Source organism: Roseovarius tolerans (assembly GCF_900109855.1).
Taxonomy (GTDB): Bacteria; Pseudomonadota; Alphaproteobacteria; order Rhodobacterales; family Rhodobacteraceae; genus Roseovarius; species Roseovarius tolerans.
The window spans coordinates 112,050-167,493 of sequence record NZ_FOBO01000001.1 but is presented as its reverse complement, the minus strand read 5'-3'; the positions used below and the strand labels follow the sequence as shown (position 1 = coordinate 167,493).

Below are 55,444 nucleotides of genomic sequence, written 5' to 3'. Positions count from 1 at the left end.
AGCGCCCAGATGGACGAGATCGAGCAGCCGCAAATCTATCTCATCACTCCGCCAGAGTTCGAGCTGGAGATATTCCCCGACCGTCTGGCGCATGTGCTTGACGCGCATGAGGTGGCCTGCCTTCGGCTCAGCCTTGCCACCCGCGACGAGGACCGCATCGCGCGCGCCGCCGATGCCTGCCGCGAGGTGACCCATGCGCGCGATATCGCCCTGGTGATCGACAGCCATGTCCTGATGGTGGAACGGTTGGGGCTCGACGGGGTGCATCTACTGGATGGCTCGCGCGGGGTGCGCGCCGCCCGCAAGGAACTGGGCGAAGAGGCCATCGTCGGGGCCTTCTGCGGCACCTCGCGCCATGACGGGATGAGCGCGGGCGAAGCCGGTGCCGATTACGTGAGCTTCGGCCCCATCGGCTCCACCGGTCTTGGCGATGGTAGCCATGCGGACCGCGAGATTTTCGAATGGTGGTCAGAGGTGATCGAAGTGCCGATCGTGGCGGAAGGCGCGCTTGGCGTGGCGGAAGTGGCCTCCTTCGCCCCTGTCAGCGATTTTCTGGCCTTCGGCGAGGAGATCTGGCGCGAAGACGATGCAGCCGCGGCGCTCAGCCGCCTGATCGCCGCTATGGGCTGACGGCTAGCCGCCCTTCAAACGCTTGAGCAACACCACCTCGCTATCAGGGGCAATCGGCTGAAACCAGCTGTCGTTATAGACCCGCCCGTCGATCGACACCGAAACGCCGCGCTCCAGTTCCGGGCGCAGGCCGGGGAATTTCTCCCCCAGACCGTCGAGCAATTCGCGCAAGGTGGCGGCCTCGACCTCGACCTTGCGCGCGCCCTCCGCCTGATCGGCGAGCGAGCCCCAGAGCAGCACTTCGACCATCAGCTCTCCGCTTTGGCCTGCAGGGCCGCCAGCACACGCGGCGGCGACATCGGCAATTGCGTCATCCGCACGCCTGCCGCCTCCGAGACCGCATTGGCGATGGCCGCCAGGGGCGGCACAATCGAGGTCTCGCCCACGCCGCGCACGCCGTAGGGGTGGCCGGGATTTGGGATTTCCAGAATGACAGTGTCGATCATCGGCAGGTCCGACGCCACGGGAATGCGGTAATCGAGGAACCCGGCGTTCTGCAGGATGCCATCGTCGCCATAGATATACTCCTCGTTCAGCGCCCAGCCGATGCCCTGCACTGCCCCACCCTGAAACTGGCCTTCGACATAGGAGGGATGCACCGCCTTGCCCGCGTCCTGGAACACCGTGTAGCGCAGGATCTTCGTCGATCCGGTGTCGCGGTCAAGCTCCACATCCACCATATGGGTGGCGAAACTCACGCCTGCGCCTTCGGCATTCACCTCGTGATGCCCGGCAATCGGCCCGCCGGTATTAGAGGCAATGGCGGCGATCTCCTTGAGCGTCATGGGCGGGAACTTGCCCGCATTTGGCCCCGCAGGACGAGCGGCGCCGTCTTCCCATTCCACGGCCTCCTCGTCGATGCCCCAGACCAGTGCTGCCCGGCGGCACATCTCCTTTTTCGCAGCCTCGGCGGCCTTGATCGTGGCCAACCCCACGGCAAAGGTCACGCGGGAGCCGTCGGTCACCTCGTTCTGCCCCAATGATCCGGTGTCGGCGATGATCGTACGGACCTGATCGTAGGGGATGCCCAATTCCTCGGCCGCCATCATCGTCATCGAGGCGCGCGAGCCGCCGATATCGGGGTTGCCCTCCGAGACCGTCACGGTGCCGTCCGGCGTGATATTCAGGCTCACGCAGGTATCGCCGCCGAAATTGAACCAGAACCCGCAGGCGACGCCCCGGCCCTGATTTTCACCCAAAGGGGCGGACCAATGCGGATGCAATTTCGCCGCCTCCAGCGTCGCCTTGAGGCCGATGGCGGGATAGGTCGGGCCATAAGACGCCTTGGTCCCCTCATCCGCACCGTTCATCAACCGCACCTCCAGCGGGTCGAGGCCAAAGCCCTTGGCCGCCTCGTCAATCGCGCTCTCGATGGCAAAGGCCGCCATCGGCGCGCCGGGGGCGCGATAGGCGGCGGCCTTGGGGCGGTTGGTCACGACGTCCCAGCCCAAGGTCTTGACGTTTTCCAGATCGTAAGGCGCAAAGCCCGACATCGCGCCCATATCGACGGGCGATCCCGGATAGGCCCCGCCCTGATAGCGCAACTCGGCGAAACCGGCGGTGATCTTGCCGTCCTTGGTCATACCGATTTTCACGTCAATCGAGGTCGAGGAAGTTGGCCCGGTGGCGCGCAGCACCTCGGAGCGGCTCATCACCATCTTGACCGGGCGGCCCGCCTTCTTGGCCAGCATCAGCGCGACGGGTTCCAAAAACACCACCGTCTTGCCGCCGAACCCGCCGCCGATTTCGGAGGCGGTGACGCGAAGTTGACCCTGCTCCATCCCCAGAATGGCGGCACAGGTGTTGCGCACCATGTAATGCCCTTGGGTGCAGACCCAAAGATCGGCGCGGCCATCCGAGCCCATCGTGGCAAGGCAGGCATGCGGCTCGATATAGCCCTGATGGGTGGCCGCGGTGCGATAGGTGCGCTCGACCACACGGTCGGCCTGCTTGAGCCCGGCCTCGATATCGCCATGCCCGAATTCAGAGCGCGCGATAACGTTCTGAGACATGCCCTCGGGCACCGTCTCCTGTTGGCGGCCCTCATGCAGCACCGGCGCGTCGGGCTTTATCGCCTCGTCCACATCCGTAACGTGCGGCAGAACCTCGTATTCGACCTCGATCAGCTTGAGCGCCTTGCGCGCCACCGCCGGGCTGCTTGCGGCCACAGCGGCCACCGCGTGACCATCATAAAGCACCTTGTCGCCCGCCATGCAATTGTCGAGCACATCGGCCACATCCTCGGGCACCTCGCCGAAATCGGCGCGGGTGACCACGGCCTTGACGCCCGAAAGCGCCTTGGCCTTCGACGCGTCGATCCTGACGATCCGCGCATGGGCATGGGGCGAGCGTAGGATGCGCCCGGTCAGCATGCCCGGCGCGACCATGTCGGCGCCGAAGCGCGCGCGCCCCGTCACCTTGTCGATGCCGTCGGGCCGGTCGGGGCGCGTGCCTACGACCTTGAATTCGCGCGTTTTCTTGGTGTCATCCAATGCCATTACGATGCCCTCCGCATATCCGCCGCCGTTTCCATCACGGCGCGGATGATCTTGTCATAGCCGGTACAGCGGCAGAGATTTCCCGCCAGCCAATAGCGCACCTCCTCCTCGCTCGGATCGGGGTTGCGCTCCAGCAGCGACTGCGCCGCGACCAGAATGCCCGGCGTGCAGATGCCGCATTGCAGGGCGGCCATCTCGATGAATTTCTGTTGCAGCGGGTGCAGCTGATCGCCCGTCGCCATGCCCTCGATGGTGGCGATGTCGCGGCCCTCGGCCTCGGCGCCCAGCATCAGGCAGGAACAGACAAGACGGCCATCCACGGCCACCGAACAGGCCCCGCAATCGCCGGTGCCGCAACCTTCCTTGGTGCCGGTCAGGCCCAGCCGGTCGCGCAGCACGTCGAGCAGCGTGTCCTCGGCCTCACAGAGAAATTCGGTCTCATCGCCGTTGATCTTGGTGGTTACGTGTAGCTGGCTCATGCCGTCTCTCCTTTCGCGCGTTTGGCCGCGATCACCGCCGCGCGGCGGGCCAGAACGCCCGCCACATGCTTGCGGAAATCAATCGTGCCGCGCTTGTCGTCAATCGGTGTGGCCGCCGCCGAGCAGGCCGCCGCCAGATCGCTCAGCGCCGCCTCGTCGAGAACGCGCCGCGTTATCGCCTCTGCCGCCTCCTCGACCAACATCACCTTGGGGCCGACCGCGCCAAGCGACACCCGCGCCGCCGTCACCCGGTCGCCATCGTCAAGGCTCAGCGAGATGCCACAGCCGACAACGGCGATATCCATCTCGGTGCGCGGGATGAAGCGCAGATAGGCATCGCTAGAGTGTTCGCCACGGGCAGGCAGCCAGACAAAGGCGATGAATTCGCCACGCTCCAGCGCCGTCTTGCCGGGGCCTTGGGGCACGTCGATCACATCCATGTCGCGCATGCCGTTCGGTCCGGCGATCCGCACCCTGGCCCCCGCCGCAACCATCGCCGGGACGCTGTCCGCCGCCGGTGAGGCGTTGCAGAGGTTCCCCGCCAGCGTGGCGCGGCCCTGGATCTGCGTCGAGCCAATGAGCCCCGCCGCCTCGACCACACCGGGCCAATCGGCGACCAGCCCCGCATGCTCGCCCATCTCGGCGCCCGAGACTGCCGCCCCGATGCGCCAGCCGCCGTCCTCGGCGGCAATCTCGCGCATGCCCTCGATGCGCTTGATATCGACGATCATCTCCGGCTCGATCATCTCCGAGCGCAGCTTGACGAGCAGGTCGGTGCCCCCCGCCAGCACATGCGCACCATCCTGCCCGGCCAGCAGGCTCACGGCATCTTCCAACCGTCTTGGTGCCTCGTATCGCATATGGATTGTCCTTTCCTCTTGATCGCCCGTGCAGGGCACAGCCTGACTCGGGCGCTATTTGGCACGACTATCCCGCATGTGAGGACGAGACGCAAACACCCCGCCGACATCCGCAGGATCACGCGCGGCATCACGTTATTCACACCGCAAAACCTGCCAAACGTCACATCGCCGCTTCTTTCGCGCGCCAAAAGCGCCTTAATCCTCCGTCAATCTTCAATGGCTATTCAGACGAGACCGATTTCGACGAGTGACCCGATGACCTATGCCCGCCAAGCTGACGGATACACCGAAAAGAGCCCGCGCCATGCGTTGCTCTTCGAACTCATTCGGCAACGTAGCATGGCGCAGCATGTAAGCCAGCGCATCGCGCAAACACCCCCACCCAATCCCGCCGAGGTTCTGCTTTTCGCCGATGATGCGCGCAGGTCCCTCGTCATGCAAGAGCACCCGCGCGTCACCTCATAGCCTGACCGCTACATCGCCGCTTGGAAGAGCACCGCCAGGTTTTCTTCGGTCAGTTCAATGGGATTGCCGCCGCAGGACGGATCCTTGATCGCGCCCTTGACAAGTGTCGGGATGGCATCCTCGGTCACGCCGAGCGCAGCCAGCCCCTTGGGCACGGCGAAACTGTCGTTGAAGCGGTCCACGAAGGCGCGAAAGCCGTCATAGCCGCCCTCAATGCCCAAATAACCCGCCGCACGGTCGAAGCGGTCGGAGATCATGGGCGCGTTCAGGTCCAGAACGGCGGGCATGCAAACCGCATTGGTGGTGCCGTGATGGGTGTTGAAATGCGCGCCCACCGGATGGCTCATCGCGTGGATCGCGCCCAGACCCTTTTGAAAGGCCGTCGCGCCCATGGCCGCAGCGCTCATCATATGGGCGCGCGCCTCGATATCGTCAGGCGTCTCATAGGCGCGCGGCAGGTTCTCGATCACCAGCCGCATGCCTTCCAGCGCGATGCCCTGGGACATCGGGTGGTAATGCGGCGAGGAGAACGCCTCGACGCAATGCGCGAAGGCGTCGAGCCCGGTGCCCGCGGTGATCGCCTTCGGCATTCCGACGGTCAGTTCGGGATCACAGATCACCGTAACGGGCAGCATCTTGGGGTGAAAGATGATCTTTTTCTCGTGGCTTACCGAATTGGTCAGTACGCCTGCGCGCCCAACCTCCGAGCCGGTCCCTGCCGTGGTGGGCACGGCGATGATCGGGGCGATGGCATCGGCATCGGCGCGCGTCCACCAATCACCGATGTCCTCGAAATCCCAGATCGGGCGCGTCTGCCCCGCCATGAAGGCCACGCATTTGCCAAGGTCGAGCCCCGAGCCGCCGCCGAACGCGATCACCCCGTCATGGCCCCCGGCCTTGTAGGCCTCGACCCCAGCGGCAAGGTTGATCTCGTTTGGGTTGGGATCGACCTCGGAAAACACGGCGGCCTCCAGCCCCGCCTTGCGCAGGATCTCCATTGCCTGCGCGGTGATCGGCAGCGGCGCCAGCCCCTTGTCGGTCACGAGCAGCGGGCGGGTGATGCCGGCCTGTGTGCAAGCCTCGGCCAGTTCCGCGATGCGGCCCGCCCCGAAACGGATGGCGGTGGGATAGGACCAGTTTGCGGTGAATGTCATGTCGTAGCCTTCTTGAGATGATAGGATTTCGGACGGGTCAGGTTGTGATAGCCGATGACCGAGAGCGCGCCACCGCGTCCGGTGCTCTTGCAGCCGGTCCAGCACAGCGCGGGATCAAGGTAATCGGCGCGGTTCATGAAGACGGTGCCGGTCTCGATGGCATCGCCCACCCGCGCGGCACGCGCCGCGTCGCAGGTCCAGAGCGATGCGGTGAGCCCGAAGGGGCTGTCATTCATCAGGGCGATCGCGTGCGTATCGTCCCTGACCGGCATGATGCCGACCACGGGGCCAAAGCTCTCGTCGCGCATGACGCGCATGTCATGGGTGACATTGGTCAGGATCTGCGGCGTCAGGTAGCAGCCGCCATCGTCCTGCGGCATGGTCGCGATATGCGCCACAGCCCCCGCCGCCACGGCCTCGTCGATCTGCGCGCGCACCTCGTCGGCAAATCGTGTGTTGGCCATTGGCCCGATCGTGGTCTCGGGGTCCAGCGGATCGCCAAGATGGTAGCCGTTCACGATCTCCACCGCCTTTGCCACGAACGCTTCAAACAGGCTTTCGTGCACGTAAATCCGCTCTATCCCGCAACAGCACTGGCCGGAATTGAACATCGCGGCGTCGATCAGCCCCTCGGCTGCCGTCACCGGGTCGGCGTCGTCCATCACGTAGCCCGGATCCTTTCCGCCCAGTTCCAACCCAAGGCCCGTAAAGGTACCTGCGGCGGCACGTTCCATCGCCTGACCGCCACCGACCGACCCGGTGAAATTGACGAAATCGAACTGCCGGTCGGAGATCAGCGTCGATGTGGTGCCGTGATCCAGAAACACGTTGCGGAACACGGCCTCGGGCACGCCCGCCTCATGGAAGGCCCGCGCCATGCGCTCGCCCACAAGCAGGGTCTGCGTCGCGTGTTTCAGCACAACCGCGTTCCCGGCTATGAGCGCCGGGGCCACGGTGTTGATCGCCGTCATGTAGGGGTAATTCCACGGCGCCACGACGAACACCACACCATGCGGCACCCGGCGGATATAGCGGTGGAACGCGCCATCCTCCGACACCTCGATATCGGCCAGCCCCTGCTCGGCGATCTCCGCCATATAGGAGGCACGCTCGTTGAAACCGCCGAACTCGCCGCCATAGCGCACAGGGCGGCCCATCATGCGCGCCAGTTCCGGCACGATCTCATCGTTCATCTCACCGACAGCGGCGACGCCCGCCATCACGTGGTCTATCCGCTCCTGCAAGGGCCGCGCGGCCCAGTCCGCCTGTGCCGCGCGGGTCTCGGCGATTGCCGCGCGCACGGCCTCGGCGCTCAGCGTCTCACGTGTGGCAAAGACCGATCCGTCGATCGGAGATATACAGGTCAGTTCCGGCATTTTCACACCTCTTTCGGCGGGCGCATGTCCCGCCCTTTCATCGTTCCCAAAATACTCAACTCCAGCGTTGCCGCCCTCACGCCCGTTCGAATCCGCGCTGCACTTCGTAATCGGTCACCGCGCGGTCGAAATCCTCTTGCTCGACCTCCGCCGCGCGGGTGTAGTGATCGACCACCGCATCGCCGAAGGCATGCCGCAGCATCGCCGAGTTGCGGAAGGTCTCGGTCGCCATGCTCAGTTTGTGCGGCACCTCGGCCACGTCCGCCATGCTGTAGAGATCGCCCTGCGCCGGATCGGGCAAGTCCAGCCCCTCCTCGATCCCCGCAAGCCCCGCCGCCAGTTGCCCGGCACAGGCGAGATAGGGGTTCATGTCCGACCCCGGAATGCGGCATTCGATGCGCACGCCCTTGGTGCCCTCGCCCACAAGGCGGAACCCGGCGGTGCGGTTGTCGATCGACCAGGCGGTCTTGGTGGGGGCAAAGGTGCCCGGCACAAAGCGCTTGTAGCTGTTGATATAGGGGGCCATGAGCAGCATGCAGTCGGGCGCGTATTTCAACAGCCCGGCCACGTATTGACGCATCACCTGCGACATCGAATGCGGCGCACCCGCATCAAAAAATACATTGCCCTCGGCGTTGAACAGCGACTGGTGGATATGCGCGGCACTGCCCACCTTGTCAGCGCGCCATTTCGGCAGGAAGGTCGCGGAATGACCATGCTGGGCGGCGATCTCCTTGACCGCGTGCTTGGCCAGCGTGTGCCGGTCGCACGCCTCGAGCGCGTCACCATAGCGGATGTTGAGCTCTTCCTGCCCGATCTCGGCCTCGCCCTTGGTGTTCTCGACCGGAATGCCCATGGCGTATAGCGCGTTGCGCACCGGGCGCATGACATGCTCATCGCGGGTGGTGAACTGGATCGAGTAATCTTGATTGTATTTCACCAGCGTCGTCAGGTCACGGTAACCGCTGGCGCGGATCTCGTCGTAGGAGCGCTCGAACAGGAAGAACTCCAACTCGGTCGCCATCATCGGCGTCAGGCCCATGGCGGCTGCGCGCTCCATCTGCGCCTTGAGAATCTGGCGCGGGGAATGCGGCACCGGACCATGGGAATGGTGATCGAGAAAATCGCAGAGCACCAGCGCGGTGCCCTCGAGCCAAGGCACCGGGCAGAGCGTGGCAAGGTCCGGCTTCATCGTGTAATCGCCATAGCCCATTGCCCAGCTTGTCGCGGCATAGCCGTCGGGCGTTTCCATCTCCAGATCGGTGGCCAGCAGGTAGTTGCAGCAATGCGTTTCCTCAAAGCCCGCCTCAATAAAGTTCGACACGTGGAACCGCTTGCCCACAAGGCGGCCCTGCATATCCACGGCGCAGGCCAGCACGGTGTCGATATCGCCGCTCGCGGCCTTTGTTTTCAGCGCATCCAGTGTCAGGGCAGTCATGGTCTTTCGCTCCATTCAGGCTTGGGAAAGGGGGCCCGGCACGGGCCCCCTTCTGGTATCGGCAAAGGCCCCGCTCAGGTATAGCGGTATGGGCGTCCGGCCTTTTCCATATCGGCGTTGTACTGCTTGAAGATCTCCACGACCTTGGCCTTGGTCTCGGATTGCGCCGCGATCTCGTCCCAGAATTCGCGCGCGGCCGTCTCCACCGTGGCCCATTCCGCATCCGGGATCGTCGTCAGCTGCATCTTTTCACCATGCACGCGCAGACGCGCCTCACCGCCCCAATACCACCATTGGCGATAGTAGTGCGACTGTTCCATGCAGGTGGCGAGCAGAAGTTTCAGATCCTCCGGCAGTTCCTCCCAACGGCCCATATTGGCAAAGAAATGGCCAACCCACGCGCCCGAGATGTTGTTGGTCAGGAAGTAGTTGGTCACATCGGCCCAACCCACCGTGTAATCCTCGGTGATGCCCGACCATGCGATGCCGTCAAGCTCGCCGGTCTGCACCGCAACCTCGATATCCTCCCATGGCAGGGTCACTGGGACCACGCCGAATTGCGACAGGAACCGGCCCGCCGTCGGGAAGGTAAAGACGCGCTTGCCCTTGAGATCCTCAAGGCTGTGGATCGGGTCCTTGGTGGCGAAATGGCACGGGTCCCACGACCCGGCGCTGATGTGTTTGACGCCGACGCGTGCGTATTCCTCTTCCCAAATCTCCTTGAGGCCGTACTGGTTAAACAGGACCGGAACATCGAGGCTATAGCGCGAGCCAAACGGGAAATAGCCGCCAAAGACGGTCACTTCGGTCGGGCTCGCCATGCTGTCATCGTCGGACTGCACGGCGTCGATGGTGCCCTGCTGCATGGAGCGGAAAAGCTCGCCGGTGGGCACCAGCTGATCGGCATAAAAGAGCTCGATCTGCATGCGATCGCCCGCGATCTTGTTGAACGTGTCGATGGCCGGTTTCACCACATGCTCGGCCAAAGCAGCACCGGCATAGGTCTGCATCCGCCAGGTGATCGTCGATTGCGCGAGCGCGGGGGCGGCGAGCGGGGCGGCCACTGCACCGGCACCGGCGGATTTCAGGAACTTGCGTCTTGTCGTCGTCATCGTTCTTCTCCTTGTTGCAATGATGGCCCCTTCGTCAGGGCTCTTCTGGGGTTATTTTCCGTATACGTATTCCGGCAGCCACAGCGCGATCTGCGGAAAGATCATCACCAGCGACAGCGCCACCACCATCACGCCCACGAATGGCACGATGGAGCGGTAGATGTCGCGCAGGCCGATCTCGGGCGGGGCCATGGCGCGCATCAGAAAGAGGTTATAGCCGAAGGGCGGTGTCATGTAGGCGATCTGCGTTGTGATCGTGTATAGCACACCATACCAGATCAGATCGAAGCCAAGTGCGCCCACCAGCGGCACGTAGAGCGGCGCCACGATCACGAGCATCGCGGTGTCGTCCAGAAACGTGCCCATGATGATGAAACTGAGCTGCATCAGGATGAGGATCATCCACGGGCTGAGATTGAGCGTTTCGGTGAACAGCCCCTCGATGGCGTTCACCGCCCCCAGCCCGTCAAAGATCGCGCCAAAGCCCAAGGCGGCCAGAATGATCCACATGAACATGCACGAAATCGCCAGCGTGTTGCGCACCGTTGTCTCGAACACCACCCGCGTCATCCGCCCCTTGAGGACGGCGGCAAGGAAAGCGGCAAGCGCGCCGATGGCAGAGCTTTCCACAAGGCTCGTCCAGCCTTTGACGAAGGGCACCATCATCACCGCGAAGATCACCAGCGGCAACAGCCCCGCACGCAGCAGGCGCAGCTTTTCGGACAGCGACACGTTGCGCTCGTCTTCGGGCAACACCGGGCCGAGATGCGGCTGAATGCGGCAGCGGATACAGATATAAAGGATAAAGAGCGAGGCCATGAGCAGGCCTGGGATGACCCCAGCCAGCCATAATTGCCCCACCGGCTGGCGCGCGATCATCGCGTAGAGCACCAGCACCACCGAGGGCGGCACAAGGATGCCGAGGCTTGACCCCGCCTGCACCACCCCCGTCACCATGATCTTGTCATAGCCACGGCGCAGCAACTCGGGCAGCGCGATGGTGGCCCCGATGGCCATGCCCGCGACGCTCAGCCCGTTCATCGCCGAAATCAGCACCATGAGGCCGATCGTGCCGATCGCCAGCCCGCCCCGCACCGGCCCCATCCAGACATGGAACATCTTGTAAAGGTCGTCGGCAATGCGGCTCTCGCTCAGCACATAGCCCATGAAGATGAACATCGGCAGGGTCAGCAGCGGATACCATTTCATCAGCTTCATAGCCGCCGAGAACGGGATTTCAACGCCACCCGTCCCCCAGAGCAGCACGCCCGCCAATGCCCCGACAAAACCGATGGCCCCAAACACCCGCTGCCCGGTCATCAGCATCAGCATCATGCCCGCGAACATGACGATGGCGATCATCTCATGCGGCATCGATGTCTCCCTCGCGCAGGTAGTCGATATCGCGGAAGAATTCGGCAAGCGCCTGAAGGATCATCAGAAAGACCCCGAGACAGAGAACGATCTTGATCGGCCAGAGCGGCGGACGCCACGCGGTCGGGCTGCGCTCGAGAAAGCCGAGTTTCTCTTGCGCGGCACTCGGCCCCTCGGTGATCAGGGTCAGGAACAGATCCCCGAAAAAGGCAAACGGCTCCATCCCGAAATATCCAAGCGCGTAGGCGGTGGAGCTGACCGCGCCCATGAAGAGGACGACAAGGTAGAACAGCAGAAAGAACACGGTGAATCCGTCCACCATCGCCTTGGTGCGCGGTGACCAATCCCCATAGAACAGATCCATCCGCACGTTCGAACCCAATTGGATCGAATAAGGCCCGCCCAGAACGTAGTAGGCGACCATCACGAATTGCGCGGTCTCCAACGTCCACAGCGACGGGGTCGAGGCTGCCTTGGATACAGACGACCAGAGCAGTACCCCCATGAGCACAAAGACCAGATACATGGCGATACGCCCGATAAAGCGGTTCATCCGGTCAATCGCGCGGATATAGCCTCGCATCGCGCTACGCATCATGGGCCTCCATCAGCTTGAGCCGCGCCAGCGCCGGACGCAGCAGCCGCAGCAATTCGGCGGCGATGCGGTCCTGCTGCGCGGCAGTCGCGATGAGGTCGTTGCGAACCTCCAGCATCACATTCGGCAGATCATTGGCGATCCCGTGCAGGCGCAGGCTATGCGTCACACCGTCAGCGGGGCCATAGGGCGCGTTGCGCTCGACCTGCCTGCCCGGCACCTCCTGCGCCAGCATCGCATCGGCAAGCCGCGCATCGCTGTCATGCAGGATGCCGATCTCCACCGCGCGCGGATGTCCCATCCATTGGGGCGTGAAACTGTGCATGGTGATCAGCGCAAAGGGCGTGCCCACCCTGCCCCGCCGCGCGATCAGATCGGATGTGGCGCGCTTGAACGGCGCATAGATCCGCGCCGCACGCGCCGCACGCGCAGCCGCACTCAGCCCGACATTGCCGGGCACCGCGATTCTTTCGCTGCGCTCGGGCATCGCACTCGGGGCTTCGGGCGGGCGATTACAATCATAGACCAGCCGCGAGACGCGCCCGGCGATCATCGGCGCGTCCAGCGCCTCCGACAGGCGCCGCGCCACATCCTCCGCCCCCGGGTCCCAGGCCGCGTGACTGTCGCGCGCCGAAGGCTCCAGACCAAGGCCGTCATACTCTGCGGGGATGTGATTCGAGGCATGTTCGCAGACGATCACGGCCGGTCCGACCCCGTCCGCGTTGATGATTTCATAGGCCTCGGCGCGTTTTGCGAGCATGTTTCCCCCTGTCGCTGGAAAAAGCTTTCCATGAGAGAAGTTTTTCGTCAATATTTTTCCAGAACCCTCCGGAGAAGATTTCCGTTGACCTGCCCCGCACCGCCCCTTTGCTCAGAATGTCACCGCGAAAGGCCCGCCTGTGACCGATGATCCGCCCATCGATCCCGCGCTGCCGATGACATCGGCCACGCCGACGGTGCGGCAACTGATCCGCAGTCAGTATCAGGACCTGACCCAATCCGAGCGCAAGTTCGCCAACACCCTGATGGAAAACTACCCCAATGCGGGCCTCGCCTCGATCACCACCGCCGCCGAGGGTGCGGGGGTCTCGGCCCCGGTGGTGGCGCGGATGGTGCAGAAACTGGGCTTCAAGGGCTACCCGCAGTTCCATCAGGCGCTGTTGCAGGAATTGCAGGCCAAGGTCTCGGGCCCGACCGAGCGCCGCGCGGTCTGGACCGTCGAGGCCCCCGAATCGCATATGCTCAACCGGTTTGCCGGGGCGGTGACGCAGAACCTCGCGCAGACCTTCGCCAATATCGACACCGCGCAATTCGACGCCGCCGCGCGTCTGCTGGCCAGCGAAAACGGGCTCTATATCGTCGGCGGGCGCATCACGCGGTCGCTGGCCGAATATGCCTTCACCCATTTTCAGGCGATCCGCGAGCGGGTCACGCATCTCACCTCCTCGCCCGCCACATGGCCGCATTACGTGCTCGACATGGTCGAGGGCGACACGCTGCTGATCTTCGATATTCGCCGCTACGAGGAAAACCTTCTGCGGCTGGCCGAGATCGCCTCGGCACGCGGCGTGCGGGTGATCCTGATCACCGATCAATGGGCCAGCCCCGTCGCGGGACTGGCCGAAGCGACATTTCATTGCTGGGGCGAAATCCCGTCGGCGTGGGATTCCAACATCGCCACGCTATCGCTCACCGAGGCACTGATCGCGGCGACGCAAGAGGAACGCTGGCCCGAGGCGCGCGACCGCTTCGAGCGGCTCGACAGTCTGTTCGAGATGACGCGGCTCTTTCGCAAACCCTGAACGGGGCCACCGCGCGGCCCCGGGAAAGGAGATCACGGGCGCGGATCACAGCCGATGCAGGCAAGAACGGTTTTCATGGAAACGTCACCGAACCTGCGCTAACACTCAGAAACGAACAATTACGATCACGTTGTTCAAGACAGGGAAAACACATGAAACTCACATCCACGCATATGACCCTGGCCGCCGTTCTGACCGGAACGCTGGCCTTCGCACATCCCGCCGCTGCGGATACGCTGCGGCTGCTGACATGGGGCGGATACGCCCCCGAGGACGTCATCGCCAAATTCGAGGAAGAGACCGGCCACACCGTCGAGGTCACGCTCTCCAACAACGAGGAAATGATCGCCAAGCTGCGCGCCACCGGCGGCGGCGGCTTCGACCTTGCCCAGCCCAGCCAGGACCGCATCGCCGGTCCGCAGGCCGAGTTCGGCATCTACAAGCCCATGGACATCTCCAAGATCGACGAGTCGCTCTTCATTCCGTCGATGCTCAAGGCGACCAAGGCCAACACCACCGTGGGTGGCGAAGTCTTCGGCGTGCCGCATGTCTGGGGCACCTCGGGCCTCGTGCTCGACACCTCCAAGGCAGACATGGTCAAGGATTACACCGACTTGTGCTCTGACGCAGTGGCCGGTGACGTCTCATATCGCCTCAAGCGCCCGACGCTGATCGGCTTTGCCTTCGCCATGGGAATGGACCCCTTCGCCGCCTATGGCGACGAGGCCGCCTATACCGAGATCATGGAAAAGGTCGAGGCCAAGCTTGTCGACTGCAAACCCAATGTCAAAGCCTATTGGGGCGGCGGTGACGAGCTGATGAACCTGATGCGCTCGGGTGAGATCGTGGCGGCGATGGCCTGGGATACCGGCGGCTGGAAGCTGAATGAGGACAATTCCGACATCACATTCGTCGCCCCTGCCTCGGGTGCGCTTGGCTGGATCGACACCTTCGTGCTGCCCGCCAAGGGCCGCGCCGATGACGCCGCCTACGACTGGATCAACTTCGTGATGCAGCCCGAGGTGTCAGCGATGATCACCGCATCAGCAGGCAACTTCACCGCCTCGCAGGGCGCGGACGAATTCGCCTCCGACGCGCTTAAGGCCAAGTATCAGGCCAGCTTCCCGCCCGAAGCGGTGGACAACATCAAGTGGTATCCGCCGGTGCCCGCAGGGCTTGAGGTGATCGAAGGCGGTGTGCTCGACCGCGTCAAAGCCGCGAACTGAAGCTGCGCAATATCTCCGAGGCTCCCGCCGCACTGGCGGGGGCTTCTTGCATTGAAGGACCCCGACATGACGCAGCCCGATCTTGCCTGCACCCATCTCACCAAGCGGTTCGGCGACACGACCGCCGTCGACGATGTCAGCTTCGAGGTGCCGCCGGGCTCGTTCTTTTCGATCCTCGGGCCGTCAGGCTGCGGAAAGACGACGATCATGCGGATGATCGCGGGCTTTCTCGCGCCTTCCGATGGCGACATCCGGATCAAGGGCCACTCGGTACTCGACGTGCCCCCCAACAAGCGCCCGGTGAACATGGTGTTCCAGCATCTCGCACTTTTTCCGATGATGAATATCGCCGACAACATCGGCTACGGGCTGCGCCGCAAGGGTCTGCCCAAGCCCGAAATCACAGCCAAGGTGGGTGAGGTGCTGGAGCGGATCGGCTTGCCCGATATCGGCACGCGCCGGGTCGAGGAACTCTCGGGCGGGCAGAAACAGCGCGTGGCGATCGCCCGCTGCATGGTGCTGGAACCCGATGTGCTACTTTTGGATGAGCCGCTTGGCGCGCTCGACCTCAAGCTGCGCGAACATATGAAGATCGAGCTGAAGGCATTGCAGGCGGCCTTTGACACCACCTTTGTCTATATCACCCATGACCAGAGCGAGGCGCTGGTCATGTCCGACACTGTCGCGGTGATGAATGCCGGGCGGTTCGAGCAGATGGGTGCCGCGCGCGACCTCTATTACCGGCCCGAAACCGCCTTTGTCGCGGGCTTTGTCGGGGACAGCAACCGCTGGCGTGGCCGCGTCGAAAGCGTGGATGGCGACGCCCTGCGCCTGCGCAGCGACAGCGGGTTGGCGCTCTTGGGCAGCCGCCACGGGCGCGCCCTGTCCGACGGGACCACGGCGGATATCTATGTCCGTCCCGAGGCGATCCGCCTTGGTCACACGCCCGGTGACGTGGCGCATTTCGACAATCGCCTGTCGGGCACCGTGACCAGCCTGCTCTTCAACGGCGCGGCCAGCCGCATCCTGATGCGCCCCATTGAGGGCAGCGAGGAAATCGAGGTGGCGCTGCCCCAATCCGGCGAGTTCGCCCATCTCGAGCGCGGATCAGCGGTGCATGTCGGCTGGTCCAGCGATCAGGGCAATTGCTTTGCGGCGGGGTCAGTCTGATGCAGGCCGCACAAAGGCTCGGGTTTCTGCTGCTGGTGACACCGCTCCTGCTATGGCTGGGTCTGCTGATCATCATCCCGCATGTCGACATGTTCCTCGTCTCGCTGCGCGAGCGGGTGGGGGTCGGAGAATACGCGACGAGCCTCGCCAATTACCGCAGCTTCATCGACGAACCGCTTTACCTCATGACCTTCGCGCGCACCGCCGTGATGTCGGTGATGGCGACGGCGCTCACCCTTCTGATCGGCTTTCCGGTGGCCTATTACATCGCCAAGATGGCGCGCGGGCGGGTCCGTTCGGCGCTCTTTCTGTTGTGCCTCGTGCCGTTCTGGGTGTCGGAACTGGTGCGCACCTTCGGCTGGATGATCCTGCTGCGCGAAACCGGCCTGTTCTCGTCGGTCCTGCAATGGGCAGGGCTGGCCGATGCGCCGGTCGAGATGCTCTATAATGACGCCGCGATCATGGTCGGGCTGGTCTATACCTCGATGCTGTTCATGGTGGTACCGCTGATCACCACGCTCGACAGTCTCGACGACGCGGTGATCGAGGCGGGCTATGATCTCGGCGGCTCGGGCCCGTCGATCCTGCGCGAGATCGTCATTCCCCATGCCATGCCCGGCATCGTCTCGGGCTCCATCGTCGTCTTCATGCTGTCGCTCGGCAATTACCTCACCCCGATCATGCTGGGCGGCAAGGACAGCCTGTGGTTCACCGAACTGATCTATTCGCAGTTCATCGTGCGCTTCAACTGGGAACTTGGCGCGGCTTTCGGCTTCATGCTGCTGATCCTGTCATCGGTAATCGTCTGGGGCACGCTGCGCGTGACCGGCCAGACCCTTGAAAAAACCATGGGATGAGAGACACGCCATGATCCCCACCATCCCCCAGAGCCGCTTGATCAAGGTGACCTACACCGCCTATGTGGTGCTCTTTTTCACCTATCTAGCGCTGCCGCTCACGGTGGTCGCGGTCTTTGCCTTCAACGACAGCCAGTTCCCCTCGCTGCCCTGGGAAGGGTTCACCTGGGACTGGTTCTTCGGCGAGGAGCAACCCAAGATCGGCGTCTTTCACGAACGCCCGATCTTGCGCGCGATCGGCACCTCGGCGCTTGTCGGGCTTTGCGTCTCGGCGCTCTCGGTCGCTGTGGGCACCACCAATGCGTTTCTCTTCAACCGCTACCAGTTTCGCGGCCGTGGGCTGCTCTACGTACTGATGCTGACGCCGCTGGTCATTCCGGGGATCGTGCTGGGTATCTCTATTCTTGTCTTTTCCTCGACCGTCGCCAATGCGGCCTGGGACGCGGTGGAATGGGATATAACGGCGCTGCGCCCCGGCCTTGTGCTGGTGATCCTCGGGCAGTTCTCCTTCATCACCACCATCGCCACGCTGGTCATCGCCGCCCGGTTGCAGAAATTCGACCGCACGCTGGAGGAGGCCGCCCTCAACCTCGGGGCGGGTCACCTGACGGCGGTGCGCACGATCACCATCCCCTACCTCATGCCCGCCCTGATCGGGGCCTTTGTCGTCGCCTTCCTGATGAGCTTCGAGAATTTCAACACCACGCTGATGCTGGTAGGATCAGACGCGCCGCTGACCATCGCGATGTTCGACCGGCTCAAGGAAGGCTCCACGCCGCTGCTCAACGCGGTGTCGCTGCTGTTAATGGTCGGGTCGAGCCTGCTGGCGCTGGTCATGATCGCGTTTCAGCGCAGGTAGATTGCTCAGGCGGTCGTGAGCGTCATCGCCACATCGCCGAGACCAGCGATGTGGCCTTGAGCAGTCGTCGGCGGTGTGATCCACGGCAAGCCGTTGAGCGAGCCGGTGATCACCACCTGCCCCACCTGCAAGCCGCCGCAATGATCGCCAAGCGCGCGCACCAGCGCACAGAGCGTGGCAAAGGCATCGCCGCCCGGTACGCGCGCCACACCGTCAAGCAGGGTCTCGCCGCCAAGCAGCAGCCGCGCCTCGGCGCGTGTTACGTCAAGGCTGTGCCAGTCGCGACGCGCCTCGCCCAGAACCACCGCACCGTTGAGTTGGTTGTCCAACATCTTGAGCGCCGCTCCTGCGCCCTTCGGGTCGGCCAGACGGCTTTGAACCAACTCGAACGCAGGCAGCAATTCCACCGACGCGCGCAATCGTGGCTCGAAATCGGGGGCGTCCCGGTCCGGCGGGCTCGCGATCAGGCGAAAGGCGTATTCCAGTTCGATGCCCACCTCTTCGCCTGCCGGAACGGTGATCTCGGCGGGAGTTTGGTAGGTATCGCGCGCCATGATCGGCGCGATCACGATGGGGGCATCCGGCGGACACGCCACCTTGAAGCCTCCCACCGGACCCAGTCGCGCCGCAACCGCGTGCTGCACCTCGAAGATACGCGCACGGGACAGACCTTCGACTACTTTGGCAGGGAGTTTCGCCCCACCCTCCCGCGCCGCCAGCAACTGCGCCACGAGGGGGTCGTTCATGCCGCAATCACCGCACCCGAGGCGACCATTGCCTCGATTTCCGCCGCGTCATAACCTGCCTCCTGCAACACCTCGCGGCTGTGCTGGCCCAGAACCGGCGCGGCGCGGCGCAGGCTGGCGGGGGTCTCGCTGAATTTGACGGGATGGCCCAGGGTCTTGACGGGGCCCGCCACCGGATGATCCACCTCGACGATCATCTCGCGGGCACGCGCTTGCGGATCGGCCTGCATTTCGAGAATGTCCAGCACTGGCCCGGCGGGCAGCCCCGCCTGCTCCATCCGCTCCAGCCAGACCGCCGAGGTCTTGTGGCGCAGATAGCTGTTGAGGATTTCTTCCAACTCTCCCAGATGCTGCATCCGGTCGTGGTTCGAGGCAAAGCGCGCGTCGTCGTTCAACTCCGGCGCGCCGATCACGTCGAGAAACCGTAGCCAGTTGCGCTGATTGGCAGCACCCACGTTGATCCAGCCATCCGCCGTCTCGAACGCCTGATAGGGGCCGTTGAGCGGATGCGCCGACCCCATCGGGCCGGGGGCCACGCCGGTGGCGAAGGCAATCGCCGATTGCCAATAGGTCTGGGTGATCGCCGCTTCAAAAAGCGAGGTATCGACCTTTTGGCCCTCGCCGGTCTGCAACATCCGCGCATAGGCGGCCGACACCCCCATGGCCGCGACGATCCCCGCCGTGATGTCCGACACCGGCGCGCCGGTCTTGACCGGGGGGCGCCCCGGCCCCTCGCCAGTGATAGACATCAGGCCCGACATGCCCTGTGCAATGAGATCGAACCCGCCGCGCTGCGCATAGGGGCCGGTGCGGCCAAAGCCGGAGATTTCGCAATAGATCAGCCGCGGATTGATCGCGCGCAGATCCTCGTAGCCCAGACCCAGCCGTTCCATTGTGCCCATGCGGTAATTCTCGATCACCACATCGGCCTCTTCCAGAAGGCGGTGTAGCGCCGCGACGCCCTGCGCATCCTTGAGGTTCAGCGCCACGCCCCGTTTGTTGCGGTTCATCATCATGTAGGCGGCGGATTCGCCTTGGATCGCGGGCGGAACGAAGCGGCGGCTATCATCACCGTCGGGCTTTTCCACCTTGATCACATCGGCACCCATATCGGCCAGCATCAGGCCACAGACCGGCCCGGCCATGATATGCGCAAGCTCGATCACCTTCATCCCCGCAAGGGGGCCTGTCTGCGTCATGTCCCGCTCCATTCGGGTTTCTCCTTGGCCAGAAACGCCTCCAACCCGTGGCGGAAATCCCGGCTCATGTAGCACATCTCGATCAGGTCGGCGTCCTCGACCCGAGTAGCGGCGCTGACCCGGCGCATCGCCTCCTTGGTGGCGCGCAGCGTCAGCGGGGCCATCTGCGCCAGCGTGTCGGCCAGTTCCCCGGCGCGGGTCATCAAAGCATCTTCGTCGTGCAGAACCTCGGTGACCAGACCGCAGCCCCGCGCCTCTTCGGCACCGATCAGGCGGGCGGTGAAGATCATCTCGCGCACCCGCCCCGCGCCCATCAAAGAGGCCAGCCGTGCAAGATTGGCGGCGGCCAGGCAATTCCCAAGCGTGCGTGCGATGGGAAAGCCGAACTTGAGATTGGCAGTCGCGATGCGGATATCGCAGGCCCCGGAAATCGCGGCTCCACCGCCAGTGCAGGCCCCGTTGATCGCGGCCACCGTGGGCAGCGGACACCGCTCCACCGCCTCCAGCACGCTTTCGATCCGGGCCTCATAATCAAGCGCATCCTGCGCTTTGTCGAAGGCGCGAAATTGCGTCATGTCGGTGCCCGCCGCGAACGCTTTGCCCCCCGCGCCGTGAATGACCACCGCGCGAACGCTACCATCGGTCGGCACCTCACGGCACAGGGTCGCCAGCCCCTCATACATCTCGAAGGTCAAAGCATTGCGCGCCTGCGGGCGGTTGAAGGTAATCCAGAGCGTGTGGTCCCGGACCTGTGACAGAATCTCGCTCATGGCAGCCCCCTAGCGATAGAAATATTCAACGAGGAACAGCGGCACCGACGGCACATAAGTACACAGCATCAGCACGGCCAATAGTACCAGCACGAACCAGATATTGACCTTGGACACTTCCCAGATATTGGCCCGTGCAACCGCACAAGAGGTGATCAGCACCGAGGCCACGGGTGGTGTTTGTTGCCCGATGGCAAGGTTCAGCGTCACCACCAGCCCGAAATGCACCGGGTCGATGCCCGCCGCCGTGATCAGCGGAATGACAATCGGAACCACGAGGATGATCGCCGCCGCCGAATGCAGGAAGAACCCGATAACGAGGAAGAAGAAGTTGAGGATCAGAAGGATCATCCATTGCTGATCGGTGATGTTCAGAATGCCCTGCGCCAGTTGCTGCGGGATCTGCGCGCGGGTCAGGAACCCGCCCATCAGCACCGAGGCCGCGACCAGCAGCATCACGACGGCGGTCTGCATGCCGCCATCCAGCATGGCGCGGCGCAGATGCGCGATGTCGATCTGCCGGTACCAGACCGACACCACAATAGCCGCGATCACAGCCAGACCAGCCGCCTCGGTCGCGGTGACGAACCCGCCGAAGATGCCGCCAAGGATGATCACCGGCAGCGTAAAGGCGGGCAGCGCCTCCATGAAGGTTTCGCGCAGGCGCGGGATGTTGAACGCCTCTTCGGTCGGCAGATTGTAGCGGCGGGCGAAAATGTAGGCGACCATCATCAGCCCGAACGCCCCCAGAAGGCCCGGCACCACACCCGCGACGAAAAGCTGCTCGACCGAGGTATTGGCCGACGCCGCATAAAGGATCATCGGGATCGACGGCGGAATGATGATCGCCAGCGAGGCCGAGGACGATGTGACGGCGGCCGAAAGCTCCTTGGAATAGCCGCGTTTCTTCATCTGCGGAATGAGGATCGACCCCATCGCCGCCACATCCGCCACGGCGGAGCCCGAGATTTCGGCGAAAAACAACGATACGCCGATATTGACCATGGCGAGGCCACCGCGCACGAAGCCGATGATCGCCGAGACGAAGTTGATCAGCCGGTCGGTGATGCCGCCCGCGTTCATGATCGCCCCCGCCAGAACGAACATCGGAATTGCGATCAGCGAGAACTTGGTCGAGCCGTCATACATGTCGAGCGCGATGGTTACGAGGCTGCCCGCACCTTCGGTGACCAGAAGGCCCATGACCCCCGCAAGGGCCAGCCCGATTGCGATCGGCACGTTGATGCAGATCATCGCCACGAGGGCTATGAAAATCGCCAGCATCAGCATCAGCCGCGCTCCTTGTTCTTTTCCATTTCGCTTTCGACCTCTTCCTCGATTTCGGCATGCTCAAGCGATATGCCTTGCGCGGTCTTGGCCCAGTAATGCGGCAGGCTCAGCAATTGACAGATGATGAAGAGAACGGCACCGATGGGGATGACCGATTGGGTCAGTTGCACCGGCACCCAGGGCAGCGAGGTGAGGCTGTCGCCCTCGAGCACCTCAAGCACTTGAAATCCGGCCCGCGCCATGAGCACGAAGAAGGTCAGCACCAACGCCTCGCCCGCCAGCACCGCCACCATACGTGCGCGCGGCGGTATGGCCAGCAAAACCGAGTCGAACCCGATATGCCGTCGGTGCAGCGCAGCGAGCGCCGAGCCGTAATAGGTGATCCAGGCGAGCATGATCGCCGCCACCTCGTCATACCAGGAAAAGCTGTGCCCCATCAGGCGGGCCAGCACGGCGACGATCACGATGGCCGTCAACGCGACCATCAACATAACCGTGATCCACTCCAGCAGGCGGCTTGCAATCCGGTTCGTTCGGTGAAGAAGAGCGTTCATTCGGGCCTGTCTTGCGCTGCATCGGCACCGCCCGGCGCGCAAACGCACCAGGATCGGGCCGTCATGGGTGTATCAGGGGTCATCCGGCGGCCCCGCTCAGGGCCACCGGAAAAGGCATTCAGCTTGCGTTGCCGAGCGCGAGCACCTTGTCGATCATCTCCTGCCCGCCCTCGACCTCGGCGGCAAAGGCCTCGTAGATCGGCTTGGAGGCGCTGATGAAGGCGTCCTTGTCGGCCTCGTTCACCTCAACGCCCGCATCCTTGATCACGCCGAGCAACTCGGTCTCGAGCTCCGCCGCCTTCTCATAGGTGAAGGTCTGCGTCTCTGCCGCGCAATCGCTCAGCATCGCCTGCACCTCTTCGGAATGCTTGCCGAAATGCTTTTCCGAGGCGAGGATATAGGCAGGTGTGTAGACATGCCCGGTGATCGACAGATACTTCTGCACCTCCTGGAACTTGGCCGAGGCGATCTGCGCATAGGGGTTTTCCTGCCCGTCGATCACGCCGGTCTGCAAGGCGGTGAACACGTCAGAAAAGGCCATCGGCGTCGGGTTCGCGCCATACTGCTTGAACATCTTCACACGCCATTCGCCGTTCGGCGTGCGCAGCTTGACGCCTTGCAGGTCTTCGGGCGTGTTGATCGGGCGGATGTTGTTGGTGATGTTGCGAAAGCCGTTCTCGGCCAAGCCCACGATGTGATAGCCATTATCGTTGGCCGCACCCTGGAACGTGTCCATCATCGCATCCTGCACGCGGCGCATATGGTCGCGATCCTTGATGATATACGGCATCTCGAAAATGCCGAACACGCTGTCGACCGAGGACATCACCGACGAGGGCAGCGCAAAATCGACCTGCCCCAGCTTGAGCTTCTGCAACAGCTCCTTGTCCTTGCCGAGCTGCGACGAGCCAAAAGTCTGCACCTCGACCGAGCCGCCGGATTTATCACCCACGCAGGCGGCGTAATGGTTCACCGTCGCTTCGAAGAGCGAGCCAGGCGCGCCGACATGGCCGAATTTCAACGTCGTGTCCGCCGCCGTGGCGGGCACTGCGGCGAACGAGGCCACAACGGCTGCAATCAGTGTCTTTTTCATTATCTTTCCTCCCTTGGTTTCAGTGTCCCGCACGGCTCCTTCCGCGCGGTGGTCTTTGCGTTGCCCGAACGTCTCGGGTGCGTCCCGCGCAGGCTCCTCCTCCCGCGCGGAACATCCGCCATCAGGCGGCGGCGCGATTGGCCGGGGCGGTCTCGCCCAGCATCTCCATCGCAGCCTGCACGCCGCCCGCGCGGAAGGGCACGCCTGCATCACGCAGGCCCATTTCCACACCGGCCAGCGTGCCGATCAGCATCAGATCGTTGAAATCGCCCAGATGCCCGATCCGGAACACCCGATCCGCGACCTTCGAAAGCCCATTGCCAAGCGACATGTCGTAGTTGCGCAAGGTGACCGCGCGGAAATTGTCGGCCGAATGCCCCTCGGGCACCATCACCGCCGTCAGCACCGGCGAGCGGTCGGAGGGCGTGTTGCACAGCACCTCGAGCCCCCAGGCCTCGACCGCTGCGCGCGCCGCAGCACCATGCCGCCGATGCCGGGCAAAGACGTTTTCCAGCCCTTCCTCGTGCAGCATGTCGATCGCCTCGTTGAGACCGTAAAGCAGGTTGGTCGCGGGCGTGTAGGGGAAATAGCCGGTGTCGTTCGGTCCTGCCATCTCAGCCCAGCTCCAATAGGAGCGGATCAAACCGGCGCTCTCGGACGCGGTCATTGCCTTGTCGCTGACGGCATTGAAGGACAGGCCTGGCGGCAGCATCAGACCCTTTTGCGAGCCCGAGACCGTCACATCGACGCCCCACTCGTCATGCCGGTAATCGACCGAGGCCAGCGAGGAAATCGTATCGACCATCAAGAGCGCCGAATGGCCCGCCGCGTCGATGGCACGGCGCACGGCGGCCACATCGGTGACAGAGCCGGTCGAGGTCTCGTTATGCACGACGCAAACCGCCTTGATGTCTTGGCCTTTGTCGCCGCGCAGATGCTCCTCGATGGCCGCGGCATCTGCCCCGCCGCGCCAATCGCCCTCAATGAAGACGGGGTTGAGGCCCAGCTTCTCGGCAAGCTTCTTCCACAGCATCGCGAAATGGCCAGTCTCGTACATCAGCACCGTGTCGCCGGGCGACAGCGTGTTGACCATTGCGGCCTCCCACGCGCCGGTGCCCGAGGACGGGTAGATCACCACGCGGCCCTCGGTCTTGAAGATGCTCTTCATACCTTCCAGCGCCTTGCGCCCAACATCGGCAAAGGCCGGGCCACGGTGATCCATCGTCGGATAGTCCATCGCCCGCAGGATGCGGTCGGGCACGTTCGACGGACCCGGAATTTGCAAAAAATGGCGGCCAGCAGGCATGTCGTTCCTCCCCAAAATGACGGCACCTGCGCCCGCGACGGGCCGAGTAGCGAAGACTCGGATGCAGGTGAATTTTGTTGAATTGAATTCTGAATTCAATATTCTGTCAAGACATTATCTCAAACCACCACCGGATCGGGGGACCATGCTGGACAGCGCCATTCAAGACCGCCTCAGCCGCGAGGTGCGGGGCGAAACCCGCTTCGATACCTTTTCGCGCGGGCGCTATGCGACCGATGCCTCGATCTACCAGATCATGCCCGCAGGCGTGATCGTACCACGCGGACCCGAGGATATCGCCGCCGCCATCGAGGCCGCCCGCACCGCTGAAATACCGCTCACAATGCGCGGCGGCGGCACCTCGCAATGCGGTCAGACGGTGAATTCCGGGCTGATCGTCGATTGCTCGAAACATCTCAACCGCATCCTCGAGCTGGACGTCGAGGGACGGCGCGCGGTGGTCGAGCCGGGGATCGTTCTGGATGATCTCAACCGGGTGCTCAAACCACATGGCCTGTGGTTTCCGGTCGATGTCTCCACCGCGTCGCGCGCCACCATCGGCGGCATGGTCGGCAACAACTCCTGCGGCTCGCGCTCGCTGCGCTATGGCACGACGCGGGACAATGTCACCCGAATCGAGGGGTTTCTCGCCGATGGCACCCCCTTCGATTTCGGCCCCGGGTCGGGCAACCGCGTGCCCGAATCCCTGCTTCGGCAGATGCTCGATCTGGGCACCCGCGAAGCCGATGAGATCGCCGCCCGCTTTCCGCAGGTGCAGCGCCGGGTCGGCGGCTACAACATCGACGCGCTTGTGCCCGGCGCCACGCCCATAAACCTCGCCCATCTACTGATCGGCTCGGAGGGGACGCTCGCCACCTCCACCGCCATCGAGATCAAGCTCTCTCCCCTGCCGTCCAAAACCCGTGTCTTGGGTGTCTGCCATTTTCCCACCTTCCGCGCCGCGATGGAGGCCGCGAAATCGCTGGTCGCCCTTGGCCCCACCTCGGTCGAACTGGTCGACAGCACCATGATCGACCTCGCCCGCGCGATCCCGCTCTACGCCAAAACGCTGGAGCAATTCGTGCGCGGCAAACCGGCGGCGATGCTGCTGGTGGAATTCGCCGACAGCCCACCCGAGAACAAAGAGAACATGCGCCGCCTGGCAGACACGATATCAGATCTGGGCTATGGCTTCGGCAAGGGCGACAGCCACGAAGGCGGCGTGGTCGAGGTCTGGGACATGGCCCTTGCCGCCGAGATCGGAGAGCTGCGCAAGGCGGGGCTCAACATCATGATGTCGATGAAGGATGAGGGAAAGCCCGTGTCCTTTGTCGAGGATTGCGCCGTGCCGCTCGATCATCTGGCGGATTACACCGACAGGCTGACAGAGGTCTTTCACCAGCACGGCACCACCGGCACATGGTATGCCCATGCGTCTGAGGGTTGCCTGCATGTGCGCCCGGCGCTCAACCTCAAGCTGGAACAGGACGTGCGCAAGATGCGCGAGATCGCCGAAGCCGCGTTCGAGATGGTGCGCGACTACAAGGGCTCGCATTCCGGCGAGCATGGCGACGGTATCGTGCGCTCGGAATTTCACGGCGCGATGTTCGGCCCCCGCATCCTGCGCGCCTTCGAGGAGGTCAAGGCGGCGTTCGATCCGGACACCCGCCTCAACCCCGGCAAGATCGTCCATGCGCCGAAGATGGATGACCGCAGCCTGATGCGCTATCCGCCGGGCTATGATTTCGCCAATCTGAAAACAGGCCATGACTGGTCTGCCTGGCCCGGCAAGGGCGGCGGCTTTCAGGGCGCGGTCGAGATGTGCAACAACAACGGCGCCTGCCGCAAGCTGGCGGGCGGCGCGATGTGTCCCAGCTACCGGGTCACCCGCGACGAGCGCGACGTGACGCGGGGCCGTGCCAACACGCTGCGCCTCGCGCTGTCGGGACGTTTGGGCAAGGACGCGCTCTTTTCTGACGAGATGGCCGACACGATGAAGCTTTGCGTCGGCTGCAAGGCCTGCAAGCGTGAATGCCCCACCGGCGTGGACATGGCCAAGATGAAGACCGAGGTGCTCTATCAGCGCGGGCAAAAGCTCGGTTTCGGCCTGCGCGCCCGGTTGATTGCCGAGATGCCGCGCTACGCGCGGATCGCCGTGGCGCTGCGCAGTCTCATCGCATTACGCAACCGAGTGCCGTTTCTGGCCGCCTTGGGCGAACGCATCACCGGGCTGGCACGCGCACGTTCCCTGCCAATGTTTCGCGGCGATTATTTCCGCGATGCCGAGGTAAAGCGCGCCCGCGCCTCGACCAAGGCAGGCAAGGTTATTCTCTTCACCGACACGTTCAACCGCTGGATGGAGCCGGATATTCCTCGCGCTGCGCTGCGCGTACTTTCCCGTGCGGGCTATGAGGTGATCACCGCCCAGGCCGCCGGTCGCCCGCTCTGCTGTGGCCGCACCTATCTGGCGGCGGGGATGATCGACAAGGCGCGTGCCGAAGCGCGGCGCACGCTTGAAGCGCTCCTGCCTCACACCCGCGCGGGCGTGCCTGTGGTCGGGTTGGAGCCATCCTGCCTTCTGACCCTGCGGGATGAGTTCCTGACGCTCCTGCCCGGCGAGGATGCACGGCTCTTGTCGGAGAATGCCTTTCTCTTCGAGGAATTCATCGCCAGAGAATCCCGCGCTGGCAAGCTCAACCTGCCGCTGTCCAAACTGGGGAACACCGCCCATGTGCACGGCCATTGCCACCAAAAGGCGGCGGGCGTGATGGGCGACATGGGCCACGCCCTCGCCCTCATCCCCGGGCTCGATCCGCAGACAATCGAGAGCAGTTGCTGCGGCATGGCAGGCGCATTCGGCTATCAGGCGGAAACCATCGAGGTGTCGCAGAAAATGGGCGAATTGTCCCTGCTGCCCGCCGTGCGCGCCGCCGCGCCTGATGACATTCTGATCGCCAACGGCACCTCCTGCCGCCACCAGATCGTCGACGGCACCGACCGCCGCGCGCTGCATATTGCGGAAGTTTTCGACAAGGCGTCGGAAAATGCTGTAAAGGAGGGCCGCAGCAATGGATGACCAAAGCCACGAGGCCCCGATGACCGCCCTCAAACCCGATCCCATCGGTCGCACGGCATTGGCCGTGGAGATCACCAACCGCCTGCGCCAGATGATTCTGGAAGGCCAGTTGGACCCCGGCGAGAAGATCAACGAGAAGCGTCTGACCGAACAATTCGGTGTCTCACGCACGCCGCTGCGCGAGGCGCTCAAGGTGCTAGCCTCTGAAGGGCTCTTGAATCTCATCCCGCATCGCGGCGCGGTCATCACCCGCCAGAGCGAAGCCGAGCTGGACGAGGTGTTCCGCGTTCTGGCCGCGCTCGAAGGGCTGGCGGGAGAACTGGCAGCGGAACAAGCCGAGGACCGCACGCTGCAAGAGATCGTGCGCCTGACGCAGGACCTGCGCCGGTCGTTCGAGCAGTCGGACCGTCCGACCTATTTTCGGATCAATCAGGCCATCCACAACGCGATCCTCGCGGCGACGAGGAATGAGACGCTCATGCGCTCGCATGAATTGCTGGCTTTCAGGGTGCAGCGCGCGCGCTATCAGGCCAACCTCACCCCCGACCGCTGGCGCGCGGCCGTCGAGGAACACGAAGCCATTGCCGAGGCACTCCTGGCCCGCGATGCGGCGCGCTGCTCAAGGCTCATGCGCGATCACCTGTTGCAGAAATTTGCCTCAATCAAGGCCAAGACGCGCGACTGAGCGCCACCGCCTGCCCGTCAGAAGCAGACGATTTCGGCCTCTGCCTGCGCCCGGCGCAGATCTGCGACCATCGCCTGAGACGGCGCGGCGCTCTGGAAATAGGCCATGCGCTCGCCACCCACCCGTCGCATCGACAGCACGGTCTCGGCTTCGAGGTATTTCTCATAAGGCAGGATCGCAGCGATCTCGTCGATGGAACACGAACAGCGCCGCAGCATGTCGCGGTTCTGCCCATTGGTCGCCATGCAGGCAAAGACATAATCGGCGCGCGCCTCGGTCGGGTAATCGTTGAAGCGTTCGGCCACGTCCTGCGCCGCAACCGTGCCACTTGCAATTGCCACAGCCAACGCCAAACCCAATCCCCGGATCATTGCAGCACCTCCTCTGCGTCGAATTGCAGGCTGGAGCGATACATAAGCCCCGCACCATCGGGGGCCGGGGCCTCTGCCACCAGCGACAGATACCAGCCCGGCACGGCCTCGGACATGGTCACGCTCAGTTCCAGCGCACCAAACCCCATCATCCGGTCAACATTGGGGTCACCCTCGAAGGGCCGCATCCGGATCGTCCTCGTGGCCACTTCTTCGCCGTTCACCATCGCCGTGCCCGGCACCACCTCCGAGGGCTGCACCAGTGCGTCCTTGACGCGGTTGCGGATATAGAACGGGCTGCCACCCGCCGTTTCCGCCATGTCGCGGACGACCGATTCGTAGAACACCATGATCATCGGATTGCCAACGCTCGCCGGAAACGAGCCCATGCCGCGATGCTTGCCGTCACGGCGAAACTCCAGCCGGACCATCTCCATATCCTCGGCCTGTTCAATGCGCAGGCCGATCTCGCCGCTGTCGCGCGCCGCCGCATCGGGGTTGAGCGTATTCGTCACCTCGCGCTGATAAACGATCGTATGGTCGCGGCTTACCGGATCGAGCGTGCCATCACGAAACAACAGGTCATACGTCGCCTCACCATCCACCGACGTGGCAAGTCCCGGCCCTGCCGTCATCGTCAGGGCGAGGCCCAGTACCAAGGCTACGCGTTTCATCATGCTCAAATCCTCCCATCCGGCAGCCTATGCGTTCCGCACGCCCTGTCATGGCCGACTTTTGTCGGTATCGCGTGCAGTTCAGCCAAACGGTGCCCCGCCGGTGTTCCAGTGAATCGCCCAGTCGATCAGCGGGCGCAGCCGCGACAGCTTGACCGGCTTGGGCATGACCGAGATATCGTCGCGTGCCGCCTTGCGGCGCAGTATCTCGGAGCGGTCGGCGGTGATCAGGATCGCGGGCAGATGATGCCCGGACCAGTCGCGCAAGGCGGCCACGGCGTCCAGCCCGGTCTCGCCATCGTCGAGATGATAATCGGCCAGCACGATATCGGGCACCGCCCCGGTTTCTTCCAGCAGAACAAGCGCGGCATTGGTTGATTGCACCCCCAGCACCCGGGCGCCCCAGCGTTCCAGACGCTGCGTGGTGGCAAAGAGCACGTCCGCGTCGTTCTCGATCACCAGCACGTGGTAATCGAAGGGCACGTCGCCCTTGGCCTGAATGAGCGCCGCCGGATCATCCTGCGCCACGCGACCCTCGATCACCTCCATCTCGATGCTGAACACCGATCCGCGCCCGGGGGCCGAACGCACACGCAGCGCATGCCCAAGGTGACGGCAGGCGCGATCCACGACCGACAGCCCAAGCCCCATGCCGGTGCCGAAAGCGGCATTCTCGGCGCGGGCGAACTCCTCGAAAATGCGCTTCTGATCGGTGCGCTGAATGCCGATGCCGGTATCCCAGACCTCCAGCACCACCTGACCGCCGCGCCGCCGCGCGCCCAGCAACACGCGCCCGCCCGGCTCGGTATACTGGATCGCGTTGACCACGAGGTTCTGGATCGAGCGTTGCAGATAGACCGGATCGGACCACACGAAGAGATGACAGGGCACCACGTCAAGGCGCACGTTCTTTGATTCCGAGAGCGGCAGTTGATCGGCAAAGACCCCCTCCATCAGCGGACCGAGACTGACATCGGTGGGCGTGACCGCGTCCGGGTCGGCACTGTCGAGCCGCGAGATATCCAGCAGCGCGTGCAACAGCTGCTCGGTCGAGCTGAAGGCGCGGTGCAGCCGGTCGACCATCGGCGACAGATGCGATTCCTGTGCGGCCTCCTGCAGGGTCGAAATGAGCAGCTTGGCGGCGTTGATCGGTTGCAAGAGGTCATGGCTCGCCGCCGCCAGAAACCGCGTCTTCGACGACACCGCCGCCTCGGCACGTTCCTTGGCAAGGCGCAACTCCTCCTCGACGCGGGCCATTTCCTCGAATTGTTCGGTCAGGCGTTCGTTGGCACGGGTGAGTTCCGCCGTGCGCTCCAGCACCCGGTTCTCAAGCATTTCCGTGGCACGGCTCTCCAGCGTGACATCTTTCAACTCCACCAGAAACCCGCCATCGGGCAGCCCGTTGGCCTGCACATCCAGAACCCGGCCCTTGCCATGCCGCACCCGCCGCCGCAGCCAGCCGTTTTTCTTCAACTGCTCCTGCCAGTTGGCAATTTCCAGAAAGGCATCGTCGCGCACCAGATCATTGGCCTGCATGAAGGCCAGCAGCCGCTCCAGCGTGGTGCCGCGCTGCAATTCGGTATAGGGCACGCCGAGGATCTGGCGAAACTGCCGGTTCTGCATCATCACCGTGCCCTCGGCGGAAAAGGTGCAGACGCCCGACGTCATGTTCTCGAACACGGCCTGCAGATAATCCGCCTGCTGGTCGATCAGCGTCTTTTTCTCGGACCGGTTCTGCCGCACGATCGGCGTGATATCCGTCAGCAGCAACACGACATTGTCGGACGAGGTGCGCTGAAGACCAAGCTGATACCAGATATCGCCCGTCACCTCGATCAGCAGCGACATGGCCATCGCGCCGTCATCCGCCTTTTTCAACTGCGCGGCGGGGTGATGGATCTTTCGATCCGTCGAGACAAGGTGGCGGCTGCGCACCATCAGGTCGAAATAGGCATCAAGCGTGATCCCCGAGTCGATCTCGACCGCCACGTCCGGCAACACGTTGCGAAACAACTCGTTGCACACGTCGAGCCGCCCGTCGATGAACAGCGCGAACCCCTCATGCATCGCCGAGAGCGCGTCATGCAGGTTGCGACGGGTACGTTCACGATCACCGCGAACCGATTCCAGTTCAGTCGCGGCGCGTTCCAGATCACGGGTCTTGGCGGCGACCTGCGCCTGCAACTCGATGGCCGACTGAAAGGCGCTATAGGCCGAGACGTTCAACTCGTTCTGCCGGTCCGCGCGCCGCATCAGCGCGGCAATGATCCGCGACTGCCGCTCGATCTGGATATCGGGCGGCTGGTTCGGATCGATCAGGTTCACAACACCCCCGGGCCGTCAGGGCAGAAAAAGGCGACGCCCACAAAGGTCTGGTTCATGTGCACGCCGCAATGTTGCTCGCCATAGGTGTTGAAGCCCAGCACCCGCGCCTCACGAAAGATCTCCGACACCTCGCGGCTCAACTGCCTTTGCTCCACCTCGAGACGCCGCAGCACGCAATCGAAGCCCAGGATGAAATCGGGCCGCTCACGCTTGGTGCTCTCGAGATCGAGCCCCGTGCGCAGGGTTTCGATCATTTCCTTGCCGCGCCCCAGCGTCATGATAACCCCGTCATCGATCGCCGCCATGAAGGAGAGCGCGTCATCCTCGGTGGCGTCACTGATCGCGCGCACAAAATAACGGCCCTTGTGGTGCACTAGAATGGGATTCTCGGCGAATATCCGGGGCGAGAGGGCATCGCGGGCACAGCCGACCAGCCGGGCATATTCCTGCGCCGCCGGCGCGCCGTTGATCTCGAACACCAAACGATCCTCGGGGTCGGCGCCGGTGATGACAAGCTGTTCGTCGGTGGGCTGGAAATGATCGAAGCTGAATCCCTTGAAGCCGAGCGATGTCTCGATGATCAGCAACAGCGCAGCATCTTTATAGAACCGCCCGCCCTGCAAAACGAAAGTCTCGTCGAAATCGAGCCCGTCCCCGGCAGAGCCGCCAAAGACGGGAATGTCCGGCAGCACCGTCTCCAGCGTCGAAACCAGGAGATCTTCCTGCTTCGACAGCCCGTCGGTGAACAGCAACGCCAGCCGGTTCCATCCTGCGGTATGCTGAAACTGCACCTCCTGCCGTTCCGCCGCCGCCGCAATGGCGGAAAAGGAGAACGGGCGCAACTGCTCGATCAGCACCGAGGCACAGCGGAAATAGGCCTTGGGAAAGGCCAGCAGCAACAGCGCGTCTGAACTGTAGCCATCCGGCGTGATCTGCCCCGCCGAGGTGCAGCCGAAAACAGGCAAACCGCCAAGCCGCGCCTGCAGCGCACCGCCGACCTCGTCGAGGCAAAGCCCCTTGGGCACGAAGGCAAGGACGAAACAGGTCTCGCGCAGATTTAAGCCCGCCGCAGCCTCGTCCACGGCGCGGGCCGCCTCCGCGGCACTTGATTGCCCCACCCAGACATGACGCGGGCCGGTGACACCGTCGCGCATGACGTCAGCCGCTCAGAAAGGCGCGCGCCTCGGGATCGCCCGTCTCGCCGCCCATCGTGCTCTTGACCAGCACCGCGGCCTGTGTCCGGTTCTTGACACCCAACCGGTTCAGCAACCCGGTGATATGCGCCTTGACCGTGGCCTCGGCCAGCGACAGTTCATAGGCGATCTGCTTGTTGGCCTTACCCGCGCAGATCAGCTTCATGATCTTTTGCTGCTGCGGGGTCAGCGCAGACAGCGTGGGATGCTCGGGCTCGGCACGCCCGCCGCCCTCGTCGCGCGCGATGCGCTCGGCATAGGCCTTGGGCAGGTATTTACCGCCCGCACCCACCCGCGCGATGACACGGCGCAATTCCTGCGCAGACGTCTCCTTGGGCAGGAACCCGGCGGCCCCTTCCGCCATCAGCGTGCGCACCAGCTCAGACGAGGACAGCGCCGAAATCACGAGGATCGGCACAGTCTTCAACCTGTCGCGCATGGTGATGAAGCCAGAGATTCCCGAGACATCCGGCAGCTTGAGGTCGAACATCACAAGATCGGGCCGAAAGCCCGTTTCGAGGCGCTTGAGCGCATCCTTCAGACTTGCGGTCTGTTCGACGACACAATTGGGAAAGACCACGGGGATCGCAGCAGCCAGGGCATCGCAATAAAGCGGGTGATCGTCCACGATCAGAACTGAACTCACCTGACCGCGCGGCCGCAATTCGGCTCTCACGTTCATGACATTTCCTCCCTGACCGAACTTTACCCCCTCTTTCATCTTTTGCAAGACAGCAGTGACACGCCCCCGTTCACCCGGCGGTTGATCGCGCGGACGTGAACGCGCGCGCCATGTCCGGCAGGTCCAGTGTCATCGGCGCGGCAGCAAAGATGGCACGGTCCAGCCGCCCAAGCAGCGCAAGACGCGCAGGATGCGGACCGTCGCGCGCGAGCATCAAGGCGGCGGCACGGCGCAGTGCCCGCGCATCTCCCGCCCGCGCCGCCCGCCGCATTTGCCGTGCCAGCGGATCGAGCGGTGCAAATCTTTGCAGCCGGTTCAGCCCCTCGATCCGCCAACCGCGCACCGCAAGCCACAGGCCCAGCAGAAAAACAGCGCCCCCCAAAACCGCCTGCGATGGGCCCGGCAGGCGCGTTTCCCGCAATGGCGCGACCTTGGAAGACGTCGGCAAAACCGTGCCATAGGCCACCCGCTGCGCCGAAATCGTCACTTCATGCGGCACGCGCCCCACCGTATCGAAATACCTCAGGCGGATTGGCTCTACGATGGCCGAGGTGTCATTGCCGGGCCGGATCGTCCAGCGCCAGAACGCATAGGTCATCGGACCCTCCGGCGTCAGTTCGACCAGGCGTTTCTCGGGATGCGCAAAGATCAGCCCCGAGGGCGAGTGCAGATCCGGCATCGGCGGGATCATGCCCGGCACGGCGCCCAGGGCCTCGATCCGCAGCACCCGCAGCACGCCCTCGCCGGGGGCCAGTTGATCAGGCGCGTTCGACCAATCGTCGCTGATCCGCAGACGCCGCACAGGAAACCACTCCGACGCAGGTGCAGGCGCGGGGGCCACGCTGATCTCCACCGGCTCGGAGTGCACGGAATGCTCGAACCACTCATCGCCCTCATCTGTCAGGGTCAGGTGATGGGTAAAGGCCCCGATGGTCAACTCGCCCGCCCGCTCGGGGTAAAGCGCCATGCGCCGCTCGAAGATCTTTACCGGACGACCGTTAATCCGCTCTTCGTACCAGCGGTCGGGACCAAGCTGCGACCAGCTGAACCCATCGAGCGGCGGTTGCTCCACCCGTTCGCGGGTGATGTGCCGCCGATAACTGCCACGAATGGTCACCAGGATCATCTCGCCGCGATACGGCTGATGCCCGGTCTGTTCGACCTCGACCGAAAGCTGCAACTGCTCCGGCAGAACCTCGCGGCTTTGTCCCCAGCCGATCAGCGGCCAGACGGCCAGCAGCGCCGCGATCATCCAGCCTCTCATCGCCGCCCCTCCAGCGCCGCGCGGCGCTTGCGCTCATGAGCGATGCGAGCGGCCAGAAATTCTCCGGGCACATCTGAAAGCTGCGTCAGCCAGCGTTCATCAGCCAGCACGAAACTGTCGTCAAAAACCTGCCGCACCCCGAGCCGCCCCCGGCTTTCAAGCTCCACCAAACCCGGCAGCGGGTCCGAATTCGTTACCTCGTCGCCGGTGCCAGAGGCTCGTGCATCGCCCCGTGCCACGAAGGACGCGGCCTCAGGCCCCTCTTCGCGCTCGGGAAACCGGCCAATGCTCGCGGGGTCGATGGCGCTTCCGGCATAGAGCGCCATGACCACATCGAAATTGGCCTGCGCCGCCGCGTCGCCCGTGGCACGCGCACGGTCATAAGCTTCAAGGGCGGCGGCATAGCGGCCCTGCCGCGCCTCGGCATTGCCAAGGTTGAACGCGGCCCCTGCCACTGCGAAGTCTCGCGCGGCCCCGGACATGTCCCCGGCCCGGTAGCGCGCCACGCCACGCCAGCCCGGATCAGAGAAAAACGGCACCGCCACCCCCGGCAGGTGCAGTGCGAGGGCAATCCGCCCGAACGGGGCCGCTCCGCCAAGCGCAACCGCCAGCAGCGCCGCCAGCAGGCCAAGGATCGCCAGCCCCCTCATGCCGCGCCTCGCCTGAACAGCCACAACAGGGGCAACAGGCCAAACGCCAGCAGATACCGCCCCAGATCATGCCAGAACAGAAGCGGATAGCCCTGCCGTTCCAGCCGGGGCCGCGCGCTCTGGGCCAGCCAGTCGGTCAGTGCGTTCACCTCATCCGCGCCGAAGACCTGCCCGCCGGTCAGGGCGGCATGGCTCTGCATCTGCGGGCTGACATCGCGCAGCGCAACAAAGGACAGCCGCGCCCCCGCGGCCTTCAATTCCGTCGCCGCGCGCAGCGTCTCGGGGCCAAGCCCGGAGCCATCGGTAAAAACCAGCACGTCGCCAGCGATCACCTCGGCCCCGCGCAGCACATGCGCCGCAAGCATCAGCGCCCGATCCGGCCGCGCGCCGGGATCAGGCACGGTGCCCGCCTCCAGCAGCGACAGCGTCTGTCCCAGTTCGCGCAAGTCGCCGGTCATGTCCACCACCTCATAGGCATCGCCCGCATAGACGATGAGCCCGCCAGGCCGCGAGCCAAGCGCCCCAAGCGCGAACCGCGCCGTCATCTGCAGATCCGGCCAATCTTCCGAACCGGTGACCCCCTCCGATACGTCCACCACGAACAGCACCCCGTCGAGATTGCGAAACGCAGGCGCATCGCGCCGCTCCACCGCCGGACCGGCGAGCGCGATCACGATGATCACCGGCAGCGACAGCGCCACCCATAGCGGCATGCGCCCGGCCGCCGGCGTCACCCGGCCCAGCGCGGTCATCGCCACCAGCAATTCGGGACGCGCCGCGCGCTGCCACGCCGCCGCCCCAGCCCCGCACCGCCAAAGCCAGAGCGCAAGCAGCGCGATCCCGGGGAGCACCAGCAGCCAAAAGGGGCGCAGCAGGGTCACATCACCGACCATCACCGCGCCTCCCGCCAGGCCAAAAGCAGCGCCAGCAGGCCCGCGACAGCGGCGGGCCAGATCCAGAATTCCCGATAGATCTCGGCGGCCAAGCCGTCGCTCGCGGTGGTCTCCAACCGGTCGAGCGCACGGCCCACCTCGACCAGATCCTCCGTATTGCGGACGCGAAAACTCTCACCCCCCGAAATCTCGGAAATCACCCGCAAGGTGGCGGCATCGACAACACCGCGCTCGCCCGGGGCGGCGCTCTCCTTGTCCTTGGGGCCAAGTGCGATGGTGTGTACCCGCACCCCCTTCCGCGCCGCCAGCCCGGCCACATCGCGTGGCGTCGTCATGCCAGCGTTGTTCGACCCGTCCGACAGCAGGATCACCACCTTGCTGCGCGCCTCGGAGCGCTGCAACCGCTTGAGCGCGAGGCCCAGACCGTCCGAGATATTCGTCGCGCGCCCCGAGATGCCGATCGTGGCGGCCTCAATCCGCCGCGCCACCGAACTCACATCAAAGGTGAATGGCGCGGCGTAGTACGCCTCTGATCCGAACAGGATCAACGCCACCCGATCACCGCCGCGCCGCCGCGCAAAATCCGCGCCCACGGATTTGACCGCCGCGAGCCGAGTGACCGGTGCGCCATTCAAGTGAAAATCGTCCCGCACCATCGAGCCTGACAGGTCGAGCACGATGGCCAGATCGCGCCCGCTGACCTTGAGCGCGCGCGCCGGGGCCAGATCGCGTGGCCCGCTCAGCGCCAACAGCAGCAGACCCCAGATCAGCCATGACAGGACCAGGCGCGCGTCGGCACGCCGCCCCGCCCGATCGGCGCGCCCCGCCGCCAGCAATGCGCCACCGATCCGGTCCGGCACGATGAGATGGGCACTCCCGGCGACACGCGGCGGCAACAGGCGGCGCACCAGCACGGGCAGCGGCGCGAGCAGGATCAACCAGGGTTGCGCCAGTTCAAACACGGCCGCGCACCTCTGCCTCCAGCACCGCCAGGTCGAGCGCCCCATCGCGCCGGTAAAGGCGTTGGCGCAAACAGGCATAGCGATCAGGATCGCGCGCCCGTATCAGATGCAGCAGCGCAACGCGCCGGTCGTCCCCCGAAAACGCCGACAAGGCATCGAGCGGATTGGCCTCAGGCGCAGGCGGCACGTGGCCTGCGCGGCGCCCGATCAGACGTGCCCCCCCCGCGACAACCACGGCAGCAGCCGCGCCAAGAGCCACCGCCGCCGCGAGTTCGGCCACGGCACCCCCTGCGGCCTCGACAGGCAGGCGAATGTCGCGCAGCCCGGCCAGCAGCGTCTGCGCGCGCTCGACATCATCCGACATGGCGGAGCCCTTCCGCCGCGATACGTCGCGCGATATGGGCAGGGTCCCGGCCTGCATCGATCACGAGCGCCGCGCGCCCGGCAACCCGTGCAGCCTCATCCTCGCTCGCCTCCGGCCGCGCAGCACTCAACCGCACCGTGGCGCGGCGCCCGTTGCGCTGTCGGATCGGATAGCGCCCGGCGGGCAGGTGCCGCTCCAGTTCCTCGGTCACCAGCAACAACCGCAGCGCACGCCGTCGCGCAAGCGCATCGAGCCGGTCCGCCAACTCCGCGCCCGGCACATCAAAACCCGAGGCCAGCACGACCTCCGCCCCCGGCGGCACCAGCCGCGCCGCGCGGGGCAACAGCCAGTCAAGTGGCGGATCACCCTGTCCGTCCATCGCGAGGGCCAATCCCATCTCATGCGCCCGCACCATGCCGCCGATCACGTCGAGCATACCGCGTGCCCGGGCACGGGTAGGCACGATCACCGCATCCGCAGCGGTCAGCGCCATCAGCCCCACGCGCCCGCCCTCCTCGGCCAGCCGCCAGCCAATCATGCAGAGCGCCTCGGCCGCCGCCACCGACAGAAACCGCCGCCCGACGCCCCAGTGCATCACCGGCCTGAAATCGGCCACAAGCAGGGTCACGCGGTCGCGCTCTTCGCGGTATTCGCGCAAATGCAGCCGGCCGGTGCGCGCCGTGGTGCCCCGGTCAAGCCGCCGCAGATCATCGCCCGGTACATAATCGCGGGTGTCGGCGGGCTCCAGCCCTGCGCCCTTGCGCCGTGTCGGATGCCCGCCGGGCAACTGCGCAAGCGCCGGTGCGCCCCGCGCGGCAAGGGCCACGTGCCGCAGCGCGATCAGCGCCTCGGCCCGCAGGGCCACGCCTTCGCCCTGCAGGGCCGGCGTCACAGCGGTGCCACCCGGCTCAGAACGTCAGCCACGATATCGCGCGCCCGCCGCCCCTCGGCCACCGCCGCCCAACTCAGCACCATGCGATGCGCCAGCACATCCGCTGCAAGTGCCGCCACATCCTCGGGCAGCGCATGATCGCGCCCGTCCAGATACGCCCGCGCCCGCGCGGTCGCGGCCAGCGCCAGCGTACCGCGCGGCGATACCGCATGCTCCACCTCGGCGCGCAGACCCGGATCGCGCGTCGCCATCACCAGACGCACGATATAGTCGCGCAATTCTGGCGCCAGATATACGTCCCTGACCGCCTTTTGCGCCTCTTTCAGCTGCACCAAGGTCATTGGACATGCGCGCGAAGCAGTCTCTTTCGCCTGCCCTTCGGCCTCGACCAGATCGAGAATGCGCCGCTCGATCTCGATGCCCGGAAGATCGAGCACCACATGCATCAGGAACCGATCCAGCTGCGCCTCGGGCAAGGGAAAGGTGCCGTCATGCTCGATCGGGTTCTGCGTCGCCACCACGAAAAACGGATCGGGCAGCGTGTGTGTGGTGTTGCCGGCGGTCACCTGATGCTCCGCCATCGCCTCGAGCAGCGCCGACTGAACCTTGGGCGGCGCGCGGTTGATCTCGTCGACCAGCACGAGGTTGTTGAAAACCGGCCCCGGCATGAATTCGAATGTGCCATCCTTCGGGTGATAAACCGGCGTGCCGGTCAGGTCCGAGGGCATCAGATCCGGCGTGCATTGGATGCGCGCGAACCGCGCCGCGATCCCCGCCGCCAGCGCCTTGACCGCGCGGGTCTTGGCCACACCGGGCGGCCCTTCGACCAGCAGATGCCCCCCGGCCAGTAGCGTGATCAGCAACCGCCTTATCAACAGTCCGTGCCCCGCCAGTTCCGCCTCCAGCGTCTGCGCGAGTGCAGCCACGCCCTGCGGCACCTCCTCGGCTCTCTTGTCCATGGCCCCTCCCGGCTGATCCCGGGATCAGACTAGCCGCAAAGCATCGCCCCACAAAGATAGCCTATTGTCTTAGCTTCGCGGCCTCCCGCGGGGCGCATGCAGGATCGAGCACGGGAGCAAAGCGCGGCTCGCCCATTGTCGCCTCGGTCAGTGCCTGCAAAGGTGCGAATTCTGCGTCGATATAGGTCAGAAAGTCGGGGGTCGTGGTCTCATCCACCGGCGCACGCGCCACGGCATGCAGCATGAAGATGTCAAAGGCACAAAGCGCAGGCGGGTTCGACGACAACATCGCCGATTTGAACCCGCTCGACCCCCAGGCCGCATGACGCAGACGCAAGGGGTTCTCTTCCAGCTTGGAAAGGAACGGCACCTGCGCATCGAGATGCAGGATATCCATGCCAAAGGTGAAGTTCTGAAACAACTCCTCCACCAGGAGCGACCGGAAATATTCCTGATCCAGCGGACCAGCCGCGCCGGGTGCCGCCTGCTGCACCATCACATGCGTGCCAGAGCCTTTGCGCCCGAAGAAGGTCTGCGCCATCGCCGGTGAAGAGGCCGCCCAGACATGACGAGACGGCAACCCCAATTCGTAGACCCGGTCCATCCACGCCAGATCGCGGCCCAGCGCCCGATTGGGCGGCGGTCCGGAATAGAGCCGCAGGATCACGTTGCGGCCCGACCCGCAAGCACTGATATCCGCGCCCGCCTCGTGCAGCGGCACAGGCACACCGTGGACATGCTCCAGCAATGTACGAAACGCATCCAGCACCGCGCGGCTGCCCTCGGTCGGCGGCTCGCCTACCAGACAGATCTGCGCGCCCTTGAGGTCGCGGCCATTGATATGCACCGGGATCGACATGTCGCGCCCGACCATGGTCGAGCGCAGCTCATAGCTCCAGCCGCGCCGCGCCATGTCGAGATATTGCGCCTTGTCAGCAAGAGCCGGCCCGATGGCGAGCCCGAGAAGCGCGGTCAACAAACCCGCTATATGACGACAGATACGGCGCATGACCGGATATTAGGCCAAGCGCCGCGGCTGTCCACAGCGCTTTGCGACGTCCACGATCGGCCAGCCCTTGCCGAAACGCCACATCCGGCCCGGCGAACCGCCGCCGACGGCCAAAATCCGCCCCGCGCAGGCGCAGAAAACGGCAGACCACCGCCTGAATATCACTCGGCTCTGGCGCAGGACCGACAGCGGCCTCACCTCGATTATACTGAGATCCCAGATAAAGGAGACTGCCATGTATACGCCCGATGACGACATCCACCGACAGGTCAACCGCGACCGCAACCGCTATGCGGCCCCCGGATACGAAAGCAGCGCTGCGTCAAACGGCGGGCTGCTTGCATTGCTGGTCGTCGTGGCCCTGCTTGGCGGGTTGATCACCCTCAGCATGCTCGGGCCCTCGACATCCGATGGTGGCACCGCCCCCGAGGCAACGGCCCCCGAAAGCATCTCGGGCGGACAGGCCACGACACCCGCCGACTAGGCCCTCGGTTCAGGCCAGCGAGGTGACCCACAGGATCGTCGCATCCTCGGCGCTGACCGAGATTACGTTATGCCCCATCGTGGCATCGTAATACGCAGTGTCGCCCCGGCGCATCTCGATGGGTTCGTAGAACTCGGTATAAAGCCGGATCACGCCGGTCAGCACATAGAGAAATTCCTCGCCGTCGTGACGGACCCAACCGCCGAATTCCTCGATGCTGCGCGCCCGGATGCGCGCGCGGTAGGGCAGCATCCGCTTCTGGCTCAGTTGCTCGGCCAGCAGTTCATGTTCGTAGGTCGAGGTGGCCTTGGGCGCGCCCTCGCCCGACTTGGTCAGCGCCATGCGACCATTGATCCGCTCGCGCAATGGCGGGGTAAAAAGCTGCGGCACGGAAATCTCAAGCCCCAGCGCGAGCTTTTTCAACGCGTCATAGGTCGGCGACATCTGGCCGTTCTCGATCTTCGACAAGGTGGAACGCGCCAACCCCGCCTGCTTTGCAGCCTGCTCCAGCGTCCATCCACGCGCCTTGCGCAACTCGCGCACCCGCGCGCCCAGATCAAGCGGCTCGGGCGTGCCACTCTCGCCTGTGTCACGCGCGACACGGATCAGGGGGTGCGAGGCTTGATCGGACATAGCACAGTCCTATAGGCAGGCTCGGACCCACTTGCAACTGGCGCGCGTCCTGCCTAAGCCGAAGGTATGCATGCCGTTTTCGACGCGGGCCCAAGCGCCCCCTGCCCCTCGCCTTTCAACCTCGCCGCCCATGTGATGGGCCGCGCCGAGGCACAGCCCGACAAGATCGCCCTCGCGATCCTGCGCCTGTCCGGTGCCGAACGCTGGAGTTATGCGCGCCTGCACGCCGCCATTCGCGGCACCGGGACGGGGCTGTTGCGCGCAGGCTTGCAGCCCGGTGACCGGGTGCTGATGCGGCTTGGCAACACGGTAGAGTTTCCCATCGCCTATCTCGGAGCCATCGCGGTGGGCCTGGTGCCCATCCCGACCTCCAGCCAGCTGACCGCACCCGAGGTGGCCGGGATCATCGCCACCACGCAGCCCCGCCTGATCCTGCGCGCAGGCGACATCGCCTGCCCCGAGACGGAAATCCCCATTCAGGACGAACTCGCGCTCGAGGCGATGCGCGACTTGCCCCCCGCCGAGTATGACATGGGCGATCCCGACCGGCTGGCCTATATCATCTACACCTCCGGCACCTCCGGCACACCGCGCGCGGTATGCCACGCGCATCGCGCGATCTGGGCACGGCGGATGATGTATGACGGCTGGTATGGGTTGCGCGGCGACGACAGGCTCTGCCATGCCGGGGCCTTCAACTGGACCTTCACCCTCGGCACCGGGTTGATGGATCCGTGGACCATGGGCGCAACCGCGCTGATTCCGGCACCCGAGGTCACACCGGATCAACTGCCGCTTCTACTCAATCGTCATGATGCAACGGTTTTCGCTGCAGCCCCAGGCGTTTACCGCAAGATGCTCAGACAGGACATGAAGTTCAGCCTGCCCCGCCTGCGCCACGGTCTTGCCGCGGGCGAAAAGCTCTCGGACACGATCCGCCAGCACTGGCAGGACGCCACCGGCACGCCCGTCTTTGAAGCATACGGCATGTCCGAATGCTCCACCTTCATCTCCGGCAGCCCCAATCACCCGGCCGCCCCCGGCACACTCGGCCGCCCGCAACAAGGGCGGCGCGTGGCGATCCTCGGGCCGGAGGGTCCCGTCGAGACCAATGAGGAGGGCACCATCGCTATTCACAAATCCGATCTCGGCCTGATGCTCGGCTATCTCGGCGCGCCCGAGGCAACGGCGGCGAAGTTCAGCGGCGACTGGTTTTTGACCGGCGATCAGGGCGCGATGGACGAAGGTGGCCAGATCACCTATATGGGCCGCGCAGACGACATGATGAACGCGGGCGGTTTTCGTGTCTCGCCTATGGAGGTCGAGGCCGCTCTCACCCTGCATCCCGGCATCACGCAGGTCGCCGTCACTGACATTGAGGTGAAAGAGGATGCACGCGTCATAATGGCCTTCTATACTGGCCCCGACCCGCTCGACCCCGCAACGCTCGACGCATTCGCGCGCGAACGCCTCGCGGGTTACAAAGCCCCGCGTGGCTATATTCACGTCACGGCCCTGCCCACAGGGGCCAATGGCAAACTCCTGCGCCGCGCCTTGCGGCCGATTTACGAGGACCTTCATGGTCAAGCTTGACATCATTTCCGACCCGATCTGCCCTTGGTGCTATATCGGCAAAACCCTTTTTGATCAGGCGCTTGCCCAGCGTCCCGACCATCCGTTCCAGATCGAATGGCACCCTTTCCAGCTCAACCCCGACATGCCCGCCGAAGGTATGGACCGGGCCGAGTATCTTGAGACGAAGTTCGGTGGCAAGGACGGCGCTATCAAGGCGTACGCCCCGGTGCTCGACCGCGCAGAGGCTGCCGGGCTCTCCATCGACTTTGCCGCGATCAAGCGCACGCCCAACACGCTCGACGCGCACCGCCTTCTGCATTGGGCGGGGATCGAGGAATGCCAGGACCGGATGGCGATGGCGCTCTTTCACGCCTATTTCGAAGAGGGCCGGGATATCAGCGATCACGAAACCCTCGCCGATATCGCCGACAGTCTCAGCATGGATGGCGCGATGATCCTTCGCCTTCTGGGGTCCGACTCGGACCGCGAGGACATCAAGGCGCGCGACGCGCAGTTCCGCGAGATGGGGATCTCCGGCGTGCCCACCTTCATCGTCGCCGGTCAGCATGCCGTGCCCGGCTGCCAGCCGTCCGAGATGTGGCTCAAGGTGATCGACGAGATCCGCGAGACCGCCGAAGGCTAGACCGTGCTCAACCTGCGCACCCGTTTGTTACTGGCTCTGCTGGCGTCGATCATCGCCAGTGGAACGGTCTTTTTTCGATTTGTCGAAGGCTGGTCTTGGCTGGACAGCTATTTCTTCACTGTAGTGACGCTCTCGACGGTGGGTTATGGCAATCTCGTGCCTGCGACGGTCCTAGGCAAGATCGGCACCACCGTGTTCATCATCACGGGTCTCGGTATATTCGCAGCGGCGATCCAGCATTTTGCCGTGATCACAATCAAGAAGCGCGAGCATCACGGCAGGCACCTGATGAACGAAGACCAGCCCGAACAGGCCGAGACGGACACAACCGAGTCAGACCACTTGCGCGACTGATGGCTCAGCCCATCGGCGGCCACATCCCATAACGCGCTGTGATCTCGTCAAGGCAGGCGCGGTTTGCGGCTGCCCGGTTCCGCCCGTCGATCATCGCATCCTGCAAACCATGCGTATCGGTGAAAGCAGGGCAAATCCCCTCGCGTGCCTCGGGTGCCAGCCGGATAGCAACCCCCTGCCGCGACAGTTGCGCCGACAGCCAGATGTCATCGACCGGCCATGCCAGAGACGGCGGCGCGCACTCCGCCGCCACCAGCCACTCAGGCCGCACCGCCACCCCGGCAAAGCCCTGCGCGATGTCGGCATACCCCGCGCGCGGCGCCGCATGGCCCTTTCGCCTGAGCCGCCGCAGATCGAACCCAGAGCCAGCCACCGCCTCACTCTCGTCCCCAGCCAAGAGCCGCGCCGCCCAGCCCTGCGGCATGGTCCAGTCATCGTCGCAGTAAATCAGCCGCCCGCCCTGCCCCGCCAGCAGGCGCGCGGCCGGCAGGACCTTGCTCGCCGGTCCGATGTCCTCGGCCAAGGGCAAGACCTCTACCCCATCGGGCACCTTCGGCCAGGGCGCGGTCGCGAACCGCATGGGCCGGTGCGGGAGGCACAGCAACACCCGGTCAGGCGCGGGCCGCTGCGCCAGAAGGCTCTCCAGCACCGGGCCAAGCTGCGCGTATCGCGGTGGAATCGAAGTCAGCGAAATCGCATACATTCCCTCGCTCAAACGAAAACGGGCCGCCCCGTCAAGAGCGGCCCGTATAGGACACGGTCAGGCGCGCGCGATCAGCCTGCGATCAGGCCCATCGACTCGAGCTTCAGGATGACCTGGTGTGCGCAGTTGTCGACATCGACATTCTCGGTCTCGACACGCAGTTCGGGGTCGGCAGGCACGTCATAGGGGTCGGAAATTCCGGTGAACTCCTTGATCTTGCCCTCGCGCGCCAGCTTGTAGAGACCCTTGCGGTCACGGCGCTCGCATTCCTCGATACTGGTCGCGACATGCACCTCGATAAAGGCACCGAACTCCTCGATATCCTCGCGCACCGCACGGCGGGTGGCGGCATAGGGGGCGATCGGCGCACAGATCGCAATGCCGCCATTCTTGGTGATCTCGCTCGCCACATAGCCGATCCGGCGAATGTTCAGGTCGCGATGCTCCTTCGAGAACCCCAACTCGGAGCTGAGGTTCTTGCGCACGATATCGCCATCCAGAAGCGTCACCGGACGCCCACCCATCTCCATCAGCTTGACCATCAGGGCGTTTGCAATCGTGGATTTGCCAGAGCCGGAAAAGCCGGTGAAGAACACGGTAAAACCCTGCTGCGAACGCGGCGGGCGGGTGCGGCGCAACTCCGTCACCACCTCGGGGAACGAGAACCAGTCCGGGATCTCCAGCCCTTCCTGAAGGCGGCGGCGCAACTCGGTGCCCGAGATGTTGAGGATGGTCACATCATCCTTGTCCTCGATCTCGTCGATCGCCTCGTATTGGGCGCGCTCCTGAACAAAGACCATATGTTTGAAATCGACCATCTCGATGCCGATCTCGTCCTGATGCTCACGGAACAGATCCTGCGCATCGTAAGGCCCGTAGAAATCCTCACCGGCGGAGTTCTTTCCGGGGCCCGCGTGGTCGCGCCCGACGATGAAATGCGTACAGCCGTGGTTCTTGCGGATCAGGCCATGCCAGACCGCCTCACGCGGGCCGGCCATGCGCATCGCAAGGTTCAGCAGGCTCATCGTGGTGGTGGCACCGGGGTATTTGTCCAGCACCGCCTCGTAGCAGCGCACGCGGGTGAAGTGATCGACATCACCCGGCTTGGTCATGCCGACAACGGGATGAATGAGCAGGTTGGCCTGCGCCTCCTTGGCGGCACGGAAGGTCAGTTCCTGATGCGCGCGGTGCAGCGGGTTGCGCGTCTGGAACGCCACGACGCGGCGCCAGCCCAGTTTGCGAAAGAGCGCGCGCAATTCGTTGGGGGTGTCGCGACGGCCGCGGAAATCATAATGTACTGGCTGCTGAATGCCGGTCACCGGGCCGCCCAGATAGACCTTACCCGCCGTGTGATGCAGATAGTTCACCGCCGGATGCGCGCTGTCATCGGCCCCGAACACATGCGCCGCCTCACGCGCCTTGTCCGGCGTCCAGCGGTCGGTCACGGTCATCGTCCCGAGGATCACACCCTCCTGATCGCGCAGCGCGATATCCTGCCCGATCTCGATGCTGTCAGCGAACTTTTCGTTGACGTCCAGCGTGATCGGCATCGGCCAGAGCGTGCCGTCGGCAAGGCGCATGGTCTCCACGACGCTGTAGTAATCGGCCTCGCTCATGAATCCCTTGAGGGGGTTGAACCCGCCGTTCATCAGGAGTTCCAGATCGCAGATCTGGCGCGGGCTCAGGTCCCAGCTTGTCAGATCGGCGGCCTCGATCTTCAATTTCTGCGCGCTCTCGTAAGAGACATAGAGTTCGGGAACGGGGGCAAGGTTGGGCAGTTGCATCGTGAGCCTCGGGCAATTCGCGGATTTTAATTATGTTGCAGCGCAACGGGGTTGGCCGGGGATTAGCCCCGCTTGGGACATAAGTTCAAGGTATAGCCGGTTTGTTTGGTGAATTGAGACAAAAATGACGCGAGAAACCGCCGGTTTGGAACAACAACCGCCATTCCCGCAAGATCGCCACTGATCGGTTCCAGACCCGGGTGGTCTTGAGACAGATCAAATCCGCCTCTCTCAGAAACGTTTAGAATGATTCTAAGCGCGCGAATCCACGCAATCCAAGGAGAAATTCGGTGACACGTCCCCTCAAACTCATTCTCGGCACGGTTTCCGCGCTGGCTCTCGCTCAGGGAGCCGCCGCATCGGAACTACGCGAGCGCGCGCAAGACATGTTCGCGCCGCTGCCCTCGACCATTCCCGCCCTCAACGACAACATCCTCACCGAAGAAAAGGTCGATCTCGGCACGGCGCTGTTCTTTGATCCGCGCATGTCCGCATCGGGCGTATTTTCCTGCAACTCGTGCCACAACCTCGCCACCGGCGGCGATGACAACATGGAAACCTCGATCGGCCATGCCTGGCAAAAAGGCCCGCGCAACTCGCCCACCGTGCTCAATGCCGTGTTCAACGATGCGCAGTTCTGGGATGGCCGCGCCGCCGACCTTGCCGAACAGGCCAAGGGCCCGGTGCAGGCCGGTGTCGAGATGGCCAATACGCCAGATAACGTGGTCGCCACGCTCAATTCCATGCCGCAATACGTGGAGTGGTTCGAGGCCTCATTCCCCGACGTGGCCGCCCCTGTCAGCTTCGACAACTTCGCCAAGGCAATCGAGGCCTACGAGGCCACGCTGATCACGCCAGCACCGTTCGATGCATGGCTAAACGGGGACGATGGCGCGCTCTCGGACGCGCAGGTGGCCGGGCTGGAACTGTTCATCGACAAGGGGTGCTCGGCTTGCCACAACGGCGTCAACCTTGGAGGCAATGGCTATTATCCCTTCGGCCTGATCGAGAAACCGGGGGCCGATGTGCTGCCACCCGATGACCGGGGTCGTTTTGCAGTGACCGAGACGGCGGACGACTCTTACGTGTTCCGCGCCGCGCCCTTGCGCAATATCGACCAGACTGCGCCCTATTTCCACTCTGGCAAGGTCTGGGATCTCAAGGTCGCGGTGCAGATCATGGGCACCTCGCAATTGGGCACCGAAATCAATGACGCGGAGGCCGATCAGATCGTCGCCTTCCTTGGGGCGCTCACCGGCAAGATGCCCGAAGTGGTCTATCCGGTGCTGCCCGCTGAGACGCTGAAAACACCCCGCCCCACCGGCGAGGTCCAGTAAGGCCCGATCCCTCGCGACAATTTCCAAGGGCGCGGGCCTCTCCCGCGCCCTTTTTTCATATCGTTCAGAACGCCGGGAGCCCTTCGGAAAGCTCATAGGATTTGACCGCCTGCAAAGGCTGGTCCCCCTCCAGACCGAACACGAAGACATGCGCGCGCTCATCGGCCAGCGTCATCCGGCAAAACTGCGTGTCGGGATCAAACTCGGGCGGGCACCCCGCCAGATCGGCATGCTCGACCGTGTGCTCGAAGAGTTCATAGGTCATGCGGCCATCCATGGCCTCGTCCGCCTTGACCGCAACCGCACCGACCGAGATCAACGCTGCAAGGCTGAGAGAGTGAAATACTGTGAGCTTCATTATCCGATTCCTTTAGTCAGGTATTTGCACCCCAATCCCTACTTTTATTGTCACCTACTGACAAGGCTGATCTGGTCACATAGCGTCCTCCATGCTAAGCCCGCTTCATAACGCCGAAAAGGACACTGCATGACCGGCCCGATCGCCCCTGCCCGCGCGCTCAAGCGGCCGGAATTCATCGCGCTCATGGCGATGATGGCGGCCACCGTGGCCTTTTCCATCGACGCCATGCTGCCGGGCCTGCCGCATATCGCGCAATCGCTCACCCCAGAGGCGCCGAACCGCGCGCAGCTGATCATCACCGCCTTTCTGCTCGGTCTGGGGCTGGGCACCTTCGTGTCGGGTCCGCTCTCGGACAGCTTCGGGCGCAAGCGGGTGATCCTCGGCGGGGCCGCGATCTATATCACCGGGGCAGCGCTCGCGATGATCGCGCCCAGCCTTGAGACCCTGCTGGCCGCCCGTGCAATCCAGGGGATTGGCGCTGCGGCGTTCCGCATCGTCTCTATCGCGATCATCCGCGATCTTTATGCCGGGCGTGACATGGCGCGGCTGATGTCCTTCGTGATGATGGTCTTTGCCCTCACCCCCGCCATGGCCCCGCTTCTGGGTGCAGGCGTGATCGCCGTCGCGGGGTGGCGCGGGGTGTTTGGCGCGTTCATTCTTTTTGCCACGTTGCTATCGCTCTGGATGGCGTTGCGCCTGCCCGAACCGCTGCCGCGCGAGGCCCGCCGCCCGTTCCGTGCCGCCCCTCTCCGCGCCGCCCTTCGCGAGGTGCTGGCCCACCCCGTCACGCGCACCGCCATCGCGGTGCAAATGCTGTGCATGACCACGCTCTTCACCTCGCTCAGCATGGTGCAACCGATGTTCGACGAGGTGTTCCACCGCGCCGACAGCTTCCCCTATTGGTTCTTCCTGATGGCCCTGATCGCGGGCAGCGGCAGTTTTCTAAACTCGCGCCTTGTCATGCGTCTCGGGATGGAGCGGATGGTGCGCGCCGCCCTCACGGCACAGATCGCGCTCTCGCTCGCCGCTATCGCGCTCTGGCAGATCGGCCTGCCGCCAGACGCGCAATTCGGCGTGTTCGTGATCTGGCAGACATCGGTGTTCTTTCAGGCCGGCCTCACGCTCGGCAATCTCAACGCGCTCGCCATGGCCCCGATGGGCGCCATCGCGGGCATGGCCGCCAGCGTCACCGGTGCCATCGCCACGGTGGGCAGCGTGGTGATCGCCATTCCCATCGGTCTGCAATTCAATGGCACGCCGATGCCCGCGCATCTGGGCGTGTTGGGTGCAGTTCTCGCAGGCTATGCACTGATGCATCGGCTCAAGACGCGGATGATCGAGACTGTCTGACGCAGATTTATTTTGTATACCGTCGCATACTATCTTTTACAAAGCCGGTTTTTCCGCTAAGACAGCGGCAATTCCAGCGAGTCGCGTGACTTGAACACCGCACGCGACACCGTGCAAATCCAGATCGGAAAGGACACCCGATGGCCAATACCTCCACTCCCGATATCGTCTACACCAAGGTCGACGAGGCCCCGGAACTCGCCTCCGCCTCGCTTTTGCCGATCATCCGCCGCTTTGCCTCCGCCGCAGGTGTCTCGGTCGATACGCGCGACATCTCGCTCGCCGGTCGTATCCTCGCCGCCTTTCCCGATCACCTGACCGAAGATCAGCGCGTCAGCGACGATCTGGCCGAACTGGGCGAACTCGTCAAAACCCCCGGCGCGAACGTGATCAAGCTGCCCAACATCTCCGCCTCCGAGCCGCAGCTGGTCGCTGCGATCAAGGAATTGCAGGGGCAAGGCTACGCCCTGCCCGATTACGCCTATGACCCCAAGACCGAAGACGAGAAAGCCGCCCGCGCGCGCTATGACACGCTAAAGGGCTCTGCCGTGAACCCGGTCCTGCGCGAGGGCAATTCCGATCGTCGCGCCGCCGCCGCCGTCAAGACATTCGCGCAAAACAACCCGCACCGCATGGGCGAGTGGTCCGCTGACAGCAATACGCGCGTCGCCACCATGGGCGCGGGAGACTTCTTCGCCAACGAGAAATCCGCCACCCTGCCCAAGGACAGCGGCGCGAAAATCGTCCTGGAAGCCGCCGGTGGCGAGACCGTGCTCAAGGACGGGCTCAGCTACCCGGCGGGCACCGTGGTCGATGCCACCTACATGAGCGCGAGCGCCCTCGACGCCTTCCTCGCCGAGGAAATCGAAAAGACCAAATCCGAAGGAATCCTCTTTTCGCTGCACATGAAGGCCACGATGATGAAGGTCTCCGACCCGATCATCTTCGGCCACGCGGTGCAGCAGTTCCTCGCCCCCGTCTTCGAGCAATATGGCGATGAGATGAAAGCGCTCGGCGTGTCGCCCAATGCAGGCCTCGGCGACCTGTTGGAGCGCGTCAAGGACAAGCCCGAAATCCTCAAGGCCATCGACGCCTGCATGGCCGACCGCCCGGCGATGTACATGGTGAACTCTGACAAGGGCATCACCAACCTGCATGTGCCCTCGGACGTCATCATCGACGCCTCGATGCCCGCGCTCATCCGGGGCGGCGGCAAGGGCTGGGGCCCAGACAACAAGGAACATGATGCCGTCTGCGTCATCCCCGACAGCAGCTATGCCACCGTCTATGACGAGGCGATCAATTTCTTCAAGGCGAACGGCAAGCTCAACCCCGCCACCGCAGGCACGGTGCAGAATATCGGCCTGATGGCGCAGAAGGCCGAGGAATACGGCAGCCACCCCACCACCTTCGAGATCACTCAAACCGGCACCGTCAAGATGATCCTCGACGACGGCACCGTGCTGCACGAGCATTCCGTCGCAGGGGGTGACATCTGGCGCTCGGCCTCGGCGCGCAAGGCCCCGATCGAGGATTGGGTCAACCTCGCCATCGAAAGGCAGAAGGCAACGGGATATCGCGCGATCTTCTGGCTCGATGCCACCCGCGCCCATGACGCGGAACTGATCTCTCACGTGAAGCCCATCTTGGAAGCCGCTGGCGTGGCTGACAAATTCGAAATCATGGCCCCACGCGAGGCGACCCGCGCAAGCCTCGAGACGATCACCAAGGGCGAGAACACCATCGCGATTACCGGCAACGTGCTGCGCGACTACCTGACCGACCTGTTCCCGATCCTCGAACTGGCCACCTCGGCCAAGATGCTCTCCATCGTCAAGTTGATGAATGGCGGCGGGTTGTTCGAGACCGGCGCGGGCGGCTCTGCCCCCAAGCACGTGCAGCAGTTGCAGGAGCAAAACCACCTGCGGTGGGACAGCTTGGGCGAATTCTGCGCGCTTGGCGAAAGCCTTAAGTTCCTTGCCGAAACCCACGACAACGCCCGCGCCCGCGTGTTGGGCGAGGCGGTCGAGGCCGCGACGCAGGGCGTGCTCGATCACGGCCGTTCGCCAAGCCGCAAGGTTGGCGAGCCCGACAACCGCGACAGCCATTATTGGTTCGCCCGCTACTGGGCCGAGGCCCTAGGGGCACAATCCGATGATGCTGCACTTGCCGAGGAATTCGGCCCGGTCGCCAAAGCGCTTGCGGAAAACGAGGCCAAGATCGTGGGCGAACTCGCAGCGGCACAGGGCAGCGCGGCGGATACCGGAGGCTATTACCACCCCGACCTCGAGAAACTCGCCTCCGTGATGCGGCCCTCGGCGACGCTCAACGAGATCATCGGCTAGGAATGAAACCCGCGGGTCATGTCCGCGCCGCTTGAGACGTCACGCGACCGGGGCCTTGCTTGAGGCTCCGGTCGTTGCACGTTCAGTCACTGACCCCGGTTATGGGTCTGTGCATGCATCGTCGCGATCATCCGGCTCGCGGTCTTTTCGAACAGGCACGGGATCACCGCGTGAATCAACGCGGCACAGGCCGCCCCAAAGAGCCGCAGCGCGAACCGCCCCGCGAATACTGCATGCTCGAGATAACTTTCCTCCACCTTGCGGGGATGGTCCAGAAACAGCCTCGAAATCATCTGTTGGTCCTCCTGTTGGTTGGCTGGCGCCAAGCTATGCGAGTCTCTGCGTGACATTATCCCAAATTTCTCGCAATACTTCTGGATATTGGGACAATTTCCACAAAAGGCGTGACTTCATGACGGAACTGGACGAGCTCGACCGCAAGATCCTGACGGAACTGCAACGCCATGCCGACACCCCGCTGGATGCGCTCGGGCAGGTCGTGGGGCTGTCGCGCAATGCCTGCTGGCGGCGGATCAAGGCAATGGAGGCGGCCGGCGTCATCCGCGCCCGGGTGGCGCTGCTCGATGCCGCAAAAGTCGGCCTGCCGCTCACCGTGTTCATGCAAATTCGCGCCGCAGCCCATGATGCCGACTGGTTGGCGAAATTCGCCCGCGCGACCCGCGCCATGCCGCAAATTCAGGGGGTTTACCGCATGACCGGCGATCTCGACTACCTGATCTGCGCGCGGGTCGCGGACATGGCCGATTACGACCGGCTCTACCAGACGCTGATCGCGCGGGTGCCGATGGGCGATGTCTCGGCCAGCTTCGTGATGGAGGAGATCAAGCACAGCACGAAATTGCCGTTGTTTGAGGGGTAATGGGGCGGGGGTGTTGGGCATTGAGCTGCCGTTGCCGGTTTCAGAGACAAGCCGCGCGGTGCCTGACCGCCGGGTGGGCGCAGTAACCTATGTGGATCGCACTTTATGCCAGCCAAGCACTCCCGCGTTTTTAATGGCTTGAGACGTTGCAAAAGCGCCCGCCCGAGGGGGCGGTCGGGCGCTGCGCGGCGGTGCCTGCGGCACCTTGATTCCGCGCATTAGTGCTGAATTCCAACGCCCACTCGAGGCCAACTCCGTTGTGTCTTTCCCGGTAGACCCGCCCCCACCCCTCGCGTATTCCGGTCACCAAACCCACCCCGAACCGAGAGCGCGCCATGATCCCCACGGTTTATTTCATCCTCTTTCTCGCCATCCTCGCCGAAACCGCAGGCACCACGGCGCTTCAGGCCAGCCAGCAATTCACCCGCCCGCTGCCCTCGGTCGTCGTTGTTATAGCCTACGGGATCAGCTTCTACCTCCTGGCGCTCACGCTGCGCACCATGCCCGTAGGGGTGGTCTACGCGATCTGGTCCGGGCTCGGCATCGTCTTCATCGCCGCCATCGGCTACGTGGTTTTCGGCCAGAAACTCGACCTGCCCGCGATCCTCGGAACCGGGCTGATCCTTGCCGGAATCGTCGTGATCCAGTTATTCTCGCGGACAGCCCCGCACTAGACCACCACCAAAGGGGCAAAAAGGGTGGAAACACCGTCCGCTTGCCGCTATTGCAGCGACCGAAGACCACATGAGGCCGCCCATGCGCGACACCATCACCGAACGCTGCGAGGCCAAGGGCCTGCGCATGACCGATCAGCGGCGCACCATTGCCACGGTGCTGGAGGCCTCCGACGATCACCCGGACGTCGAAGAGCTTTACGGCCGCGCCTCGGGCGTCGACCCGCGCATCTCGATCGCCACGGTCTACCGCACCGTCAAGCTGTTCGAGGAGGCGGGCATCATCGACAAGCTGGAGTTCGGCGACGGGCGCGCGCGCTACGAGGATGCCGAGCGCGACCACCACGACCACCTCATCGACATGAATTCCGGCGAGGTGATCGAATTCGTGGATCCCGAGATCGAGGCGCTGCAGGAGAAGATCGCCGAGAAGCTGGGCTATCGCCTGATCGGTCACCGGCTGGAGCTTTACGGCGTGCCGCTGAAATCCGGCAAGTAGGCGCGGACATGGTCACACACCCTGCCAGACGGATCATGCGGATTGCCATCGGCAGCGTGATCGTGGGCCTTGCCGTGCTGGCGCTCAAGGCCGTGGCCTGGCAGCTCACCGGCTCGCTCGCGCTGATGTCGGATGCGCTCGAAAGCCTGGTGAACGTGGCGACGGCGCTGGCCGTCATCGTGGCGCTGCGGGTGGCGCGGCGGCCAGCGGATGACAATCACCCCTACGGACATCACAAGGCCGAGTTCTTTTCGGCGGTGCTCGAAGGCGTGCTGATCGTCATTGCCGCGCTTTTCATTCTGCGCGAGGCCTATGCCGGGTTCCTTAGCCCGCGCGCCCTTGATGCGCCGCTGATGGGGCTGGCGATCAATGCCGGGGCCGGCCTGATCAACGGGGTCTGGGCGGTGATCCTGATCCGCAACGGGCGCCGCCACCGCTCGCCCGCGCTGGTGGCTGACGGGCGACACCTGATGACCGATGTGGTCTCATCGGTGGGGGTGCTGATCGGCGTTGCGCTCGCGTTTGCCACCGGCTGGTGGTGGCTCGATCCCGCGATGGCGGTATTGGTCGCGCTCAACATCCTGTGGTCGGGCTGGGTTGTGATCAAGGGATCGCTGAGCGGGTTGATGGACGAGGCCGTCTCGGACGAGGAGATGGACACGATCCGCCGCGTGATCGCGCAGGCCGCGAGCGATGACGCCGCCCTTGAGGCGCACGACCTGCGCACCCGCCACGCGGGTCAGGTCACCTTCATCGACTTTCACCTCGTCATGCCCGGCGAGACCACGGTCGAGGCCGCCCATGACCTCTGCGACCGGATCGAGGCGGCGCTGATGGAGGCGCTGCCCGACGCGCGCGTCACCATCCATGTGGAGCCCGAACACAAAGCCAAGCATAGCGGCATTGTCGTGCTGTCATAGCTCTGCTGCTTTCTTGTGCAGTTGTCCTGCGCTAACAGGGTCAGGCA

At 64.2% G+C, this 55,444-nt stretch carries 56 protein-coding genes; 20 read left to right on the top strand and 36 right to left on the bottom strand.

Going from position 1 to position 55,444, the window contains the following annotated elements; all coding sequences use genetic code 11:
• Positions 1-9: 9 nt before the first annotated feature.
• Positions 10-630, top strand: coding sequence for a thiamine phosphate synthase (locus tag BMX04_RS00850; protein WP_074784343.1), 621 nt, complete (start codon positions 10-12; stop codon positions 628-630).
• A 3-nt stretch (positions 631-633) separates the two neighbouring features.
• Here BMX04_RS00850 and BMX04_RS00845 read toward each other — a convergent pair whose 3' ends face one another.
• Genes BMX04_RS00845 through BMX04_RS00830 form a run of 4 tightly spaced genes read right to left on the bottom strand, consistent with a single transcriptional unit; the run spans position 634 to position 4,467 of the window.
• A complete protein-coding gene (locus BMX04_RS00845) occupies positions 634-879 on the bottom strand; it encodes a MoaD/ThiS family protein (RefSeq protein WP_074784341.1) in 246 nt (81 codons plus the stop codon).
• Positions 879-3,128, bottom strand: a complete 2,250-nt coding sequence (locus BMX04_RS00840) for a xanthine dehydrogenase family protein molybdopterin-binding subunit (RefSeq protein ID WP_074784338.1) — start codon at positions 3,126-3,128, stop codon at positions 879-881. Before BMX04_RS00840 ends, BMX04_RS00845 begins: the two co-directional genes overlap by 1 nt.
• Positions 3,128-3,607: a (2Fe-2S)-binding protein gene (locus BMX04_RS00835; protein ID WP_050661827.1), complete on the bottom strand. Its 480-nt coding sequence runs from the start codon at positions 3,605-3,607 to the stop codon at positions 3,128-3,130. The genes BMX04_RS00840 and BMX04_RS00835 overlap by 1 nt, the downstream gene beginning before the upstream one ends.
• Positions 3,604-4,467 (bottom strand): FAD binding domain-containing protein, encoded by an 864-nt coding sequence (locus tag BMX04_RS00830; protein WP_074784335.1) that lies wholly within the window; start codon positions 4,465-4,467, stop codon positions 3,604-3,606. The genes BMX04_RS00835 and BMX04_RS00830 overlap by 4 nt, the downstream gene beginning before the upstream one ends.
• Here BMX04_RS00830 and BMX04_RS19590 point away from each other — a divergent pair.
• Entirely contained in the window at positions 4,399-4,935 is a 537-nt protein-coding gene (locus BMX04_RS19590) for a hypothetical protein (protein WP_244888452.1), read from the top strand. The two genes, BMX04_RS00830 and BMX04_RS19590, sit on opposite strands and share 69 nt — an antisense overlap.
• 8 nt (positions 4,936-4,943) lie before the next feature.
• Here BMX04_RS19590 and BMX04_RS00820 read toward each other — a convergent pair whose 3' ends face one another.
• The 7 genes from BMX04_RS00820 to BMX04_RS00790 all read right to left on the bottom strand — a co-directional run bounded on the left by BMX04_RS00820 (position 4,944) and on the right by BMX04_RS00790 (position 12,744).
• Complete coding sequence (locus BMX04_RS00820) at positions 4,944-6,089, bottom strand: iron-containing alcohol dehydrogenase (protein ID WP_074784329.1); 1,146 nt, start codon at positions 6,087-6,089, stop codon at positions 4,944-4,946.
• Positions 6,086-7,465 (bottom strand): aldehyde dehydrogenase family protein, encoded by a 1,380-nt coding sequence (locus BMX04_RS00815; RefSeq protein ID WP_074784326.1) that lies wholly within the window; start codon positions 7,463-7,465, stop codon positions 6,086-6,088. Before BMX04_RS00815 ends, BMX04_RS00820 begins: the two co-directional genes overlap by 4 nt.
• Before the next feature lie 76 nt (positions 7,466-7,541).
• Positions 7,542-8,903, bottom strand: coding sequence for a glutamine synthetase family protein (locus BMX04_RS00810; protein WP_074784323.1), 1,362 nt, complete (start codon positions 8,901-8,903; stop codon positions 7,542-7,544).
• A gap of 74 nt (positions 8,904-8,977) precedes the next feature.
• On the bottom strand, positions 8,978-10,015 hold the full coding sequence (locus BMX04_RS00805; RefSeq protein WP_074784320.1) for a TRAP transporter substrate-binding protein: 1,038 nt from the start codon (positions 10,013-10,015) through the stop codon (positions 8,978-8,980).
• Between the two features lie 51 nt (positions 10,016-10,066).
• Positions 10,067-11,389, bottom strand: a complete 1,323-nt coding sequence (locus BMX04_RS00800; protein WP_074784317.1) for a TRAP transporter large permease — start codon at positions 11,387-11,389, stop codon at positions 10,067-10,069.
• Positions 11,379-11,984, bottom strand: a complete 606-nt coding sequence (locus BMX04_RS00795) for a TRAP transporter small permease subunit (RefSeq protein WP_074784688.1) — start codon at positions 11,982-11,984, stop codon at positions 11,379-11,381. The genes BMX04_RS00800 and BMX04_RS00795 overlap by 11 nt, the downstream gene beginning before the upstream one ends.
• On the bottom strand, positions 11,977-12,744 hold the full coding sequence (locus tag BMX04_RS00790; RefSeq protein WP_074784314.1) for an N-formylglutamate amidohydrolase: 768 nt from the start codon (positions 12,742-12,744) through the stop codon (positions 11,977-11,979). Before BMX04_RS00790 ends, BMX04_RS00795 begins: the two co-directional genes overlap by 8 nt.
• 175 nt (positions 12,745-12,919) lie before the next feature.
• Between BMX04_RS00790 and BMX04_RS00785 the strand changes: the two genes are divergently transcribed.
• The 5 genes from BMX04_RS00785 to BMX04_RS00765 all read left to right on the top strand — a co-directional run bounded on the left by BMX04_RS00785 (position 12,920) and on the right by BMX04_RS00765 (position 17,898).
• Positions 12,920-13,786: a MurR/RpiR family transcriptional regulator gene (locus BMX04_RS00785; RefSeq protein WP_050661854.1), complete on the top strand. Its 867-nt coding sequence runs from the start codon at positions 12,920-12,922 to the stop codon at positions 13,784-13,786.
• A 173-nt stretch (positions 13,787-13,959) separates the two neighbouring features.
• A complete protein-coding gene (locus BMX04_RS00780) occupies positions 13,960-15,012 on the top strand; it encodes an extracellular solute-binding protein (RefSeq protein WP_217644422.1) in 1,053 nt (350 codons plus the stop codon).
• 66 nt (positions 15,013-15,078) lie between these two features.
• Entirely contained in the window at positions 15,079-16,182 is a 1,104-nt protein-coding gene (locus BMX04_RS00775) for an ABC transporter ATP-binding protein (protein ID WP_074784308.1), read from the top strand.
• Complete coding sequence (locus tag BMX04_RS00770; RefSeq protein WP_050661839.1) at positions 16,182-17,039, top strand: ABC transporter permease; 858 nt, start codon at positions 16,182-16,184, stop codon at positions 17,037-17,039. Before BMX04_RS00775 ends, BMX04_RS00770 begins: the two co-directional genes overlap by 1 nt.
• A gap of 10 nt (positions 17,040-17,049) precedes the next feature.
• On the top strand, positions 17,050-17,898 hold the full coding sequence (locus BMX04_RS00765; protein WP_074784305.1) for an ABC transporter permease: 849 nt from the start codon (positions 17,050-17,052) through the stop codon (positions 17,896-17,898).
• A gap of 5 nt (positions 17,899-17,903) precedes the next feature.
• Here the strand turns inward: BMX04_RS00765 and BMX04_RS00760 are convergent, their stop codons facing one another.
• The 7 genes from BMX04_RS00760 to BMX04_RS00730 form a co-directional block, all read right to left on the bottom strand.
• The gene (locus BMX04_RS00760) at positions 17,904-18,644 is read right to left on the bottom strand and encodes a 2-keto-4-pentenoate hydratase (protein WP_074784302.1); all 741 of its coding nucleotides are present in this window, start codon (positions 18,642-18,644) and stop codon (positions 17,904-17,906) included.
• Positions 18,641-19,843, bottom strand: a complete 1,203-nt coding sequence (locus BMX04_RS00755) for a CaiB/BaiF CoA transferase family protein (protein ID WP_175477306.1) — start codon at positions 19,841-19,843, stop codon at positions 18,641-18,643. The genes BMX04_RS00760 and BMX04_RS00755 overlap by 4 nt, the downstream gene beginning before the upstream one ends.
• Positions 19,840-20,613, bottom strand: coding sequence for an enoyl-CoA hydratase (locus BMX04_RS00750; protein ID WP_074784296.1), 774 nt, complete (start codon positions 20,611-20,613; stop codon positions 19,840-19,842). The genes BMX04_RS00755 and BMX04_RS00750 overlap by 4 nt, the downstream gene beginning before the upstream one ends.
• 9 nt (positions 20,614-20,622) lie before the next feature.
• Complete coding sequence (locus BMX04_RS00745; protein WP_074784293.1) at positions 20,623-21,903, bottom strand: TRAP transporter large permease; 1,281 nt, start codon at positions 21,901-21,903, stop codon at positions 20,623-20,625.
• Positions 21,903-22,457, bottom strand: coding sequence for a TRAP transporter small permease (locus BMX04_RS00740; protein WP_074784290.1), 555 nt, complete (start codon positions 22,455-22,457; stop codon positions 21,903-21,905). The genes BMX04_RS00745 and BMX04_RS00740 overlap by 1 nt, the downstream gene beginning before the upstream one ends.
• A 118-nt stretch (positions 22,458-22,575) precedes the next feature.
• Positions 22,576-23,550: a TRAP transporter substrate-binding protein gene (locus tag BMX04_RS00735; protein WP_074784287.1), complete on the bottom strand. Its 975-nt coding sequence runs from the start codon at positions 23,548-23,550 to the stop codon at positions 22,576-22,578.
• A 121-nt stretch (positions 23,551-23,671) separates the two neighbouring features.
• Positions 23,672-24,856, bottom strand: coding sequence for a pyridoxal-phosphate-dependent aminotransferase family protein (locus tag BMX04_RS00730; RefSeq protein ID WP_074784284.1), 1,185 nt, complete (start codon positions 24,854-24,856; stop codon positions 23,672-23,674).
• A gap of 145 nt (positions 24,857-25,001) precedes the next feature.
• On the opposite strand from BMX04_RS00730, the gene BMX04_RS00725 reads away from it, so the two are divergent.
• Both BMX04_RS00725 and BMX04_RS00720 read left to right on the top strand, forming a co-directional pair.
• Entirely contained in the window at positions 25,002-27,932 is a 2,931-nt protein-coding gene (locus BMX04_RS00725) for an FAD-binding and (Fe-S)-binding domain-containing protein (RefSeq protein WP_074784281.1), read from the top strand.
• Positions 27,925-28,617 carry a GntR family transcriptional regulator gene (locus BMX04_RS00720; RefSeq protein ID WP_074784278.1) on the top strand — a complete coding sequence of 231 codons (693 nt, stop codon included), beginning with the start codon at positions 27,925-27,927 and terminating at the stop codon, positions 28,615-28,617. Before BMX04_RS00725 ends, BMX04_RS00720 begins: the two co-directional genes overlap by 8 nt.
• A 17-nt stretch (positions 28,618-28,634) precedes the next feature.
• On the opposite strand, the gene BMX04_RS00715 is transcribed toward BMX04_RS00720, so the two are convergent.
• The 13 genes from BMX04_RS00715 to BMX04_RS00655 form a co-directional block, all read right to left on the bottom strand.
• Entirely contained in the window at positions 28,635-28,988 is a 354-nt protein-coding gene (locus BMX04_RS00715; protein WP_074784275.1) for a hypothetical protein, read from the bottom strand.
• Complete coding sequence (locus BMX04_RS00710) at positions 28,985-29,665, bottom strand: hypothetical protein (RefSeq protein ID WP_074784272.1); 681 nt, start codon at positions 29,663-29,665, stop codon at positions 28,985-28,987. Before BMX04_RS00710 ends, BMX04_RS00715 begins: the two co-directional genes overlap by 4 nt.
• 78 nt (positions 29,666-29,743) lie before the next feature.
• Positions 29,744-31,987 (bottom strand): hybrid sensor histidine kinase/response regulator, encoded by a 2,244-nt coding sequence (locus tag BMX04_RS00705; RefSeq protein ID WP_244888443.1) that lies wholly within the window; start codon positions 31,985-31,987, stop codon positions 29,744-29,746.
• Positions 31,984-33,141, bottom strand: a complete 1,158-nt coding sequence (locus tag BMX04_RS00700; RefSeq protein ID WP_074784269.1) for an FIST N-terminal domain-containing protein — start codon at positions 33,139-33,141, stop codon at positions 31,984-31,986. Before BMX04_RS00700 ends, BMX04_RS00705 begins: the two co-directional genes overlap by 4 nt.
• Positions 33,142-33,145: 4 nt before the next feature.
• Entirely contained in the window at positions 33,146-33,862 is a 717-nt protein-coding gene (locus BMX04_RS00695) for a response regulator (protein WP_050662119.1), read from the bottom strand.
• 70 nt (positions 33,863-33,932) lie between these two features.
• Complete coding sequence (locus BMX04_RS00690; RefSeq protein WP_074784265.1) at positions 33,933-35,126, bottom strand: BatD family protein; 1,194 nt, start codon at positions 35,124-35,126, stop codon at positions 33,933-33,935.
• The gene (locus BMX04_RS00685; protein WP_074784262.1) at positions 35,123-35,776 is read right to left on the bottom strand and encodes a tetratricopeptide repeat protein; all 654 of its coding nucleotides are present in this window, start codon (positions 35,774-35,776) and stop codon (positions 35,123-35,125) included. The genes BMX04_RS00690 and BMX04_RS00685 overlap by 4 nt, the downstream gene beginning before the upstream one ends.
• Positions 35,773-36,669, bottom strand: a complete 897-nt coding sequence (locus BMX04_RS00680; RefSeq protein ID WP_074784259.1) for a vWA domain-containing protein — start codon at positions 36,667-36,669, stop codon at positions 35,773-35,775. Before BMX04_RS00680 ends, BMX04_RS00685 begins: the two co-directional genes overlap by 4 nt.
• Positions 36,669-37,631: a VWA domain-containing protein gene (locus BMX04_RS00675; protein WP_074784256.1), complete on the bottom strand. Its 963-nt coding sequence runs from the start codon at positions 37,629-37,631 to the stop codon at positions 36,669-36,671. The genes BMX04_RS00680 and BMX04_RS00675 overlap by 1 nt, the downstream gene beginning before the upstream one ends.
• A complete protein-coding gene (locus BMX04_RS00670; protein WP_074784253.1) occupies positions 37,624-37,995 on the bottom strand; it encodes a hypothetical protein in 372 nt (123 codons plus the stop codon). Before BMX04_RS00670 ends, BMX04_RS00675 begins: the two co-directional genes overlap by 8 nt.
• Positions 37,985-38,887, bottom strand: coding sequence for a DUF58 domain-containing protein (locus tag BMX04_RS00665; RefSeq protein WP_074784250.1), 903 nt, complete (start codon positions 38,885-38,887; stop codon positions 37,985-37,987). The genes BMX04_RS00670 and BMX04_RS00665 overlap by 11 nt, the downstream gene beginning before the upstream one ends.
• Positions 38,884-39,846, bottom strand: coding sequence for an AAA family ATPase (locus tag BMX04_RS00660; protein WP_074784247.1), 963 nt, complete (start codon positions 39,844-39,846; stop codon positions 38,884-38,886). Before BMX04_RS00660 ends, BMX04_RS00665 begins: the two co-directional genes overlap by 4 nt.
• Positions 39,847-39,907: 61 nt before the next feature.
• On the bottom strand, positions 39,908-40,822 hold the full coding sequence (locus BMX04_RS00655; protein WP_244888442.1) for a hypothetical protein: 915 nt from the start codon (positions 40,820-40,822) through the stop codon (positions 39,908-39,910).
• Between the two features lie 268 nt (positions 40,823-41,090).
• Between BMX04_RS00655 and BMX04_RS00650 the strand changes: the two genes are divergently transcribed.
• A complete protein-coding gene (locus BMX04_RS00650; protein ID WP_074784241.1) occupies positions 41,091-41,339 on the top strand; it encodes a hypothetical protein in 249 nt (82 codons plus the stop codon).
• Positions 41,340-41,348: 9 nt separating this feature from the next.
• Here BMX04_RS00650 and BMX04_RS00645 read toward each other — a convergent pair whose 3' ends face one another.
• Positions 41,349-41,972: a helix-turn-helix domain-containing protein gene (locus BMX04_RS00645; protein ID WP_074784238.1), complete on the bottom strand. Its 624-nt coding sequence runs from the start codon at positions 41,970-41,972 to the stop codon at positions 41,349-41,351.
• Positions 41,973-42,038: 66 nt separating this feature from the next.
• Between BMX04_RS00645 and BMX04_RS00640 the strand changes: the two genes are divergently transcribed.
• The 3 genes from BMX04_RS00640 to BMX04_RS00630 are packed head-to-tail and all read left to right on the top strand — an operon-like array spanning position 42,039 to position 44,544.
• Positions 42,039-43,565: a class I adenylate-forming enzyme family protein gene (locus BMX04_RS00640; protein WP_074784235.1), complete on the top strand. Its 1,527-nt coding sequence runs from the start codon at positions 42,039-42,041 to the stop codon at positions 43,563-43,565.
• Positions 43,552-44,190, top strand: a complete 639-nt coding sequence (locus BMX04_RS00635; protein WP_074784232.1) for a DsbA family oxidoreductase — start codon at positions 43,552-43,554, stop codon at positions 44,188-44,190. Before BMX04_RS00640 ends, BMX04_RS00635 begins: the two co-directional genes overlap by 14 nt.
• A gap of 3 nt (positions 44,191-44,193) precedes the next feature.
• Positions 44,194-44,544: a potassium channel family protein gene (locus tag BMX04_RS00630; protein ID WP_083398037.1), complete on the top strand. Its 351-nt coding sequence runs from the start codon at positions 44,194-44,196 to the stop codon at positions 44,542-44,544.
• Positions 44,545-44,548: 4 nt separating this feature from the next.
• On the opposite strand, the gene BMX04_RS00625 is transcribed toward BMX04_RS00630, so the two are convergent.
• A complete protein-coding gene (locus BMX04_RS00625) occupies positions 44,549-45,247 on the bottom strand; it encodes a hypothetical protein (protein ID WP_074784229.1) in 699 nt (232 codons plus the stop codon).
• Between the two features lie 71 nt (positions 45,248-45,318).
• A complete protein-coding gene (locus tag BMX04_RS00620) occupies positions 45,319-47,031 on the bottom strand; it encodes a bifunctional sulfate adenylyltransferase/adenylylsulfate kinase (protein WP_074784226.1) in 1,713 nt (570 codons plus the stop codon).
• Positions 47,032-47,363: 332 nt separating this feature from the next.
• On the opposite strand from BMX04_RS00620, the gene BMX04_RS00615 reads away from it, so the two are divergent.
• Positions 47,364-48,368, top strand: a complete 1,005-nt coding sequence (locus BMX04_RS00615; RefSeq protein WP_074784684.1) for a cytochrome-c peroxidase — start codon at positions 47,364-47,366, stop codon at positions 48,366-48,368.
• A 64-nt stretch (positions 48,369-48,432) separates the two neighbouring features.
• On the opposite strand, the gene BMX04_RS00610 is transcribed toward BMX04_RS00615, so the two are convergent.
• On the bottom strand, positions 48,433-48,726 hold the full coding sequence (locus BMX04_RS00610) for a hypothetical protein (RefSeq protein WP_074784223.1): 294 nt from the start codon (positions 48,724-48,726) through the stop codon (positions 48,433-48,435).
• Positions 48,727-48,855: 129 nt separating this feature from the next.
• Between BMX04_RS00610 and BMX04_RS00605 the strand changes: the two genes are divergently transcribed.
• Complete coding sequence (locus BMX04_RS00605; RefSeq protein ID WP_074784221.1) at positions 48,856-50,079, top strand: multidrug effflux MFS transporter; 1,224 nt, start codon at positions 48,856-48,858, stop codon at positions 50,077-50,079.
• Positions 50,080-50,219: 140 nt separating this feature from the next.
• A complete protein-coding gene (locus BMX04_RS00600) occupies positions 50,220-52,424 on the top strand; it encodes an NADP-dependent isocitrate dehydrogenase (RefSeq protein ID WP_074784218.1) in 2,205 nt (734 codons plus the stop codon).
• An 86-nt stretch (positions 52,425-52,510) separates the two neighbouring features.
• Here the strand turns inward: BMX04_RS00600 and BMX04_RS00595 are convergent, their stop codons facing one another.
• Entirely contained in the window at positions 52,511-52,717 is a 207-nt protein-coding gene (locus BMX04_RS00595; RefSeq protein ID WP_074784215.1) for a DUF6356 family protein, read from the bottom strand.
• A gap of 119 nt (positions 52,718-52,836) precedes the next feature.
• Between BMX04_RS00595 and BMX04_RS00590 the strand changes: the two genes are divergently transcribed.
• The 4 genes from BMX04_RS00590 (at position 52,837) to BMX04_RS00575 (ending at position 55,397) form a co-directional block, all read left to right on the top strand.
• Complete coding sequence (locus tag BMX04_RS00590) at positions 52,837-53,304, top strand: Lrp/AsnC family transcriptional regulator (RefSeq protein WP_074784212.1); 468 nt, start codon at positions 52,837-52,839, stop codon at positions 53,302-53,304.
• Between the two features lie 335 nt (positions 53,305-53,639).
• Entirely contained in the window at positions 53,640-53,978 is a 339-nt protein-coding gene (locus BMX04_RS00585; protein ID WP_074784209.1) for a DMT family transporter, read from the top strand.
• Between the two features lie 82 nt (positions 53,979-54,060).
• Entirely contained in the window at positions 54,061-54,477 is a 417-nt protein-coding gene (locus BMX04_RS00580; protein WP_074784207.1) for a Fur family transcriptional regulator, read from the top strand.
• 35 nt (positions 54,478-54,512) lie between these two features.
• Entirely contained in the window at positions 54,513-55,397 is an 885-nt protein-coding gene (locus BMX04_RS00575; RefSeq protein WP_276325604.1) for a cation diffusion facilitator family transporter, read from the top strand.
• Positions 55,398-55,444 lie beyond the last annotated feature (47 nt).

What these genes read in the sequence shown, in the direction of transcription:
- BMX04_RS00740 (WP_074784290.1), bottom strand. Translation starts at nt 22,457, where the DNA reads ATGAACGCTCTTCTTCACCGAACGAACCGGATTGCAAGCCGCCTGCTG.
- BMX04_RS00800 (WP_074784317.1), bottom strand. Translation starts at nt 11,389, where the DNA reads ATGCCGCATGAGATGATCGCCATCGTCATGTTCGCGGGCATGATGCTG.
- BMX04_RS00790 (WP_074784314.1), bottom strand. Translation starts at nt 12,744, where the DNA reads ATGCTCGCAAAACGCGCCGAGGCCTATGAAATCATCAACGCGGACGGG.
- BMX04_RS00835 (WP_050661827.1), bottom strand. Translation starts at nt 3,607, where the DNA reads ATGAGCCAGCTACACGTAACCACCAAGATCAACGGCGATGAGACCGAA.
- BMX04_RS00750 (WP_074784296.1), bottom strand. Translation starts at nt 20,613, where the DNA reads ATGAGCGAGATTCTGTCACAGGTCCGGGACCACACGCTCTGGATTACC.
- BMX04_RS00695 (WP_050662119.1), bottom strand. Translation starts at nt 33,862, where the DNA reads ATGAACGTGAGAGCCGAATTGCGGCCGCGCGGTCAGGTGAGTTCAGTT.
- BMX04_RS00645 (WP_074784238.1), bottom strand. Translation starts at nt 41,972, where the DNA reads ATGTCCGATCAAGCCTCGCACCCCCTGATCCGTGTCGCGCGTGACACA.
- BMX04_RS00685 (WP_074784262.1), bottom strand. Translation starts at nt 35,776, where the DNA reads ATGAGGGGGCTGGCGATCCTTGGCCTGCTGGCGGCGCTGCTGGCGGTT.
- BMX04_RS00605 (WP_074784221.1), top strand. Translation starts at nt 48,856, where the DNA reads ATGACCGGCCCGATCGCCCCTGCCCGCGCGCTCAAGCGGCCGGAATTC.
- BMX04_RS00710 (WP_074784272.1), bottom strand. Translation starts at nt 29,665, where the DNA reads ATGATGAAACGCGTAGCCTTGGTACTGGGCCTCGCCCTGACGATGACG.
- BMX04_RS00680 (WP_074784259.1), bottom strand. Translation starts at nt 36,669, where the DNA reads ATGGTCGGTGATGTGACCCTGCTGCGCCCCTTTTGGCTGCTGGTGCTC.
- BMX04_RS00735 (WP_074784287.1), bottom strand. Translation starts at nt 23,550, where the DNA reads ATGAAAAAGACACTGATTGCAGCCGTTGTGGCCTCGTTCGCCGCAGTG.
- BMX04_RS00845 (WP_074784341.1), bottom strand. Translation starts at nt 879, where the DNA reads ATGGTCGAAGTGCTGCTCTGGGGCTCGCTCGCCGATCAGGCGGAGGGC.
- BMX04_RS00670 (WP_074784253.1), bottom strand. Translation starts at nt 37,995, where the DNA reads ATGTCGGATGATGTCGAGCGCGCGCAGACGCTGCTGGCCGGGCTGCGC.
- BMX04_RS00840 (WP_074784338.1), bottom strand. Translation starts at nt 3,128, where the DNA reads ATGGCATTGGATGACACCAAGAAAACGCGCGAATTCAAGGTCGTAGGC.
- BMX04_RS00770 (WP_050661839.1), top strand. Translation starts at nt 16,182, where the DNA reads ATGCAGGCCGCACAAAGGCTCGGGTTTCTGCTGCTGGTGACACCGCTC.
- BMX04_RS00595 (WP_074784215.1), bottom strand. Translation starts at nt 52,717, where the DNA reads ATGATTTCGAGGCTGTTTCTGGACCATCCCCGCAAGGTGGAGGAAAGT.
- BMX04_RS00795 (WP_074784688.1), bottom strand. Translation starts at nt 11,984, where the DNA reads ATGCGTAGCGCGATGCGAGGCTATATCCGCGCGATTGACCGGATGAAC.
- BMX04_RS00620 (WP_074784226.1), bottom strand. Translation starts at nt 47,031, where the DNA reads ATGCAACTGCCCAACCTTGCCCCCGTTCCCGAACTCTATGTCTCTTAC.
- BMX04_RS00715 (WP_074784275.1), bottom strand. Translation starts at nt 28,988, where the DNA reads ATGATCCGGGGATTGGGTTTGGCGTTGGCTGTGGCAATTGCAAGTGGC.
- BMX04_RS00810 (WP_074784323.1), bottom strand. Translation starts at nt 8,903, where the DNA reads ATGACTGCCCTGACACTGGATGCGCTGAAAACAAAGGCCGCGAGCGGC.
- BMX04_RS00600 (WP_074784218.1), top strand. Translation starts at nt 50,220, where the DNA reads ATGGCCAATACCTCCACTCCCGATATCGTCTACACCAAGGTCGACGAG.
- BMX04_RS00660 (WP_074784247.1), bottom strand. Translation starts at nt 39,846, where the DNA reads ATGGACAAGAGAGCCGAGGAGGTGCCGCAGGGCGTGGCTGCACTCGCG.
- BMX04_RS00610 (WP_074784223.1), bottom strand. Translation starts at nt 48,726, where the DNA reads ATGAAGCTCACAGTATTTCACTCTCTCAGCCTTGCAGCGTTGATCTCG.
- BMX04_RS00625 (WP_074784229.1), bottom strand. Translation starts at nt 45,247, where the DNA reads ATGTATGCGATTTCGCTGACTTCGATTCCACCGCGATACGCGCAGCTT.
- BMX04_RS00575 (WP_276325604.1), top strand. Translation starts at nt 54,513, where the DNA reads ATGCGGATTGCCATCGGCAGCGTGATCGTGGGCCTTGCCGTGCTGGCG.
- BMX04_RS00590 (WP_074784212.1), top strand. Translation starts at nt 52,837, where the DNA reads ATGACGGAACTGGACGAGCTCGACCGCAAGATCCTGACGGAACTGCAA.
- BMX04_RS00780 (WP_217644422.1), top strand. Translation starts at nt 13,960, where the DNA reads ATGACCCTGGCCGCCGTTCTGACCGGAACGCTGGCCTTCGCACATCCC.
- BMX04_RS00760 (WP_074784302.1), bottom strand. Translation starts at nt 18,644, where the DNA reads ATGAACGACCCCCTCGTGGCGCAGTTGCTGGCGGCGCGGGAGGGTGGG.
- BMX04_RS00720 (WP_074784278.1), top strand. Translation starts at nt 27,925, where the DNA reads ATGGATGACCAAAGCCACGAGGCCCCGATGACCGCCCTCAAACCCGAT.
- BMX04_RS00580 (WP_074784207.1), top strand. Translation starts at nt 54,061, where the DNA reads ATGCGCGACACCATCACCGAACGCTGCGAGGCCAAGGGCCTGCGCATG.
- BMX04_RS00635 (WP_074784232.1), top strand. Translation starts at nt 43,552, where the DNA reads ATGGTCAAGCTTGACATCATTTCCGACCCGATCTGCCCTTGGTGCTAT.
- BMX04_RS00730 (WP_074784284.1), bottom strand. Translation starts at nt 24,856, where the DNA reads ATGCCTGCTGGCCGCCATTTTTTGCAAATTCCGGGTCCGTCGAACGTG.
- BMX04_RS19590 (WP_244888452.1), top strand. Translation starts at nt 4,399, where the DNA reads ATGCGCACCATCCTGCCCGGCCAGCAGGCTCACGGCATCTTCCAACCG.
- BMX04_RS00690 (WP_074784265.1), bottom strand. Translation starts at nt 35,126, where the DNA reads ATGAGAGGCTGGATGATCGCGGCGCTGCTGGCCGTCTGGCCGCTGATC.
- BMX04_RS00820 (WP_074784329.1), bottom strand. Translation starts at nt 6,089, where the DNA reads ATGACATTCACCGCAAACTGGTCCTATCCCACCGCCATCCGTTTCGGG.
- BMX04_RS00785 (WP_050661854.1), top strand. Translation starts at nt 12,920, where the DNA reads ATGACATCGGCCACGCCGACGGTGCGGCAACTGATCCGCAGTCAGTAT.
- BMX04_RS00850 (WP_074784343.1), top strand. Translation starts at nt 10, where the DNA reads ATGGACGAGATCGAGCAGCCGCAAATCTATCTCATCACTCCGCCAGAG.
- BMX04_RS00765 (WP_074784305.1), top strand. Translation starts at nt 17,050, where the DNA reads ATGATCCCCACCATCCCCCAGAGCCGCTTGATCAAGGTGACCTACACC.
- BMX04_RS00725 (WP_074784281.1), top strand. Translation starts at nt 25,002, where the DNA reads ATGCTGGACAGCGCCATTCAAGACCGCCTCAGCCGCGAGGTGCGGGGC.
- BMX04_RS00775 (WP_074784308.1), top strand. Translation starts at nt 15,079, where the DNA reads ATGACGCAGCCCGATCTTGCCTGCACCCATCTCACCAAGCGGTTCGGC.
- BMX04_RS00650 (WP_074784241.1), top strand. Translation starts at nt 41,091, where the DNA reads ATGTATACGCCCGATGACGACATCCACCGACAGGTCAACCGCGACCGC.
- BMX04_RS00640 (WP_074784235.1), top strand. Translation starts at nt 42,039, where the DNA reads ATGCATGCCGTTTTCGACGCGGGCCCAAGCGCCCCCTGCCCCTCGCCT.
- BMX04_RS00830 (WP_074784335.1), bottom strand. Translation starts at nt 4,467, where the DNA reads ATGCGATACGAGGCACCAAGACGGTTGGAAGATGCCGTGAGCCTGCTG.
- BMX04_RS00815 (WP_074784326.1), bottom strand. Translation starts at nt 7,465, where the DNA reads ATGCCGGAACTGACCTGTATATCTCCGATCGACGGATCGGTCTTTGCC.
- BMX04_RS00700 (WP_074784269.1), bottom strand. Translation starts at nt 33,141, where the DNA reads ATGCGCGACGGTGTCACCGGCCCGCGTCATGTCTGGGTGGGGCAATCA.
- BMX04_RS00755 (WP_175477306.1), bottom strand. Translation starts at nt 19,843, where the DNA reads ATGACGCAGACAGGCCCCCTTGCGGGGATGAAGGTGATCGAGCTTGCG.
- BMX04_RS00585 (WP_074784209.1), top strand. Translation starts at nt 53,640, where the DNA reads ATGATCCCCACGGTTTATTTCATCCTCTTTCTCGCCATCCTCGCCGAA.
- BMX04_RS00745 (WP_074784293.1), bottom strand. Translation starts at nt 21,903, where the DNA reads ATGCTGATGCTGGCGATTTTCATAGCCCTCGTGGCGATGATCTGCATC.
- BMX04_RS00805 (WP_074784320.1), bottom strand. Translation starts at nt 10,015, where the DNA reads ATGACGACGACAAGACGCAAGTTCCTGAAATCCGCCGGTGCCGGTGCA.